General features: G+C 61.4%; 52 protein-coding genes and 1 tRNA gene (1 of these 53 running past the window's edge). 22 read left to right on the top strand and 31 right to left on the bottom strand.

Translation table 11 applies throughout. From position 1 onward, the window contains the following. Nucleotides 1-151: 151 nt before the first annotated feature. From AC1DE4_RS02480 to AC1DE4_RS02460, 5 genes are all read left to right on the top strand, one after another. Nucleotides 152-565 (top strand): pilus assembly protein N-terminal domain-containing protein, encoded by a 414-nt coding sequence (locus AC1DE4_RS02480; RefSeq protein ID WP_018855315.1) that lies wholly within the window; start codon nt 152-154, stop codon nt 563-565. Between the two features lie 241 nt (nt 566-806). Then, complete coding sequence (locus tag AC1DE4_RS02475) at nt 807-2,027, top strand: phosphopentomutase (protein WP_025659790.1); 1,221 nt, start codon at nt 807-809, stop codon at nt 2,025-2,027. Next, on the top strand, nt 2,024-2,992 hold the full coding sequence (locus AC1DE4_RS02470) for an adenosine deaminase (protein ID WP_477879705.1): 969 nt from the start codon (nt 2,024-2,026) through the stop codon (nt 2,990-2,992). The genes AC1DE4_RS02475 and AC1DE4_RS02470 overlap by 4 nt, the downstream gene beginning before the upstream one ends. Before the next feature lie 108 nt (nt 2,993-3,100). Further along, complete coding sequence (gene upp / locus AC1DE4_RS02465; RefSeq protein WP_018855312.1) at nt 3,101-3,730, top strand: uracil phosphoribosyltransferase; 630 nt, start codon at nt 3,101-3,103, stop codon at nt 3,728-3,730. A gap of 160 nt (nt 3,731-3,890) precedes the next feature. Beyond that, nucleotides 3,891-4,409, top strand: a complete 519-nt coding sequence (locus tag AC1DE4_RS02460) for a TIGR02281 family clan AA aspartic protease (protein ID WP_037215785.1) — start codon at nt 3,891-3,893, stop codon at nt 4,407-4,409. A 3-nt stretch (nt 4,410-4,412) separates the two neighbouring features. Here AC1DE4_RS02460 and AC1DE4_RS02455 read toward each other — a convergent pair whose 3' ends face one another. From AC1DE4_RS02455 to AC1DE4_RS02400, 12 genes are all read right to left on the bottom strand, one after another. Then, nucleotides 4,413-5,207 (bottom strand): ATP-binding cassette domain-containing protein, encoded by a 795-nt coding sequence (locus AC1DE4_RS02455; protein WP_025659792.1) that lies wholly within the window; start codon nt 5,205-5,207, stop codon nt 4,413-4,415. After that, nucleotides 5,200-7,452 (bottom strand): ABC transporter permease, encoded by a 2,253-nt coding sequence (locus tag AC1DE4_RS02450; protein ID WP_477879702.1) that lies wholly within the window; start codon nt 7,450-7,452, stop codon nt 5,200-5,202. Before AC1DE4_RS02450 ends, AC1DE4_RS02455 begins: the two co-directional genes overlap by 8 nt. A gap of 77 nt (nt 7,453-7,529) precedes the next feature. Beyond that, nucleotides 7,530-8,612 (bottom strand): substrate-binding domain-containing protein, encoded by a 1,083-nt coding sequence (locus AC1DE4_RS02445; RefSeq protein WP_018855308.1) that lies wholly within the window; start codon nt 8,610-8,612, stop codon nt 7,530-7,532. A gap of 264 nt (nt 8,613-8,876) precedes the next feature. Beyond that, a complete protein-coding gene (gene deoA, locus AC1DE4_RS02440) occupies nt 8,877-10,202 on the bottom strand; it encodes a thymidine phosphorylase (protein ID WP_477879700.1) in 1,326 nt (441 codons plus the stop codon). A gap of 1 nt (nt 10,203) precedes the next feature. After that, nucleotides 10,204-10,980: a deoxyribose-phosphate aldolase gene (gene deoC / locus AC1DE4_RS02435; RefSeq protein ID WP_025659795.1), complete on the bottom strand. Its 777-nt coding sequence runs from the start codon at nt 10,978-10,980 to the stop codon at nt 10,204-10,206. Next, nucleotides 10,980-11,780 carry a purine-nucleoside phosphorylase gene (locus AC1DE4_RS02430; RefSeq protein ID WP_018855305.1) on the bottom strand — a complete coding sequence of 267 codons (801 nt, stop codon included), beginning with the start codon at nt 11,778-11,780 and terminating at the stop codon, nt 10,980-10,982. Before AC1DE4_RS02430 ends, deoC begins: the two co-directional genes overlap by 1 nt. Then, the gene (locus tag AC1DE4_RS02425) at nt 11,777-12,166 is read right to left on the bottom strand and encodes a cytidine deaminase (protein ID WP_477879697.1); all 390 of its coding nucleotides are present in this window, start codon (nt 12,164-12,166) and stop codon (nt 11,777-11,779) included. Before AC1DE4_RS02425 ends, AC1DE4_RS02430 begins: the two co-directional genes overlap by 4 nt. A 4-nt stretch (nt 12,167-12,170) precedes the next feature. Continuing rightward, on the bottom strand, nt 12,171-13,142 hold the full coding sequence (locus AC1DE4_RS02420; RefSeq protein ID WP_025659797.1) for an ABC transporter permease: 972 nt from the start codon (nt 13,140-13,142) through the stop codon (nt 12,171-12,173). A 12-nt stretch (nt 13,143-13,154) separates the two neighbouring features. Beyond that, nucleotides 13,155-14,258 (bottom strand): ABC transporter permease, encoded by a 1,104-nt coding sequence (locus tag AC1DE4_RS02415; protein WP_025659798.1) that lies wholly within the window; start codon nt 14,256-14,258, stop codon nt 13,155-13,157. Nucleotides 14,259-14,265: 7 nt separating this feature from the next. Further along, a complete protein-coding gene (locus tag AC1DE4_RS02410) occupies nt 14,266-15,777 on the bottom strand; it encodes an ABC transporter ATP-binding protein (protein ID WP_025659799.1) in 1,512 nt (503 codons plus the stop codon). A gap of 68 nt (nt 15,778-15,845) precedes the next feature. After that, nucleotides 15,846-16,838 carry a BMP family lipoprotein gene (locus tag AC1DE4_RS02405; protein ID WP_018855300.1) on the bottom strand — a complete coding sequence of 331 codons (993 nt, stop codon included), beginning with the start codon at nt 16,836-16,838 and terminating at the stop codon, nt 15,846-15,848. A gap of 262 nt (nt 16,839-17,100) precedes the next feature. After that, entirely contained in the window at nt 17,101-17,418 is a 318-nt protein-coding gene (locus tag AC1DE4_RS02400; RefSeq protein WP_025659800.1) for a hypothetical protein, read from the bottom strand. Between the two features lie 229 nt (nt 17,419-17,647). Here AC1DE4_RS02400 and AC1DE4_RS02395 point away from each other — a divergent pair. Next, nucleotides 17,648-17,737 (top strand) — tRNA-Ser (locus tag AC1DE4_RS02395). A gap of 246 nt (nt 17,738-17,983) precedes the next feature. Here the strand turns inward: AC1DE4_RS02395 and AC1DE4_RS02390 are convergent. Then, nucleotides 17,984-21,196: an efflux RND transporter permease subunit gene (locus AC1DE4_RS02390; RefSeq protein ID WP_477879694.1), complete on the bottom strand. Its 3,213-nt coding sequence runs from the start codon at nt 21,194-21,196 to the stop codon at nt 17,984-17,986. Then, the gene (locus tag AC1DE4_RS02385) at nt 21,193-22,431 is read right to left on the bottom strand and encodes an efflux RND transporter periplasmic adaptor subunit (RefSeq protein WP_477879692.1); all 1,239 of its coding nucleotides are present in this window, start codon (nt 22,429-22,431) and stop codon (nt 21,193-21,195) included. The genes AC1DE4_RS02390 and AC1DE4_RS02385 overlap by 4 nt, the downstream gene beginning before the upstream one ends. A 547-nt stretch (nt 22,432-22,978) precedes the next feature. On the opposite strand from AC1DE4_RS02385, the gene AC1DE4_RS02380 reads away from it, so the two are divergent. The 3 genes from AC1DE4_RS02380 (at nt 22,979) to AC1DE4_RS02370 (ending at nt 27,483) form a co-directional block, all read left to right on the top strand. After that, nucleotides 22,979-23,920 carry a helix-turn-helix domain-containing protein gene (locus AC1DE4_RS02380; protein ID WP_018855296.1) on the top strand — a complete coding sequence of 314 codons (942 nt, stop codon included), beginning with the start codon at nt 22,979-22,981 and terminating at the stop codon, nt 23,918-23,920. A 112-nt stretch (nt 23,921-24,032) separates the two neighbouring features. Then, complete coding sequence (locus AC1DE4_RS02375; RefSeq protein WP_018116696.1) at nt 24,033-25,442, top strand: aldehyde dehydrogenase family protein; 1,410 nt, start codon at nt 24,033-24,035, stop codon at nt 25,440-25,442. A 40-nt stretch (nt 25,443-25,482) separates the two neighbouring features. Then, nucleotides 25,483-27,483 carry a copper amine oxidase gene (locus tag AC1DE4_RS02370; RefSeq protein WP_037215007.1) on the top strand — a complete coding sequence of 667 codons (2,001 nt, stop codon included), beginning with the start codon at nt 25,483-25,485 and terminating at the stop codon, nt 27,481-27,483. A 148-nt stretch (nt 27,484-27,631) separates the two neighbouring features. On the opposite strand, the gene AC1DE4_RS02365 is transcribed toward AC1DE4_RS02370, so the two are convergent. Together AC1DE4_RS02365 and AC1DE4_RS02360 are read right to left on the bottom strand one after the other, a co-directional pair. Further along, nucleotides 27,632-29,218 (bottom strand): DHA2 family efflux MFS transporter permease subunit, encoded by a 1,587-nt coding sequence (locus AC1DE4_RS02365; protein ID WP_477879689.1) that lies wholly within the window; start codon nt 29,216-29,218, stop codon nt 27,632-27,634. Beyond that, nucleotides 29,215-30,330 carry an HlyD family secretion protein gene (locus AC1DE4_RS02360; protein ID WP_025658572.1) on the bottom strand — a complete coding sequence of 372 codons (1,116 nt, stop codon included), beginning with the start codon at nt 30,328-30,330 and terminating at the stop codon, nt 29,215-29,217. Before AC1DE4_RS02360 ends, AC1DE4_RS02365 begins: the two co-directional genes overlap by 4 nt. Before the next feature lie 131 nt (nt 30,331-30,461). On the opposite strand from AC1DE4_RS02360, the gene AC1DE4_RS02355 reads away from it, so the two are divergent. Continuing rightward, entirely contained in the window at nt 30,462-31,151 is a 690-nt protein-coding gene (locus AC1DE4_RS02355; RefSeq protein WP_018116700.1) for a TetR/AcrR family transcriptional regulator, read from the top strand. Between the two features lie 121 nt (nt 31,152-31,272). Here the strand turns inward: AC1DE4_RS02355 and AC1DE4_RS02350 are convergent, their stop codons facing one another. From AC1DE4_RS02350 to AC1DE4_RS02290, 13 genes are all read right to left on the bottom strand, one after another. Further along, nucleotides 31,273-31,644 (bottom strand): hypothetical protein, encoded by a 372-nt coding sequence (locus tag AC1DE4_RS02350; protein ID WP_477879686.1) that lies wholly within the window; start codon nt 31,642-31,644, stop codon nt 31,273-31,275. Nucleotides 31,645-31,874: 230 nt separating this feature from the next. Continuing rightward, nucleotides 31,875-32,597: a gamma-glutamyl-gamma-aminobutyrate hydrolase family protein gene (locus AC1DE4_RS02345; RefSeq protein WP_477879684.1), complete on the bottom strand. Its 723-nt coding sequence runs from the start codon at nt 32,595-32,597 to the stop codon at nt 31,875-31,877. Between the two features lie 202 nt (nt 32,598-32,799). Next, nucleotides 32,800-33,942, bottom strand: a complete 1,143-nt coding sequence (locus tag AC1DE4_RS02340) for a M24 family metallopeptidase (RefSeq protein WP_477879682.1) — start codon at nt 33,940-33,942, stop codon at nt 32,800-32,802. A 258-nt stretch (nt 33,943-34,200) separates the two neighbouring features. After that, nucleotides 34,201-34,722 (bottom strand): peptide-methionine (S)-S-oxide reductase MsrA, encoded by a 522-nt coding sequence (msrA, locus tag AC1DE4_RS02335; protein ID WP_025658574.1) that lies wholly within the window; start codon nt 34,720-34,722, stop codon nt 34,201-34,203. A 134-nt stretch (nt 34,723-34,856) separates the two neighbouring features. After that, the gene (locus AC1DE4_RS02330; RefSeq protein ID WP_018116705.1) at nt 34,857-35,249 is read right to left on the bottom strand and encodes a hypothetical protein; all 393 of its coding nucleotides are present in this window, start codon (nt 35,247-35,249) and stop codon (nt 34,857-34,859) included. 108 nt (nt 35,250-35,357) lie between these two features. Continuing rightward, complete coding sequence (pncB, locus tag AC1DE4_RS02325) at nt 35,358-36,662, bottom strand: nicotinate phosphoribosyltransferase (RefSeq protein WP_018116706.1); 1,305 nt, start codon at nt 36,660-36,662, stop codon at nt 35,358-35,360. Nucleotides 36,663-36,833: 171 nt separating this feature from the next. Continuing rightward, nucleotides 36,834-37,139, bottom strand: coding sequence for a hypothetical protein (locus tag AC1DE4_RS02320; protein WP_025658576.1), 306 nt, complete (start codon nt 37,137-37,139; stop codon nt 36,834-36,836). Between the two features lie 90 nt (nt 37,140-37,229). Continuing rightward, nucleotides 37,230-38,189 carry a 2-hydroxyacid dehydrogenase gene (locus tag AC1DE4_RS02315; RefSeq protein WP_340651540.1) on the bottom strand — a complete coding sequence of 320 codons (960 nt, stop codon included), beginning with the start codon at nt 38,187-38,189 and terminating at the stop codon, nt 37,230-37,232. 8 nt (nt 38,190-38,197) lie between these two features. Next, nucleotides 38,198-39,835 (bottom strand): ABC transporter ATP-binding protein, encoded by a 1,638-nt coding sequence (locus AC1DE4_RS02310; RefSeq protein ID WP_477879679.1) that lies wholly within the window; start codon nt 39,833-39,835, stop codon nt 38,198-38,200. After that, nucleotides 39,832-40,980 carry an ABC transporter permease gene (locus AC1DE4_RS02305; protein ID WP_477879677.1) on the bottom strand — a complete coding sequence of 383 codons (1,149 nt, stop codon included), beginning with the start codon at nt 40,978-40,980 and terminating at the stop codon, nt 39,832-39,834. Before AC1DE4_RS02305 ends, AC1DE4_RS02310 begins: the two co-directional genes overlap by 4 nt. Further along, the gene (locus AC1DE4_RS02300; RefSeq protein WP_018116711.1) at nt 40,980-42,074 is read right to left on the bottom strand and encodes a microcin C ABC transporter permease YejB; all 1,095 of its coding nucleotides are present in this window, start codon (nt 42,072-42,074) and stop codon (nt 40,980-40,982) included. Before AC1DE4_RS02300 ends, AC1DE4_RS02305 begins: the two co-directional genes overlap by 1 nt. 157 nt (nt 42,075-42,231) lie before the next feature. Next, entirely contained in the window at nt 42,232-44,070 is a 1,839-nt protein-coding gene (locus AC1DE4_RS02295) for an extracellular solute-binding protein (RefSeq protein WP_025658580.1), read from the bottom strand. Between the two features lie 116 nt (nt 44,071-44,186). Next, the gene (locus tag AC1DE4_RS02290; RefSeq protein ID WP_037214870.1) at nt 44,187-44,801 is read right to left on the bottom strand and encodes a TetR/AcrR family transcriptional regulator; all 615 of its coding nucleotides are present in this window, start codon (nt 44,799-44,801) and stop codon (nt 44,187-44,189) included. Nucleotides 44,802-44,852: 51 nt separating this feature from the next. Between AC1DE4_RS02290 and AC1DE4_RS02285 the strand changes: the two genes are divergently transcribed. The 7 genes from AC1DE4_RS02285 to AC1DE4_RS02255 all read left to right on the top strand — a co-directional run bounded on the left by AC1DE4_RS02285 (nt 44,853) and on the right by AC1DE4_RS02255 (nt 51,530). Next, nucleotides 44,853-45,425 carry a hydrolase gene (locus AC1DE4_RS02285; protein WP_018116714.1) on the top strand — a complete coding sequence of 191 codons (573 nt, stop codon included), beginning with the start codon at nt 44,853-44,855 and terminating at the stop codon, nt 45,423-45,425. 118 nt (nt 45,426-45,543) lie between these two features. Then, a complete protein-coding gene (mepA, locus tag AC1DE4_RS02280) occupies nt 45,544-46,614 on the top strand; it encodes a penicillin-insensitive murein endopeptidase (RefSeq protein ID WP_025658581.1) in 1,071 nt (356 codons plus the stop codon). A gap of 91 nt (nt 46,615-46,705) precedes the next feature. Further along, complete coding sequence (locus tag AC1DE4_RS02275) at nt 46,706-47,086, top strand: methylglyoxal synthase (protein WP_025658582.1); 381 nt, start codon at nt 46,706-46,708, stop codon at nt 47,084-47,086. A 36-nt stretch (nt 47,087-47,122) separates the two neighbouring features. After that, nucleotides 47,123-48,148 carry a glucokinase gene (locus tag AC1DE4_RS02270; protein ID WP_018116717.1) on the top strand — a complete coding sequence of 342 codons (1,026 nt, stop codon included), beginning with the start codon at nt 47,123-47,125 and terminating at the stop codon, nt 48,146-48,148. Between the two features lie 95 nt (nt 48,149-48,243). Next, nucleotides 48,244-50,031, top strand: coding sequence for an ABC transporter ATP-binding protein (locus tag AC1DE4_RS02265; protein WP_018855275.1), 1,788 nt, complete (start codon nt 48,244-48,246; stop codon nt 50,029-50,031). A 17-nt stretch (nt 50,032-50,048) separates the two neighbouring features. Beyond that, nucleotides 50,049-50,873: a 4-hydroxy-tetrahydrodipicolinate reductase gene (gene dapB / locus AC1DE4_RS02260; RefSeq protein WP_018855274.1), complete on the top strand. Its 825-nt coding sequence runs from the start codon at nt 50,049-50,051 to the stop codon at nt 50,871-50,873. A 21-nt stretch (nt 50,874-50,894) separates the two neighbouring features. After that, the gene (locus tag AC1DE4_RS02255; protein ID WP_025658585.1) at nt 50,895-51,530 is read left to right on the top strand and encodes a 2,3-bisphosphoglycerate-dependent phosphoglycerate mutase; all 636 of its coding nucleotides are present in this window, start codon (nt 50,895-50,897) and stop codon (nt 51,528-51,530) included. A gap of 64 nt (nt 51,531-51,594) precedes the next feature. Here the strand turns inward: AC1DE4_RS02255 and AC1DE4_RS02250 are convergent, their stop codons facing one another. After that, nucleotides 51,595-52,008, bottom strand: coding sequence for a winged helix-turn-helix transcriptional regulator (locus AC1DE4_RS02250; RefSeq protein ID WP_477879831.1), 414 nt, complete (start codon nt 52,006-52,008; stop codon nt 51,595-51,597). A gap of 86 nt (nt 52,009-52,094) precedes the next feature. Here AC1DE4_RS02250 and AC1DE4_RS02245 point away from each other — a divergent pair, with 86 nt between their 5' ends. Next, nucleotides 52,095-52,961 carry an oxidoreductase gene (locus AC1DE4_RS02245; protein ID WP_025658586.1) on the top strand — a complete coding sequence of 289 codons (867 nt, stop codon included), beginning with the start codon at nt 52,095-52,097 and terminating at the stop codon, nt 52,959-52,961. Nucleotides 52,962-53,020: 59 nt separating this feature from the next. Here AC1DE4_RS02245 and phnF read toward each other — a convergent pair whose 3' ends face one another. Then, entirely contained in the window at nt 53,021-53,752 is a 732-nt protein-coding gene (phnF, locus tag AC1DE4_RS02240; RefSeq protein WP_025658587.1) for a phosphonate metabolism transcriptional regulator PhnF, read from the bottom strand. Nucleotides 53,753-53,850: 98 nt separating this feature from the next. Here phnF and phnG point away from each other — a divergent pair, with 98 nt between their 5' ends. The 4 genes in view from phnG to AC1DE4_RS02220 are tightly spaced (at most 3 nt apart) and all read left to right on the top strand, a layout consistent with a single transcriptional unit that may run on beyond the window. Beyond that, the gene (gene phnG, locus AC1DE4_RS02235; RefSeq protein WP_025658588.1) at nt 53,851-54,318 is read left to right on the top strand and encodes a phosphonate C-P lyase system protein PhnG; all 468 of its coding nucleotides are present in this window, start codon (nt 53,851-53,853) and stop codon (nt 54,316-54,318) included. Then, nucleotides 54,318-54,941, top strand: a complete 624-nt coding sequence (phnH, locus tag AC1DE4_RS02230) for a phosphonate C-P lyase system protein PhnH (RefSeq protein WP_477879671.1) — start codon at nt 54,318-54,320, stop codon at nt 54,939-54,941. Before phnG ends, phnH begins: the two co-directional genes overlap by 1 nt. A 3-nt stretch (nt 54,942-54,944) precedes the next feature. Beyond that, nucleotides 54,945-56,054 (top strand): carbon-phosphorus lyase complex subunit, encoded by a 1,110-nt coding sequence (locus AC1DE4_RS02225; RefSeq protein WP_025658589.1) that lies wholly within the window; start codon nt 54,945-54,947, stop codon nt 56,052-56,054. Then, nucleotides 56,051-56,763, top strand: the 5' portion of a protein-coding gene (locus AC1DE4_RS02220; RefSeq protein WP_025658590.1) for an alpha-D-ribose 1-methylphosphonate 5-phosphate C-P-lyase PhnJ. Its footprint extends 169 nt past the window's final position; 713 of the gene's 882 nt are visible here — the first part of the coding sequence; the start codon lies at nt 56,051-56,053; its stop codon lies off the right edge, out of view. The genes AC1DE4_RS02225 and AC1DE4_RS02220 overlap by 4 nt, the downstream gene beginning before the upstream one ends.

Raw genomic sequence — 56,763 nt, 5'->3', positions numbered from 1 at the left:
GGCGGTGAAAAGGCTAATGCCCTCGAAGCCCCTGTCGCAATGTGGCTCATAAAACTGGTGTCTTCGATAAACCATAATAGGCTTAAGACTTCATTCACCAATTTTTCTCATGCTGCTTGGTGAAAATCGCCGTAACCCGAGAGAGAATCAAATGTCGCCGAGTGGCAAGAGGATCATCCTGGCCAGCTTTTTTGCCGCCCTCGGCCTTGGCGGATCCGCGCTCGCGCAACAGGACATTCTGCGGGTCTACATGGATCAAGCCCGCGTTCTGAAACTCGATCGTCCAGTGAGCAAGGTCATCGTCGGAAACGCCAAGGTTGCCGACGCAACCGTGGCGGATTCCAAGACGATCGTCCTGACCGGGCGCAGTTTCGGCACAACCAATCTTGTGCTGCTTGATGCGGATGGCAACGCAATACTGGATGAGAGCATCCTGGTGTCGATTGATGAGGCCAACACTGTTCGCGTTTTTCGCCAAACGGAGCGCTCTGTTCTTTCTTGTACTCCGAATTGCGAACAGCATAGCCAACAAGGCACAGAGACGGCAACGGCAAGCCAGCAATAGCTGCTGAGTATCCGCGAATTCCGTTAGACTTCTGATCCGGCTCAACGCACCCAACTTGCTGCCGAACGGCAGCACGATCACGATCAGCCACAGTCATTTCTTTCTCCCCGTGGGAGCACCACGATAGCGTGCGGCGATTGCTGACGCGTCAGCCTCGTTTGCCAAGTCCGCTCGGCCGTTATAAGGCTTGAGAAGTGGCCCGCGATGCGCGGGACGTCAATTTCCTGTCGCTAGGTGGTGCATGGCGCGAGCCTTTCTTTTCGTTCTGGACTCCTTTGGTGTCGGCGGCGCGCCGGATGCGGCAGCCTATGGCGACGAAGGCGCTGACACCCTTGGGCATATCGCGGAATTCTGCGCTGCCGGTGCGGGCGATCGCGAGGGATTGCGCTCAGGACCCCTCCAGCTTCCGAATATGTCGGCTCTTGGCCTGGTCCATCTCGCCAAGGCGGCGTCTGGTAGGTTTCCGGCCGGAATGCCGGTGCCGGAGAAGGTGTACGCGATGTACGGTTCCGCCAGCGAGGTCTCGCGTGGCAAGGACACTCCGTCCGGTCATTGGGAAATCGCCGGAACGCCGGTAACGTTTGACTGGGGTTACTTTCCGACAGAAGGCGATGCCTTTCCGCCGCAGCTTGTCGAGGCGCTCTGCAGGGCGGCCGACATTCCCGGGATACTCGGCAACTGCCACGCCTCTGGTACCGACATCATTGCCCGCCACGGCGAAGAGCATATCCGGACCGGAAAGCCGATCTGCTACACCTCGTCCGACTCTGTCTTCCAGGTTGCCGCGCATGAGACGCATTTCGGCCTCGACCGGCTCATGACCTTCTGCACGATCGCCCGGGCTCTGCTCGATCATTACAATATCGGCCGCGTCATCGCACGACCATTCGTCGGCGAAACCGCTTCCAAGTTTCAGCGCACCGGAAACCGTCGCGACTTTTCGGTGCCGCCGCCGGAACCGACACTTCTCGACCGGCTGGTCAAGGAAGGGCGCAAGGTCCATGCCATCGGCAAGATCGGCGACATCTTCGCGCATAAGGGCGTCTCGCGGGTGATCAAGGCCAATGGCAATGAGGCTTTGATGGACGCAAGCCTTGCGGCGATGGATTCCGCCGAGGATGGCGAACTGGTTTTCACCAATTTTGTAGATTTCGACATGGTCTACGGCCATCGCCGGGATGTCGCCGGCTATGCCGCAGCGCTTGAGGCCTTTGATGGCAGGCTTCCCGAAGTGGGTGGCAAGTTGAAGCCCGGCGACCTCGTCATCCTGACCGCCGACCACGGCTGCGATCCGACGTGGCGCGGCACCGATCACACGCGCGAGCGCGTGCCGATCATTGCCTATGGGCCGGGACTGCGTTCTCGCGATATTGGCATTCGTACCACCTATGCGGATATCGGCGAGACGATTGCCCGCCATCTGCGCATTCCGGCGGGCGCGCACGGGAGAAGCTTTCTATGACGTCGCATTTGAAGAAGGTCGAGCTGCACTGCCATCTGGAAGGAGCGGCGCCGCCGACGCTCACCTTGGCGCAGGCTCGCAAGTATAACATCGACATCAGCCCCTACCTCGCTGACGGCACCTATGTCTGGCATGATTTCGCGAGCTTTCTGGAGTGTTACGACAAGGTCTCGGAGGTCTACAAGACCGAGGAAGACTACGCACTGCTGACGGAAACCTATCTCGATGAGCTTGCCGCGGTCGGTACGATCTACAGCGAGCTGATCGTCTCCCCCGATCACGGCAAGCGGATCGGGCTTGGAGCGGATGCCTACATCGAGGGCGTGTGCGAAGGTATGCGTCGTGCAAAGGCGAAAAGCGACATCGAGGCACGCCTGATCGTCACCGGAGAGCGTCATTTCGGCCCGGAGAGTGTCATCGGTGCCGCCGAATATGCTGCCAAAGCGAAGAATCCGCTAATCACTGGCTTCAATCTTGCAGGCGAGGAACGGATGGGTCGGGTTGCCGATTATGCGCGCGCCTTCGACATCGCGCGCGATGCAGGCCTCGGCCTTACCATTCACGCCGGCGAGGTGTGCGGTGCGTTCAGCGTCGCCGATGCGCTCGACGTTGTCAGGCCTTCCCGGATCGGCCATGGCGTCCGGGCGATCGAGGACCTTGATCTCGTCAAGCGGCTCGCCGATCTCGGAACGGTGCTGGAGGTATGCCCCGGCTCCAATATTGCGCTGAACGTCTTTCCGGATTTCGCTTCTCATCCGTTGCGAAAGCTCAAGGCGTCAGGTGTTCGCGTGACGATCAGTTCGGACGACCCGCCCTTCTTCCATACTTCGCTGAAGCGCGAGTACGAATTGGCCGCCGACGCCTTCGGTTTCAGCGATGCGGCGATCAACGAGATGACCCGCACGGGAATTGAGGCTGCTTTCGTCGACGAGCCGACGCGACAGGCGCTCTTCGCCCGGATGTAATCCGGCTAGCCCTGGGGATCGATGCTGCAAAATTGCCTCCGCTCTTGCGGTGAAGGCAATTTCCATGGAAGAAACATCCGATAAGAACAACGATAGGAAGGCTCGGCCATGGACGGCGTAACGGTCATCGATCACCCGCTTGTGCAGCACAAACTCACGATCATGCGGCGTAAGGAGACATCGACCGGGAGTTTCCGTCGGCTCCTGCGCGAAATCTCCACCTTGCTCTGCTACGAAGTGACCCGTGATCTCGAACTCACCATGGAGACCATCGAGACGCCCCTGCAGACGATGGAGTCGCCGATCCTGGAAGGCAAGAAGCTCGTCTTTGCTTCGATCCTCCGTGCCGGCAACGGCCTTCTCGAAGGCATGCTCGACCTCGTGCCGTCGGCGCGCGTTTCGCATATCGGCGTCTACCGTGACCATGAAACGCTGCAGCCGGTCGAGTATTACTTCAAGGCTCCCGAGGATATCTCCGAACGCTTGATCATCGTCGTCGACCCGATGCTCGCCACCGGCAACTCGTCGATCGCGGCGATCGACAAGCTCAAGGAGCGCGGCGCCCATAACATTCGCTTCCTCTGCCTTCTCGCCGCGCCCGAGGGCATCAAGAATTTCCGCGAGGCGCATCCAGATGTGCCCGTCTTCACCGCCTCGATCGATAGCCATCTGAACGAGAAGGGCTACATCATGCCTGGTCTCGGCGATGCCGGCGATCGCATGTACGGCACGAAGTAATTCGTCATCTGTTTACCATTCGGATGCAGTCGAAGGTCCGGACACGCGTGCCGGACCATTTGCTTTACCGGCATTAGCAACTTGTCAGCGATTAGGGCGTAGGACGTGTAAGCATGGCCACGCATGACGCGGGGTTTATACAGGAAGGATTTCTGTCCCGATGCTCGTGCGTACCGTCATTTTTGCAAGCGTGGCTGCGGTGCTTGCAACACAGATACCGACCCTCGTGGGAAAACGCAGCGGCGAAGTGGTCGCCTCGGCCAATTTCGTAACCGGCAATGCAGAACAGGGGCGAGCCGCGGCAAGTGGCGGCACAATGCGACTGCGGGCTGATGCTCAAGGCCACTATTCCGGCGATTTCAGAATCAATGGTCGTCAGGTGCAGGGCCTGATCGATACCGGCGCGACCTACGTCGCTCTGAATGAGAGCTTCGCTCGACGCCTGGGTTATACGGGCAACCAGCTTGATTTCCGCTACTCGGTCGACACAGCCAACGGGAAGACGAAGGCAGCGCACGTGACATTGGATCGGGTGGAGATTGGCGGCATCCGCGTGCGTGATGTGGAGGCCTTTGTGCTGAAGGATGGCGCCCTGTCCTCCACGCTCGTCGGCATGAGCTTCCTGCGCAAGCTCGCTTCCTATTCCGTTGCCGATGGATCGCTCAGTTTGAAGCAATAGGCGTCAGGGCGTCGATGGCCGGTTTCTTGCCTCGTCGGCCGTCAGCGCGCTCTCCCGGGTGCCGGAGACAATTATCTCCAGGACCTCGTGCTCGTCGGTGTTCTTGACGTAGCGGTCACCGACATATTCACCGCGCTTGAGGACCATGACGCGATCGCCGACGGCGAAAATGTCGACGAGGCGGTGTGAGATGATGATCTGGGCAACGCCTTGTTTCTTCAGTTCCAGCATGGTTTCGAGCAGCCGCTCGGTCGCCATGACCGAAAGATTGGCGGTCGGCTCGTCGAGAATGACGACGCGCGGCTCGAAGGAGATCGCGCGGGCGATCGCCACGGACTGCTGGCGGCCGCCCGACAGGCTCTCGACCTTCTGATAGACGGAATTCACGTCGACCTTGAGGCGCTTCAACACGTTGTCCGCCTCGGCATACATCTTCCTCCGATCGACGAAGAGGCCTCTGAGGGGCCAGCGGCCGAGAAAAATGTTCTGGCCGACATCCATGTTCCCGCAGAGCGCGAAGTCCTGATAGATCATCTCGATCCCTGCGTCGCGGCTCTCGTGCGGGCTTTTGAAAGAGACCGGCTGCCCCGCCACCAGGATTTCGCCGGAGTCGCGCTGATAGGCGCCTGTGAGGATCTTCATCAGCGTCGACTTGCCGGCAGAGTTGTCCCCGACCAGGCCAAGAATCTCCCCGGGATAGAGCACGAGATCGACTTTGCGGAGCGCTTGCACGGCTCCGAAGGCCTTTTCGATGCCCCGCATTTCCACAATCGGCCGCGAAGGCGTCACGTCAGCCATGGATGGCTTCTCCCGTTCGTGCTGCTGTCGTGAAACGGCCGCGCAGGCGCGCAAAGATATTGGCCTGCCGCACCCATATGTCGATCAGCACTGCCACAATGAGGATGACCCCGATGAAGACATTGATCCAGTGCTGGGGCATGCTGAAGCCTTGGACATTGAGTTGCAGGAGCGCGCGGACAAGCGTTATTACAGCCGCGCCTGCAAGCGAGCCGATCATCGTGCCGTAGCCGCCGAAGATTGATCCGCCGCCGATGATCACGGAGGCGATGGCGTCAAGCTCGCGGAACTGGCCGGCAACCGGGTTGAAGCTGCGGAAATAAGCGACGTTGATGATCCCGGCCATGGTTGCGCAGAACGCGGACAGTACAAGTGCAATGAAGCGAACACGGTTGGTATTGATGCCGGCATAGGCGGCAGCGCGGACATTGCCGCCTGCTGCACAGACCTTCAGCCCAAATGGTGTGTAGGCAAGCACAATGCCGGCGATCAGGGCGACGAAAAACATGAAGATCGTCTGGATGCTGACGACCTCGGCTACCGTACGGATCATCCCCGGGGGCAGCGAAACACCGAAATGCAGGACAACGTCGTTCACCTTGCGGCCAAGCAGGTTGTAGCCTTCCGGCCAGCCGGTCAGCTGCTGGCCGGCGACAAACCAAGCGGCAAGACCCCGGGCAATGTAGAACATGCCGAGCGTGGCAATGAAGGCGGGCAGCTTGAAGCCGACGGTGATGACGGCATTGACAAGGCCGGCAGCCGTCCCCGCAAGCAGACCCATCGCCACGGCAGTGAATGGATCGGCGCCCAGCACCTTGAGGAAATAGGCGGCCGTGCTGCCGGCGAGCGCAAGCACCGAGCCAACGGAGAGATCGATATCACCGGCCGCAATGACATAGGTGAGCCCGACGGTAACGAGCGCCAGCTCTGTGTAGTTGAGCAGGATCGCGAAGGTGTTGGGCAGGTTCCACCAGTAGTCCGGCCTTAGCGCCAGGCCGGTCAGCCAGAGCAGCACCGTCAGGATGATGGCGAGTGCGTCGCGCCGCGCAAGGAACTTGCCGAGCCCCGTGGCCGAGAGCGCCATGTCGGCCGCCATCGCCCCTTTGGTCTGCACGCCTTCCAGAGCGACGCCGCCGGTTTCGTAGGCCGGCGGCGGTGGCCGACCGCGGAGCCAGGCCCAGAGCCGGGCCGCGATCTGGCGTCGAATGAGGAAGGGCTCGATCAGCACGGCCACGACCAGAAGCAGCCCCAGGAAGACCATGACGGCACCGGCTGGCAAGGTGAACCTGGCGCCGACGGCAACGCTCTCTCCATCGATGATGACGGTCCGCGTGATCGGCCAACCTTCGCGCAGCACCTTGTCGATCAGCACAACGACTGTCGCGCCAAGGCAGGACCCGAGCACGCGCCCGCGCCCGCCAAGGATCGACGCACCGCCGATGACGACAGATGCGATCACGGTAAGCTCCCAGCCGACGCCGTAAAGAGGGGTGACGCCCTTGTCCTGCGCCGCTGCCAGAAGACCGGAAAGGGTCGCGCAGAGCGACGAGATCAGGTAGGCGCGAATTCGCACCCACTGGGTGTTGATGCCGGCATAGGCTGCGGCCTGCTCGTTGCCGCCGGTCGCGAAGGTCTCATAGCCCCAGCGGGTCTTGGCAAGCACATAGGCGCCGATGACAGCTACGAGGAGGAAGATCGCGATCTGGTTATTGAAGCCGAGAGCGTTGATCTCTCCGAGATGAAAGAAGAGCGGATAGTCTGCCGCCTTGCCGGAGTAGTAGATCGCTTGGCCATGCGTGAGCGCAAGAACGAAGCCTCGACCGATAAAGAGCATCGTCAGCGTTGCAATGAACGCGGGCACTTTCAGCATCGTCACGAGGACGCCGTTGCCGAGGCCAATCACCGTGCCGAGCAGCACACAGAAGATCACCGACTCGATGACGCCGAAGTCGAGAACATCAGACGCAAAGAGCCTCGCAAAAACGACAGCGATCAGGCCGTAGGTCGAGCCGACCGAAAGATCCAGGTCCTTGTTGGCGATGACAAAGGTCATTCCGACCGCGATTATCCCGACACGGGACGTGTCGCGAAGTAGCGCCAACAGGGCCTCCGTTGATCCAAAGAAGGCCGGATTGACGATCGCCCCGCCGAGGTAGAGCAAGGCGAGGAAGATCAGCAGCCCAGCCTCCCATCCGCCGACGAGCTGGGGCGGCGCACGGCCTAGCGATGTCGTCGTGGGCGCCATGGTGTCTGCCGATCAATCTCGCCGTCGCGATGCAGGAGGCTTGCACCTCCCGCGTCGATTTCAGGCGTTTCGGAGCGTTAGTTTTCGAAGCGCTTGCCAACCTTTGCGACGTTCTCCTTCGTCACCAACTGGGCACGCGTGTCCAGGTTGGCGGCGGAAATGCCGCGATCGATCTGCAGGTAAAGCTGCATGACAGGCCAGAAGCCCTGCAGGAAGGGTTGCTGTCCCAGCGAACCGGTCAGGTTTCCGGCGGCGATTCCCTCCTGCTGTGCCGGGCCGAGGTCGAACCCGAATGCGCAGAGCTTGCCGGTCTTGCCCATCTGTGCGACGGCCTTGACGAGCGGTGGCGTGAAGACGTTGTTGGCGGTGAAGGCACCGACCACGTCACCACGGGATTCGAAGAGCGAAACAAGCGCGTTGACCGGATCGTTGGGGTTCGTGTCGATGCCGACGTTCTCCGGTCCAGCGTCAACCTTGAAAGCGTCAAGCTTGCCGGCCTCCTTCAATGTTTTGACGATGGCGTTGAAAGCGGAGGTGACCCGGTTGTTGACCTCGATGTTGCCCATCGCAGTTGACGACGGCAACAGAATCGAGCCGCTGGTTGCGCCGCTCGCAATCACACAATTGGCAAGAGCCTCGCCGCCGATTGCCGCGGCCGATGCGTCCTGACCAGTATGGCTGATGGCACTGCGATGCAGGATGGTTGCATCGAATGAGTTGGTTGTGGCGATCGGTATGCCCGCCGCCTCGGCAGCTTTGACGATGTCGTTGTAGGCGCCGACCTGCGGCGTCGTCATAATGATGCCGTCGATCGTCGGATCCTGGACGATCTGGTTGAGGATCTCGATTGCGCGCGCCGGATCGTCAACTGGCGATTCCGAGCCGAGCAGCAGGATCTTGGCGCCGATCATGTTGCCGGCGACGGTTGCGCCGACATAGACGGGATCAAAAAAGCCATTGCCTGCCGTATGAGTCACGATCGCGAAGGTCAAATGACCGTCCGCCGAATGGAAGTTCTTCGTGTTGGGATCTTCCTTGGCAGCTTCGGCAAAATTATAGCCGCCAACTGCTTTCTCGACGCTGCCCGACTGCGCAAATGCATGCGAGACGCCGAGCGATAGTAGCGCGGCTGACACCGCGTACAGCAAAGTCCGCCTCATGATTAGTCCTCCCTTGAGTCAAGGAAAGCCGTTCGAGCGCAATTTACAGAGAGTGAGGGCCGAAGGCTTCCTCCCATACGCTAATATTCTGCGCAATTCCGATGCAAGTAAACGGCGAACTCATCGTAAGGGCGAAATTGTTTGCCTTCCAAACATCCCCTGGTTGTTTTTGATGACAAATAGCCGTTGAGGTCGTGGTTACTGGCTCTCAGGGGATGGATGCGCTTCCCTGGCGAAGCCTGCCTCCTTTTCGGAACGCGATCCTTAGCTTGCTGAAAGAGCCACGATGCGCTCGTAAATGACGGCGGGGGTGGCAGGCTGGTGTTCGTCGATCCGGTAATGTTTGGCGAGGGCGGCAACCGCCGCATCTGCTGAATCCGCGCTTGAGGCATGCACAAGCGCGATGGGGTCGCCTTTCTCTACACGCGTGCCAAGCGGCAGAATGTCGGATATCCCGACGCGATGATCGATCCTGTCGGCGGGATGACGCCGTCCGCCACCGAGGTCGACGACGGTCATGCCGATCTCCCGTACGTCGCAGCCGGAAAGCCAACCGGACCGAGGTGCGGGGACAGGTTTCGTCAGCGGCGCCTCGACGAGGTACTTGTCCGGCGCCTCCAACAGATCCGAGGGGCCGCCGAGGCGGCTGACCATGCGGGCAAAGCTTTCGGCGGCCTTGCCCGTAGAAAGCGCGTCCACGGCTTTTGCCTCACCGTCCTGAAGTGACGACACCACACCTGACTTCTCCAGCATCTCGGCTGCGAAAGCCAGCACGGCAGCCTCCAAGCGGGTGTTCTTCTTTTTGCCCGCTAGAAAATCCAGACAGTTTCGGATCTCGACGGCGCTTCCGGCAGCATCCGCCAGCGGCTGGTTCATGTCGGTAATCAGGGCCGATGTCCTGACGCCTGCACTGTCGGCGACATCGACAAGGGCGCGGGCCAGCATCTCGGCATCGTCAGGCTCGGCCATGAACGCGCCCGTGCCGACCTTGACGTCGAGCACCAGCGTCTGCAGTCCGGCCGCAAGCTTCTTCGAAAGGATCGAGGCGGTGATGAGGGGAATCGAGTCAACGGTCGCCGTCACATCCCGGACAGCGTAAAGCTTGCCGTCGGCTGGAGCGAGGGAGCCGGTTTGGCCGATGATGGCGCAGCCGACATCCTTCACGACCTTGCGGAAAACTGTTGCGTCAGGGGTGATGGTATAGCCAGGAATGGCTTCGAGCTTATCCAGCGTCCCGCCGGTATGGCCGAGACCACGCCCTGATATCATCGGAACGGCGAGGCCGCACGCTGCCGCGATCGGTGCGAGCATCAGGGAAACATTGTCCCCGACGCCGCCTGTCGAGTGCTTGTCGGCAATAGGTCTGTCTATGTCTGCCCAGCTCAGTGTATCGCCCGAGCGGGCCATTGCCAGCGTCAGCGCCACGACCTCGTCGCGCGACATACCCTTGAACCAGACCGCCATGGCGAAGGCGCCGATCTGCCCCTCGGAGAGCTGACCGGCCACAAGTGCGGCAATGAACGATTGGATATCCTCTTCGGAAAGCGTTCCGCCATTTCGCTTCTGGCGGATGATCTCCTGGGGGATCATCTCAATAGCTCGATGCAGCGGCGGGCGCGGATTGCGTGCCGCTGAGCACGGCAAGAATGTCGTCGAGCAATCCGGATGCGCCGAAGCGGAACGTGGATGGCATTGGCCAGTCCGGCGCCATGATCGTTTCTGCAAGGCTCAGGTAAAGCGCTGCGTCTGCCACCGAACCGATGCCACCCGCCGGCTTGAAGCCGACCTTGCGGCCGCTCTGGCGAATGACCCGCAGCATGATGTCGGCAGCTTCCAGGGTCGCATTGACGGCGACCTTGCCGGTGGAGGTCTTGATGAAGTCGGCACCCGCCTCGATGGCGAGTTCGGAGGCACGACGGATCAGCGCCGCATCCTTTATCTCGCCGGTCTCGAGAATGACCTTCAGCAGGATCGGGTCCTTGCACTCGGCTCGGACCGCCGCAACCATGTCGGTGACAGCCTTGCCGCTCCCGGTCATGAATTTGCGATAGGGGATGACGAGGTCGATTTCGTCGGCGCCGTCGGCGATCGCCTCGCGTGTTTCGGCGGCAACGTCGGCCACTTCCATATCGCCCGACGGGAAATTGACCACAGTTGCAATCCGCACCGGATGACCCGTGCCGAGAACTGCGCGAGCGCGGGCAACGAAGCGCGGCCAGATGCAGATCGCCGCCGTGTTGCCATAGGGGGTTTGGGCGCACGCACACAGCGCGTCGATCTGCGCCTCGGTGCAGTCATCCTTGAGGTTGGTAAGATCGAGGAGGGAGAGGGCGACGGCGGCCGTTTCCTTGCTGGAATGGTTGGTCATTATTCGCGTTCTCCTGCAATCATTTCCTTCAGTATGGCGGCGAGGCGCGCACCGCCGATCGGAGCCATATCCTTGGTCTCCTCATGGCTCAGTTCGCCGCCGGTCATGCCGGCTCCATAGTTGGTGATTACAGACGCCGCCGCAACCCTTAAGCCAAGCATTCGCGCGATAATCACTTCCGGCACGGTCGACATGCCGACGGCATCGGCGCCGAGGATACGGGCCATGCGGATTTCGGCGGGTGTTTCGAAGCTTGGGCCCGAGAACCACATGTAGACGCCTTGCGACAAGGCGATACCGAGCTTCTCCGCAGCATTGCGCATCCTGTCGGCGAGAGCTGCATCATAAGCACTCGTCATGCCGACAAAACGACGATCGCTTTCCTCGCCGATCAGCGGATTCATGCCGGAATAGTTGATGTGATCGCTAATCTGCATCACCGAGCCAGGAGGCATGTCGTCTCGGAGCGACCCTGCGGAATTGGTCAGGACTAGCGTCTCGACGCCTAGACCTTTGAGCACCTCGATCGGCAGCCGCATCGCGCTGGCATCGCCCTTCTCGTAGAAATGGACGCGACCGGACAGCATGATGACGGGCACACCGCCAAGCAAACCCGCGACGACTTCTCCGGCGTGGCCCGAAACCGCGCTAACAGGAAAGCCCGGCAAGTCGTGATAAGGGATGCGATGCGCATCAGTCATCTCGCCGACCAGCGAGCCGAGACCGGAACCAAGCACGATGCCGTAGCGCGGCGAAAGGCCGCCGAGCCTTCCGGCAAGCACGTCGAGAGCGGCACTCATCCGAGTTCGGTCTCGAAGCTGAACGGCAGCAACTCTTCCATGGTCATCGTCTTCCTCACGCCGACCTCATCGCAGAGGTAGATCTTCGTGTCCTTGGAGGCGAACTCCGAGATCTTCTGCCGGCAGCCGCCGCAGGGCGGGCAGAGCGGCAGCTTTTCGGCGATCACGGCCATTTCAACGATCTTCTTGGCGCCGGCCATGATCATGGCGCTGATGGCGGTTGGCTCCGCACACCATCCTTGCGGGAAAGACAGGTTCTCGATATTGGCGCCGGTGTAGATCTTGCCGTCCTCGGCGCGGATCGCGGCGCCGACGGGGAACTTCGAGTAGGGGGCATGAGCGAAAGCCATGGCACCGCGAGCGGCCTCGAAAAGATCGTGGGACATGTTCTCAGCGTTCCTTCGTATAGGGCACACCACCCGCTTTCGGCGGGATTGCCACGCCGATGAAGCCGGCGAGCAGGATGCAGGTCAGGATATAGGGCAATGCCTGGAAGATCTGTACCGGCACTTCGCCGATCAGCGGAACCTGCTTGCCCTGCATGAAGTTTGCCAGCGCATCGAGGAAGCCGAAGAGCAGGCAGGCGAACATGACGGGCACCGGTCTCCACTTCGCAAAGACCAGTGCCGCAAGTGCAATGTAGCCCTTACCGGCCGACATATCCTTGATGAAGGCAGCCGACTGCGCGATCGACAGATAGGTCCCCGAGAAGCCGCAGAGGATGCCGGCGCACATGACCGCGCGATAGCGCAGCCAGCCCACCGAAATGCCGGCCGTATCGACCGCGCCCGGATTTTCGCCGACGGCGCGCAGCCGCAGGCCGAAGCGGGTGCGATAGAGGATCCACCAAGAAAGCGGAACCGCAAGAAAAGCGAGGTAGGTCAGGATATTGTTGCCTGAGATCACGTTCGCGTAGAGCGGGCCAATGATCGGAACTTCACGGACGGCATCGGCGCCCGGCAGCACGATCGGCGCAAAGCGGGCTTCCTGAGTTAGCTGTGGCGTACGGCCGCCCTGGCCGAACCAGGCGCCCCCAAGGACGATTGTGATACCGGCGACGAAGAAGTTGATCGCAACGCCCGAGATGATCTGGTTGCCGCGATTGGTGATCGAGGCGAAGCCGTGGACGAGGCTGAGCGCCACGGAGCAAATGATGCCAGCACCGAGGCCGAGCCATGCCGAGTCCGTCAGGTAGGCGACGCAGGCTGCCGCAAAGGCAGAGCCGAGCATTTTACCCTCGAGGCCGATATCGAAGATGCCGGCGCGTTCGGAGAACAGACCAGCCAGCGCCGTGAAGATCAGCGGGATCGACAGACGGATCGTGGAGCTCAGAACGCTGATGAAGATGTCATAATAATCCATCGTCCGTTCCCCTCACGCGGCCTTGAACTGTTGATAGACGCGAACCATCGCGGGGCGGAACATGTATTCGAGCGCACCGGCGAAGAGGATAACAAGACCCTGAATGACCAGGATCATTTCGCGCGTGATGTTGGGCATCTCGAAGGAGATCCAATCGCCACCCTGATAGAGGATGCCAAAGAGGATCGCCGAGAAGATGATCCCGACCGGATGATTTCTCCCCATCAGCGACACGGCGATGCCTACGAAACCGGCGCCGCCCACGAACTCGACCTGCAGGCGGGCCGAGGATCCCATGACCGGGTTCAACGCCATCATGCCGGCGAGCGCCCCTGACAACAGCATCGCGGTCAGGACGATGCGGGCGTACGGGATGCCGGCATAGGCCGCCGCGCTGTGGCTGACGCCAAGGGTGCGCATCTCGAAGCCGAGCTTGGTGCGCCAGATCAGCAGCCAGACGAAATAGGAGGCAACGAGGGCAATGAGGAACGAGACGTTGAACGGTGCTGCGCCGAGCTTGGCACCGAACAGGTTCATCAGCCAGCCGAGTTTCGGCAACTGGCCGCCTTCCAGAAAGGTGCGGGTTTCCGGCGCCATCTTGCCGGGGACGATCAGAACGTGCACCAGCAGATACACCATCAGCGCCGCGCCGATATAGTTGAACATGATGGTGGTGATGACGATGTGGCTGCCGCGCTTTGCCTGCAGGAAGGCGGGGATGAAGGCCCAGGCGGCGCCAAACAGGCCGGCACCCACCACGGCCACCGGCATGGTGACATACCAGGGGACATAGTGGTCGAGCGCCAGCGCAACCAGCGCGCAGCCGAGACCGCCAAGATACGCCTGCCCTTCCGAACCGATGTTGAACAGACCAGCATGAATGGCGACCGCAACGGAGAGGCCGGTGAAGATGAAGCTCGTCGCATAATAGAGCGTAAAACCAATGCCTTCGCCGCTGCCGAGTGCGCCCTCGATCAGCAGCGACAGGGCCGCAAGCGGGCTTTCGCCGATCAGCCAGACGACGAAGCCGGAGATCAGGAAGGCGACAAGCAGATTCAACAGCGGAATGAGGCCGTAGTTGATCCAATTTGGAAGTGGAACTGAAGCAGTGCTCATCAAGGCCTCACGCGGCAATGCCGGCCATCATCAGGCCGAGGGTCTGTTCACCGGCATCGGGCGTCTTCTCGCCGACGACATGGCCGGCAAACATGACAAGGATACGGTCTGAAAGGGCGCGGATTTCGTCGAGCTCGACGGAGACGAGCAGGATCGCCTTGCCCGCATCGCGCATCTCGATGATCCGGCGGTGGATGAATTCGATGGCGCCGATATCGACGCCGCGCGTCGGCTGGCCGATGATCAGCGCCGTCGGATCGCGCTCGATTTCGCGGGCGACGACGATCTTCTGCTGGTTGCCACCGGAGAAGTTCGCGGTCTTCAGCCGCGGGTTCGGCGGGCGGATGTCGTATTTTTCGATCTTCTCCATGGCGTCCCTGCGGATCGCGTCGAGATCGAGCAGCGGGCCCTTGCTGTAGCCGGGATTGCGGTGGTAGCCGAGAACGGAATTCTCGTACTCCTCGAACTTCAGCACCAGCCCCATGTGATGCCGGTCCTCGGGGATGTGGGCTAGGCCGAGCTCGCGCAACCGCGCCGGATCGGCTTTGTCGATCGGCTGACCGTCGAGGAAGATCTCGCCGGAATGCGGCTTGCGGATGCCTGCTATCGCCTCCAGCAATTCGGACTGCCCATTGCCGGCGACGCCGGCAATGCCGACGATCTCGCCGGCACGGACGTCGAAGGATACGTTGTCGACCATGATGACGCCGCGGTTGTCCTTGACCGTGAGATTGCGAACCGACAGGATCACCTTACCCGGATTGGCTTCACCCTTCTGCACGCGCAGCAGGACTCGGCGACCGACCATCAGTTCGGCAAGCTCCTCGACCGTGGTTTCGGAGGTCTTGCGGGTCGCCACCATCTCGCCGCGGCGCATGACCGACACCGTGTCGGTGATCGCCATAATCTCGCGCAGCTTGTGGGTGATCAGAATGACGGTCTTGCCCTGGTCGCGAAGGACGCGAAGGATCTTGAAAAGATGGTCCGCTTCAGCAGGTGTCAGCACGCCCGTCGGCTCGTCGAGGATCAGGATTTCGGCGCCGCGGTACATGGCCTTGAGGATCTCGACGCGTTGCTGTAGCCCGACCGGAAGCTCTTCGATCAGCGCATCCGGGTTCACTTCGAGGCCGTAGTCCTTCTCCAGGCGGCGCAGCTCGGCGCGCGCGGAAGAAACGCCCCTGGCGAGCAGCGCGCCGCCTTCGGCACCAAGCATGACGTTCTCAAGCACGGTAAAATTATCGACCAGCATGAAGTGCTGGTGCACCATCCCGATCCCGGCTGCGATTGCAGCCTGGCTGTCCTTGATGGTGACGGGATTGCCGTTGACGCGGATCTCGCCGCTATCGGCATGGTAGAAACCATAGATGATCGACATCAAGGTCGATTTGCCGGCACCGTTTTCCCCGATGATGCCGTGAATCGTACCCTTGGCGACGGTAAGATTGATGTCCTTGTTGGCGTGAACGGCACCGAATTTCTTGTCGATGCCCACAAGTTCGATAGCGGGCGTGTCTGTCACAGCAGGCTCCAAATACGAAAAGGGCGTATGACGGAGCGACTCCGCCATACGCCCGTCTCAGTCACGGATCACTTCGGGCAAGCATTGTCCGTCGTGTAGTCGTGAACCTTGATGGTTCCCGCAATGATGCCTTCCTTGGCCTTGTCGAGCGCGGCCTGCATGTCAGGCGTGATCAGCGCCTTGTTGTTGTCGTCCATGGCGGCGGCAACGCCGTCTTCCTTGACGCCGAGCGCCAGGACGCCGGCCGTGAACTTGTCGCCCTTGACGTCGCTGAAGCCGTTGTAGACGGCAAGGTCGACGCGCTTGACCATCGAGGTCAGGACGGAGCCCGGATGCAGGTGGTTCTGGTTGCTGTCGACGCCGATCGAGAGCTTCTTGTTGTCAGCGGCCGTCTGCAACACGCCGAGGCCCGTCGCACCTGCTGCCGCGTAGATGACATCAGCGCCCTGATCGATCTGGTTCTTGGTGAGTTCGCCACCACGGACCGGGTCGTTCCAGGCAGCGCCCGTCGTGCCGGTCATGTTCTGGAACACCTCGATATCGGATTTGACGGAACGTGCGCCCTGCTCGTAGCCGCATTCGAACTTGCGGATCAGCGGGATGTCCATGCCGCCGACGAAGCCGACCTTGCCGGACTTCGATGCGAGGCCTGCGAGAGTGCCAACGAGGAAGGAGCCTTCTTCTTCCTTGTAAACGACCGAACGAACGTTTGGCTTGTCGACGACGGCGTCAACGATGACGAACTTCGTGTCGGGGAATTCAGCTGCGACCTTCTCGATGGCCGAGGTCCAGGCGAAGGAGACGGCAATAACCGGGTTGAAGCCACGGCTTGCGAAGTTGCGGATTGCCTGCTCGCCCTGCGTGTCACCGGTCGGCTCGAAGTCGCGATAGGCGATACCGGTTTCTTTCTTGAACTTCTCAGCGCCATTAAAGGCTGCTTCGTTAAAAGACTTATCGAACTTCCCGCCGGTGCCGTAAACGAGCGCCGGCTTGACGTCCGCGGCCAGCGCCGTTGTGGACATGGCAGCCACGGCCAGGAGAGTCAGAAGGGATTTTTTCATGAGTTGCAGCCCTATTGTTTCTATTTGTTTGGGTCCTCCCGCAAGCCTGTTTCAGGCATGTCTGCGGAACCACCGACCTCCCCCCGGAGGCCTGGCTGGGCGCATCCTTGCATGGCTCAAAAAAAAATTCACGAGAAATTTTTCGACTGGTAAAAATTTGCCGCAATTGCCAAAAATCAGCTCAGGCGGGCTGTTTTTTGCACAAAATCATCGTTGGGTTGCGATTTTTCTAGCCAACCCCGGAACTGGTCGACGCTATTTGTTATGCTGCAAATCGGCCAGCCGCAGGCGATCTTTTGTAGCCTGCCATCCACAACAGCAGCGATAACACCAGGAACACGGCGAATGCTGGCTGAAGCATCAGCCATTGGAAGGCAAGCGTGTAAAAGCGCGGGTGGATATAATAGGCGATGCTCGATTGCAGGCTTTCCAGCGAGGAGGGGCTGAGGTCCTGCCATGCGTCGCCCACGGGGGTAATGACCACGGAAGAGGCGGCAACGGACTGGATGGCATCGACCGTTCCGGCGATGACGGCAACGGCCAGCGCGACAAGACTCGTCAAACGCAAAAGGAAACGCATCGAACTCTCCGGCGATCAAACATGGCAGGCATTTTCCCGGCCAGCCGCGCCATTCGTCAACCTCTACAAAAGATAGTGATGGAGGGGTGGAGCTGCAATGGAGGGCGTGAGCGCACTTTTACCGGAAGAAGTCAAAAAACTGTTAGATTTGGGTTGATCGACAGAAATTCATCGGTATATATCGCGGCCGTTCCGACGATTTGCATCTTCGCCGATGCAGACCGCCAAAGGACAGGTGGCCGAGTGGTTGAAGGCGCACGCCTGGAACGCGTGTGTACGTGAAAGCGTACCGAGGGTTCGAATCCCTCTCTGTCCGCCAAATATCTTCTGAAGATACTTGTTTTACTAGAATAGTCTCTTTGGCGTCCGTCAGGTCCGCCGTTCAGCCCGCGGCCGGTCACGGCTGAGTTTGTCGCTACCTGCGTCGACAGAGCTGCCGCTTCGCTAATGCGGACAGAGCGCCTCGCTCCGTTGGAGCAAACGCGTCGCCCCCCGTTAACGTAGAATTCCAGCAGGGCAGAGGGCCACCCAGCGACCAGCGTTCATGGGCTGCCATCGGAATCAGCTATTTTCTAGCGCCGTCGGAGCCCGCCGAGGCAACCCTTGCCTCGGTTTCCGAGGAGGCGGTTGAGGCTGACGCCGGCGCTGGAGCTTTGCGACGCTTGAGGTATTCCTCGAAGCGCTGAAGAACGACATAGAAGGAAGGCACGAAGAGGACTGCAAGGCAGGTCGAGGCAAGCATGCCGCTGAACACGGAGATGCCGATCGACCGGCGCGCGTTGGCGCCCGCGCCTGTAGCAAGGACCAGCGGAAGCACCCCGAGGATGAAGGCGAAGGATGTCATCAAGATCGGGCGGAAGCGCAGGCGCGCCGCCTCCACGGCTGCTTCCAGGATTTCCATCCCCTGCATGCGTTGCTCGCGGGCATACTCAACGATCAGGATCGCGTTCTTGGAGGCGAGCGCAATCAGCAGGATAACGCCGATCTGGGTATAGAGGTTATTGGCAACGCCGATCGCCATGAGTGCGCCGACCGTACCAAGTAGCGCCAGAGGCACCGCCAGCAGCACAGCGAGGGGCAGGATCCAGCTTTCATATTGGCCGGCGAGCACGAAATAGACGAGCAGTATGGCGAGTGCGAAGACGAAGTAGATCTGCGAACCGACGGCCTTTTCCTGGTAGGACATTGCCGTCCAGTCGAAGCCAGCGGTCGGTGGCAGTGTATTGCTGGCGATCTGCTCCATCACGTCGAGCGCCTGGCCGGAGCTAAAGCCCGTCGCCGCCCCGCCAACGATCGTGGCGCTGGGATAGAGGTTGTAGAGACTGATCAGGGACGGGCCCTGCATGGGAGTGACGTCGACCACGGTACCTAGCGGCACCATGGTGCCGTTGCCCGCCTTGACCATCAGCCTGCGGATGTCCTCAGGGCTGACGCGCGCGTCGGGTGAGGCCTGCACATAGACCTGGAAGGTACGACCGAATTTGCTGAACTGCGTCACATAGCTGGAGCCTACATAGCCGGAAAGCGCGGAGAAGACCTGGCCGACTTCAATGCCAAGGGTCTCGGCCTTGATCCGATCAACGGTGACCGCCAATTGCGGCACGCCTGCGCGGAAGCTGGTGCTCAGCCGTTGTAGAGCGGACTGGCTGTTGCCGTTGCTGACGATGCTGTTGGCCAGAGATTCGAGGAGGGGGTAGTCGAAATCGCCATTGCGGATCTCCACCTGCATGGTGAAGCCGCTGGCATTGCCGATGCCCTGGATTGGGGGCGGCACGAGCACAAGTGTATTGGCGTTGAGCACCTCCTTCAGCGCGCCGTTCAGATGCTCGTAGATCGACAGTAGGTCCTGCCCCTTCTCCTTCTCGCGCGCGCCCCAATCCTTCAGTACGACATAGACAACGCCTGCGTTCGGCAGGCTGGCATTGTTATCGAGCACCGAAATGCCGCTGATGGTCAGTACGTTTTCGACCCCCGGTGTCGCCGCGGCGATCGTGCCGACCTGTTGCATGACTTGATCGGTTCGCTCCTTGGAGGCTCCGTCGGGCAACTGAGCACCGATGAGCACATAGCCCTGATCCTCGACCGGCAGGAAGGCGGTCGGCAGACGGGCCAGACCCCAGCCAGCCACCGCGATTAGCACAAGCGCTATCACGACCATCAGGCCGCTGCGGTGCACCATCCGGCCGATCAGGCCGGCGTAACGGCGCTCGATCGGATCGTAGGCGCGGTTGAAGGCCCGGTAGAAGAAGTTGCGCTGTTCCGGCGGGACGGGTGGCCGCAGCCAAAGGGCACACTGCGTCGGCTTCAGCGTCATGGCGTTGATGGCGCTGATGAGGGCGGTGGCGGCAATTACAAGGGCGAATTGCCGATAGAGCTGCCCGGTTAGACCCGGCAGGAACGCTGCGGGAATGAAGACCGACATCAGCACCAGCGTGATGCCGATCACCGGCCCTAACAACTCATCCATCGCTTTCTCGGCGGCTTCGCGACCCGGCAGGCCCCTCTCGACGTGGCGAGCGACGCCTTCGACGATAACGATGGCGTCGTCGACGACGATGCCGATGGCAAGGACGATGGCAAAGAGGGTCGACAGATTGACGGTGAAGCCGAGGGCGGCCATGGCCGCGAAGGCGCCGATGATCGTCACCGGCACCGTGGTTGCCGGCACAAGCGTCGCCCGCCAGTCCTGCAGGAAAACGAGAATGACGATCAGCACCAGAACACCCGCCTCGATAAGCGTCTTGTAGACTTCGTCGATCGAGGCAGTGACGAACTTTGTGGTGTCGAAGGGCATCTGGTATTGCAATCCCGGCGGAAAGCTCTTGGAGAGCTCGGCCATCTTGACGCCCACCTCCTGGGCGACGGTAAGAGCATTGGCTTCCGGCAGCTGGAATATGCCGATGCCGGTCGCGGGATGACCGTTCTGCATGAAGGTCTGGCTGTAGGTCTGGGCACCCAGCTCGACCCGACCAATATCCCGGATGCGCGTAATGCGGCCACCGTTCTCGGCATCGACCTTCACGATGATGTTTTCGAAGTCGGGCGCCTCGCTGAGGCGGCCATTGACGTTCAGCGTGTATTGGAAATCCTGGCCGGTCGGCACCGGCGGTATGCCGATCTGGCCGGCCGCCACCTCCTGGCTCTGTTGCTGCACGACGGAGATCACGTCGTTCGGCACAAGGCCCCGTGCCTGCAGAAGGTTGGGATCCATCCAGATGCGCATCGCGTACTGGCCCGCGCCGAAAACCGTGACGCTGCCGACGCCTGGTAGACGCGAGAGCTCGCTTTGCAGGTTGATGACCGCATAGTTGGAGAGGAAGAGACTGTCGAAGCGGTTGTCCGGCGAGGTCAGAGTGACGAAGCCGAGGATGGACGTCGATTTCTTCTGCGTGGTTACACCCTGCAGCTGCACGGCCTGCGGCAGCGACGACATGGCGATTGCCACGCGGTTTTGGACGAGCACCTGCGCCTGGTCTGGATCGGTGCCGATGGCAAAGGTGACGTTCAACGAGTAGGTGCCGTCGCTGGCGCTCGTCGATTGCATGTAGATCATGTCTTGAACGCCGTTCACCTGCTGCTCGATCGGCAACGCGACGGTATCGACAAGGGTCTTGGCGCTGGCGCCGGGATAGCGCGTCGTCACCGATACGGTCGGCGGAACGACGTTCGGATATTGCGCGACGGGCAGCTGGATCAACGCCACGGCGCCGATCAGCACCATGACCAGAGCGAGAACGTTGGCCAGTACCGGCCGCTCGATGAAAAAGCGCGAGATCATGGCTTGGCTGCTTCCGCAGCAGAGGGTGCAGGCGTATCGGTCCGGGGCACGACTGTTGCATGGGGAGCAGAGGTTGCGTCCTCGCCGGGATCCAGTTTGACCTTCTCCGGCGCGACTTTCGCGCCTGGAATTGCCCGCTGAATACCTTCGGCGACCACCCAGTCACCGGGATCGAGACCCTCCTCGATCACCCGTAATCTTCCCTGCCGCTGGCCAGTCTTGACTTGGCGTTGCTCGATGACGTCATCCTTGCCGAGAACCAGCACGTAGCTGCCCTGCTGGTTGGAACCGATCGATTCGTCGCGGACGAATATGCCGCCGTCGCGATGGCCGACCGGGACCCGCACGCGGGCGAAAAAGCCAGGCAGCAGGGCGCGGTCCTTGTTGTCGAGCAAGCCGCGGACCTGCATCGTACCCGTCGAGGCATCGACCTGTGGCGCCGCATAATCAAGGCGACCCTTATGCGGATAGCCGTCTTCGCCCTGCAGGCCGATCTCGACAGGAACATTCGGAAGGTCGACTTCGCGGAATGTCTTGCCCTGCCGTGCCAAATCCTGCTTGATCGCCAGGACCTGCGGTTCGCTGACGTTGAAATAGACATAAATCGGATCTAGCTGGACGATCGTGGCAAGCTTGGTCGGTCCGGCAACGCCGACAAGCGCGCCGACATCCACGAGATGAGCGCTCACCACGCCGTCGAAAGGCGCCAGAACACGAGTATAGCCGAGATTGATCTCCGCCAGTTGCAGGCTCGCCTGGGCGTTGAGGATGTTCGCGTTCGCTTCATCATAGGCGGCCGTCGCGGTGTCCACATTGGTCTGGGTGGTGGCCTGCTGCTTTATGAGCGCGAGCTGTCGTTGGTACTCCTGCTGACGCCCGACCTGGGAGGCTTTCGCGGAAGTCAGCGATGCCTGCGCCTGATCGCGCTGCGCCGTATAGGTATTGCTCTGGATCGAGAAGAGCTGATCACCCTGTTTGACCGACGCGCCATCACGGTAGTCAATCGTGTCGAGGAACCCTTGGACGCGTGCCTCGATGTCGACGCTGTTGAAGGCAGCGGTATTGCCGGTCAGCTCGAAATAGGTGGTTACCGGCTGCACCAGCGGCTGGGCCACATGGACCACCGGCGGCGGTGGCGGAACGTATTCGTTCTTGCTGCCGTCACACGCGGATAGCGCTGCCGTTGCAGCAAGCGTGATCGATAATTGTAGGCTTCGATACAATTTACCACGCATTTTGCCGCCTCAACCGCTTCAACGCTTCAGCTGTAATGCACGTGCGCCTCGCCTATGAACGACCCGTATCTCCCCCGGCGAAGTAAACACTAATATTCCTGTAGATCGCTGAAGTTGCAATAGCTTAAACACGGCGGCTGCTTAGGCGTGTCCAGGAGTGCTGCCAGCCGGTTGCACTGCCGTCTCGCCTGGCCACCGTGTCCACCCAAAAGAGGCCATCCAGTCCCGACACGATCGAAGGGGGTGAAAGTGGGAGAGTCGCGGCCGTACCCAAGGGTGAGCATCAATCACATTCGAAAGCCGGCTCCAGTAGAAAATACTTGCATCAACCGACCGGTCAGTCAATTATGGACCGTACGCGGGAGGAAATCCGCATCGAGACTATGTTCTACCGTCACCGGGCGCCGCTGGAAGCGGCATTGCCGGCCGCTTGGGCGTGGCCTCTGGCGGAGATGGCCGGCAGGGGGGTGGAGGCATATCCAGCGCCCGCGACGGGTAACGTGATACGATCCCATGCAAGCCATCTGCAAAGGCCAGGGAGGGCATGATGCAGTCACTGATAACACCAGTCCATAAACCGGTTCCGGTGGAAATTCTGCAGGCGGAGCTGCGCAAGGTTTGCGGTGCCTTCGATCTCGAGCCGATGGGCCGCGACGGTACCATGGCCGGTGATGTTGCGAGCCGCCGCATCGGCTACTTCGAGACGGCCGTGGTCGGGCTCGACGCGCGCCATGTCAGCCGCAGCACCCGCTCGATCCGGCAGGACCCGGGCGAGCATCTCTTCCTTCTGATCCAGGACGAGGGCCACTGCCGCGTCGAGCAGAGCGAAAAGACGGCCACACTTTTGCCCGGCGATATGTTCCTTGTCGATTCCGTACTGCCGTCCTCCTTTGTCTATGACGGCGTACGCTCCAGCCAGGTGTCGCTGCACATGCCGCGCCACGAAATGCTGCACCGCTTTGGCAAGGAATGCACCGGTGGCGTCGCGATCAGCCGCGACGACCCGCTGTGGGTCGCCATGCGCGCGGTGCTGACGAAAATGCTCGCCGAGCCGGGCGCGACGACGCAGCTCGGCGAAGCCTTCTTCTGCCTGATGGGCGCGTATCTCCAGGGTATCAGGACCCAGGAGAAAGCGCGGCCGGCCGAAACGCTGCTGTCGCGGGCGCTCGCCCTGATCGATCGCCACTGCGCCGATCCTGGTTTCGGCCCGAGCGAACTTGCCCGCCGCCTCAATGTCTCCGAACGCATGCTGCAGCGGCATTTCCAGACGCTCGGCGAGACGCCCGGCCACCGGCTGCTCGGTCGCCGGCTGGAGCTTGCGCGTGCGCGCCTTGGCGCGCCGCAGCAAGGCCAGGGCGGACAGGGAATCGCGGGCATCGCCTTCGATGCTGGCTTTAACGACCTTTCCTACTTCTACCGCGAGTTCCGCAAAAAATACGGCATCACGCCGGGCGCAGTTGTCCGCAGCCCTGTCGAGCGCTGCCATTGACGGATTTGTCCAATGCGCTGGACGGCCCCGTCCAAGTGGGGCTCGAGCACTTCATATAGGCTATCCCGCCAATAGTCCTGCATGAGGTGGGGCTTGAAGGGAGGAGGCGATCATGACGCTGCACAGCGCGACGATCAACGGTAAGCCGGTCAACGGCCAAAAGACTTTCAGCGTATCGAACCCGGCGACGGGCGAGGAAGTGGGTCGCGCGCCAGACATGGGTGCGGCCGAGCTTGACGCCGCCGTCGCCGCCGCCAAGGCCGCGTTTCCGGCTTGGTCGGCCAAGAGCGACGAAGAATTGCAGGCCGCCTGTGCCGCCGTCACCGCCCGCATCGAAGCGCATGCCGGAGAACTCGCGGAACTTCTGACCCGCGAACAGGGCAAGCCGCTGAACGGCCTGGGCTCGCGCTGGGAACTCGGCGGCACGGTCGCCTGGGCCGGCTACACGACCGGGCTTTCGCTGCCCGTCAAGGTGCTTCAGGACAACGAGCAGGGCCGCGTGGAGCTGCACCGCAAGCCCCTCGGTGTCGTGGGTTCCATCACGCCATGGAACTTCCCTGTCATGATCGCGATCTGGCATATCATGCCGGCGCTGCGCACCGGCAACACGGTGGTTGTCAAGCCGTCGCCGCTGACCCCACTTTCGACGCTGCGCCTCGTCGAGATCATGAACGAAGTGCTGCCGGCCGGCGTGCTCAACGTCGTTACCGGCGACGATACGGGCGAATTCAACCTCGGCGGCGCCATGGCAGCCCATTCGGACATCCGCAAAATCGTCTTCACCGGCTCCTGCGCCACCGGCCAGAAGGTCATGCGCTCGGCTGCCGAGACGATGAAGCGCCTGACGCTGGAACTTGGCGGCAACGACGCCGGCATCGTGCTCCCCGACGCCGATCCGGCGGCAATCGCCGAAGGTCTGTTCTGGGGCGCCTTCATCAACAACGGCCAGACCTGCGCTGCTATGAAGCGCCTCTACGTGCATGAATCCATCCACGACGCTGTCTGCGAGGCGCTGGTCGCCTATGCGAAGAATATCCCGGTCGGCAACGGCCTTGAAGAAACGAGCGTTCTCGGGCCGATCCAGAATCGCATGCAGTTCGACAAGGTGAGCCGCCTCGTCGCCGACGCCAAGGGCCGCGGCAAGGTGCTGCTCGGCGGTGAAGCGGGCGAGGGCCTGTTCTTCCCGCCGACCATCGTCTCGGGCCTTTCGAACGGCGATGCGCTGGTCGACGAGGAGCAGTTCGGCCCGGCGCTGCCGGTGATCAAGTATTCGGACATCGAGGACGCGATCCGTATGGCCAATGACAGCCCGAACGGCCTCGGCGGCTCGGTCTGGTCCTCCGACCTCACCGCCGCCAAGAAGGTCGCGGCTCGCATGGAATGCGGTTCGGTCTGGATCAACAAGCATGGCGCAATCCAGCCGAACGCGCCCTTCGGCGGCGTCAAGGCCTCCGGCTTCGGCGTCGAGTTCGCCATAGAGGGGCTAGAGGAATACACGGACATCCAGGTGGTGTTCGCTTGAGCATGCAAGTCCTGAGATAACTAGGGAGGAGATTATGACAATGAAGCGATATCTGGCTTCGGCCAGCCTCGTGCTGGCGCTTGGCGCGCCCGCTGCCTTCGCCCATCCGCTGGATGGCCTGACGGCGGAGGAATACCAGAAGATCAACAAGATTCTGCGCGACGAGAAGGTGGTGGACGACAATACGCTCTACCCGCTGATCGAGCTTAAGGAGCCGGCCAAGGCCGACGTGCTTTCCTGGAAGGACGGTGACAAGCCGCTCGACCGCGAGGCGAAGGTACAGTTGACGAGCCCGCAGGGCTTCAAGGAAGCCGTCGTCAACATCACCACCGGCAAGGTCGAAAGCACGACGCCGATCAAGGGCCAGCCGATGGTCCTCTTCACCGAATTCATGGACGCGCTGGCCGGCGCGCTGCAGAATCCGGACATGGTGGCGGGCCTGAAGAAGCGCGGCCTGACGCCGGAGCAGGCCTTCTGCCTGCCGCTGACGGCCGGAAACTTCTTCACTGAGGAATACAAGAATTCCCGCCTGATGAAGGTGCCCTGCTATCGTGTGCCGGATGGCTCCAACTACTACGCAAAGCCGATTGAAGGTCTCTTCGCCGTCTACGACATCGGCAAGAAGAAAGTGCTGAAGGTCATAGACAACGGTGCCATCGAAGGCCCGAAGGACAATTGGGGTTATACCGAGAAGGAAGTGGAGGCTCGCGAGCCGCTGCGCCCGAAGATGAACATGGCCACGCTCTCCCAGGAAGGCGGCCCGAACTACAAGATCACAGGCAGCCATCTCGAATGGGACCTGTGGCGCTTCAACTTCCGCGTCGACAAGCGTCCGGGCTTGGTGCTTTCCAACCTCGACGTCAAGGACGGCGACAAGTGGCGTTCGGTTATCTACCAGTCGCACCTGTCGGAAGTCTTCGTGCCCTACATGGACCCGACCGAAGGCTGGTACTGGCGCACCTACATGGATAGCGGGGAATACGGATTCGGCCTGTTCCTGAGCCCGCTGCGCGCCGGCGTCGACTGCCCGAGCTACGCTACCTTCCTGCCGGCGACGATTGCCGACGACAAGGGCAATCCACTGACGATCCCGGATGCGATCTGCGTTTTCGAGCGCTCGATCGGTGATCCGGCCTGGCGTCACTTCGAGGTCTTCGCCCAGACGCCCGAAAAGCCGCTTCCGGCTGAAGGCCGCCCGGCCACCGAGCTGGTCGTGCGTACGGCTTCTGAAGTCGGCAACTACGACTACCTGATGGACTATCGCCTGCAGCAGGACGGCCAGATCCGCATCATGATCGGCGCAACCGGCCTTGATGCGGTGAAGGGTGTCGCATCGACCTCGATGAACGATCCGACCGCCGCTGCGGACACCGCCCACGGCACGCTGATCGCGCCCAACCTTGTGGCCGCCAACCACGACCACTACTTCAACTTCCGCATCGACTTCGACGTCGACCAGCCGGCCAACCACTTCGGCACCATGGACATCGTTCCCTCCAAGGTGGATCCGAAGAACCCGCGCCGGTCGATGTGGGAAGTGCAGCACACCATGCCGAAGACGGAGATGGAAGCTCGCTACCAGCTCTCGGCGATGAAGCCGCGCTATTTCATGATCTCCGATCCGTCCCGCGAAGGCTATCTCGGCCAGGAACCGGGCTGGATGGTCCATCACGGCGACGTGGCCTACGGTCCCTTCGATTTCGCCAAGGACCCGCCGATGAAGCGCAATGCCTACATCGAGTACTCGGTTTGGAATACGGTCTACAATGCGGACCAGCAGTATGCCGGCGGCAAGTTTGCCATGCAGAGCGACGGCTCCGACACGCTGCCGGAATGGGTGAAGGCGAACAAGCCCCTGATGGGCAAGGATGTCGTGACCTGGTTCACTGCAGGCTTCCACCACATCCCGCGCATGGAAGACTGGCCGGTCATGTCAACCGAGTGGAAGACCATCCACATCGAGCCGCACAACTTCTTCGCCCACAACCCGGCGCTGACGATCCGCAACGTTCCGCCTGCGATCCAGAACGCCCAACAGTAAGCGAACATACGATGACGAAGGGGCGCCCACTGGGCGCTCCTTTTACTCTGCCTTGCCCATTCACCGAGTACGATCCTTGTGATGGATCGAACCGCAGTCTTGAGCTTGCCAATCGGCGCGACACTGCGATGTCGCGCGCATGACATATTCAGTGTAAAGCGACGAGCCCCGCCGCAGCGATCTTCTTGGGTTGCCGCAGCAGCAAAACGACAGGCGTCATCGCGATGATCATAACGCCCATCAACCAGAAGCAATCGCTATAGGTCATAACAAGCGCGTTGCGTTCGATGAGGCTCGAAAGCTGCGATATTGCGCGAAGCTTTGCCGTGGCCGCATCGATGCCTTGGCTGACCCCGCTCACCGCAAGGCGCGCCTGCCCAGCGATCGAATTTGCCGTGAGCGCCTCGCGTATGGTGTCCGAATGGGCAGCGCTGCGCTGGTCGATGACGACGCCGCTCAAGGCGAGGCCCATCGAGCCCCCGAGATTGCGGGCCATGCTGTAGATACCGGCGCCGTCGGCCGCATTTTCGCGACCGATAGCGGCCATGGAAACCTGATTGAGCGGCATAGCAGCCAGGATCTGTCCCACGCCCCGCAGCAATTGCGAGATGGTGAAATCACCTCCGGCGCTATCCGGACTAAGCCCGATGTCGACGAAGCAGCTTGCCGCGAAGAAGACCAGGCCGAGCGCGACCATGATCCGCGCGTCGAAACGGCCGACGACACGGGGAAGGACCGGAACGAGCAACAGCACTGGAACTGCGGACAGAGCCATGATGCCGCCCGCCTGTCTTGGATTGTATCCGGCGATCGTGCTCAGGAACTGTGGAAGGATGAAGGTCGCGCCGTAGGTGGCTGCCCCCACGGCGAGGGCGATCAACGTAGCGCTGGCGAAGGCACCATTCCGGAGCAAGGAGAGCTTGATGACCGGGTCGGCACTGGTCTTCTGAGTCACGAACAGCACGACGAACCCGAGGAGCGAGGCGAGGCTCAGCTGCACGATCATCGGAGACTCGAACCAGGCTTCGCGCTGCCCCTCTTCGAACACGACCGTCAGGCAGCTGAACGCCAGCGTCATGCCCGCGATTCCCCACCAATCTGCCTTGGCCAACAGCCCAAGGTTTGGACTTTGGCGCGGCAGGCCGACAAGCAGCAGAACAGCGAGCGCGATGCCGACAGGCAAATTGAGGAAGAAGCACCATCTCCAGGTGATCTCTTCGGCGAGATATCCTCCGAGCACCGGTCCGAGGATCGGCCCGATGAGCACGATGACGCCGAAGATGCTCATTCCGACAGGCATCTGGCGGGGCGGCAGCCGGGTTCTGACGATGATCTGCGCGGTCGGTATCAAGGCGCCGCCGAAAAATCCTTGCCCGACGCGCCCGATGATCATCGCGAGCAGGCTATCCGACAGGCCGCAGAACATGGAGAATAGAACGAATGCCGTGGTCGTCACCAGAAGCAATGTTCGCAGCCCCAACAGACGCGTGAACCATGCGGTCAGGGGGATCATGATGACCTCGGCAACGAGGTATCCCGTGCCTATCCAGGTCCCCTCTGTGCCGCTGGCTCCGATGGCTCCCTGGATTTGCGGCAGCGCGGTGTTGGTGATCGAGATGTCGAGCGTGGCCATCAGCGCGCCGATCGCGCCGGCGACGACGGCGACCCAGTCGGTGAGGCTCGCGGCATCCGGCTGAGGCGCAGCCGCCAGGACCGATATCGACTGCGCGCTCATTGCACCGACGCCACCTTGTCGAAGGTCGAGACCTTGGTGTTGACCGAGACTTCAATGGAGAGGCCGGGCAGCAGCGGAGGCATCTTCTGGCCCGTCTCCAGCTTGATGCGGACGGGAACACGCTGGACGATCTTGGTGAAGTTGCCTGTCGCGTTCTCCGGAGGCAGCAGGGCGAACTGCGCGCCTGTTCCCGGCGCGAAGCTGTCGACGACACCTGTGACCTTGAAATTGGGATAGGCGTCGATCGTGACCGTGGCGGGCTGGCCCGCGTGCATGCCCCCGATCTGCGTTTCTTTGAAGTTGGCCACAAGGTAGATGTCGTCGGTTGGAACGACCGTCATCAGCTGCGTGCCCGGCTGGACGAATTGTCCGACCTGGACCGTGCGATCGCCGATCCTGCCGGAGATCGCACTGCGAAGCACCGTGTCGTCGAGATCAATCTCTGCCTTGCCGAGGCTTTCTTGGGCGGCGACCAGTTGCGCGTGGGCCTGTTCGACCTGCGCCTTCAGGGCGGTCGTCTGCTGCCGGGCCGCATCAAGGACAGCCTGCTTCAGCCGAACAACGGATTTCGCCTGTTCGAGCGCGCTCCTCGCCTGCTCGCCCTTGTGCTGGCTCTCGATGCCGCGGGCGGCGAGGGGCGACGTCCGGTCGAAGTCCTTCTGGGCGAGTTCGGCATTCTCAGTCGCGTTTTCGAGGTCGGCCGCAGCCTGTGCAATCACAGAGTCCTGCTGCTTGATGTCGGCCTCGTTCTTGGCGACGTCCGCCTGGCGGGCGTTGACGGTGGCCTTGGCCTCGCGGACCGCCATTTCGTAGCGGCGGGGATCGATCTTGACGATCGGCTGGCCCGCCGTGACCGTCTGGTTATCGGAGACATATACCTCCGCAATCTGCCCCGAAAGCACGGGGGCCATCGAGACCTGATCGGCGCGAAGATAAGCATTGTCGGTGCTCTCGATAAAGCGTCCGTTCCTATGCCAGTCGTAGCCATAATAACCGCCGCCGATGGCGACAATGGCTCCAATGGTGGCGAGCGCATATCGCGCGCGGCTGCGCTTCGTTTGTATTTTTGCTTCCGGCAAGGAAGCGGTTTTTGGGGAGACAATAGCGTCCATGGTCAAGTCGCTTGGTGTTCGTTGAATTGCGTGAATTATTACACGCGTAATAATTCTGTCAACTGGAAGAATTTTTACAGATGGAATAAATTTTATCGTCATGGTATTGTCCGCTGGACAAGGAGTGATTGATGACGAGTTTGAGACGACGCAATGCCGAGAGCGGCTACCCAAGGGGTGACGAAACCAAGGCGAGGATCATCAAGACGGCAATCTCGTTGTTCGGTGAGAACGGATTTGCTGGCGTTTCCGCCCGGGAGATCGCCAGCGCGGCAGGCGTGCCGGCACCGTCCTTGCAGTATTATTTCGAGAACAAGGAAGGTCTTTACGAGGCCTGCATCGCGGACATTCATGCCTCCGCTTGGGAAGCTATCGGACCTGTCACGTGTGAGGTCGAGGAACTCCTCACGGCCAAAGCGGACGCGGACAAGGTCATCGACGGTTATTGCAGAATTCTGGAGGCTCTCGCGGATTTTCTGTTCGCGATGCCGGATGCGGCCAGCCGCGCGTTGTTCGTGGCCCAGCATCGTTCGCCGTCAAATTCGCCGACCAATAAATCGAGCGGCAAAAGTGCCACGGGCAGGCGAATTCAGGAGTGTTGCGCTGCCATCGTCGCTCGCGTCTCCAGAAATCGTCTTACCGACGAGGAGATCGGCATGGTGTGTACCACGATCAACGGGCAGCTGATTATCGTCCATCTTGCTAGGGAGCATGTGGAAGACATGATGGGGTGGCAGGAGATCACACCCGAAAGGATCGAGGCCCTGAAATCGGTCGTGAGAAAACACACAACCGTCATCCTGAATTCCTATCGATCATGACGTCTTGAGGGAACCTGGGCACGGACACAACGGGGCAAGCGTACACGCCAATCTTCCGTTTGCTCGTCCCCGTTCTTGGTCACCAGAATAAGCCCCTTCGGCCTCAAGCAGTGCCCTGAGTTCACGGCGCAACATCGGACCCGTCGCTCCCTTGAGGCGAGGAAGGGGAGAGCCACCAATAATTGGCTGCCAACAGGGCTACAAATGCCCGAACGCTTAAGACAATGTCGATGACGTTCAAGTCAGGCTTGAGCATTTTGCGGGCCACGACAAACGCGAGCAGCTCCAGTATCGCCCTGAGGTCGTGAGTGACGAGCGTGCGGACGAGTTCTATGGCGATCACCAGCAACAACACCCGATAGATCAACTCATAGAATGTGTCCGTCTGCCCCCAACTCATCGCTAAAAGAGTTTGGGCGCTGCTCAGGCCAAAAACGGCGACCCCGCCAAGGATCACCAGCGCCAGGATGCGCTCTTGCAAGCCGAAGTTCAAATTCGCTCCTTCGTGGAGCTTCCCTAATTAATTTTCGCGGTTGTCCGCGACCTCACGGCACAACAGTCAAATAACCGGGCCGCCGTCGCCAGCCTCGCCTTCTTCATTCGACTAACCGGACGCTGATCCATGGAACTCCGTGGCAGATCACCGGTATAGAGCTGCGACGATGGCGTTAGGCCGGTTGCTGAAATGGATGTACGCAGAAGAAGAGCTGTTCTGCTGGAGCGTTACAAGCGCTGGTTCGCCGCTTTGACGAACGCGTCAAATATTCGAGAGCCAGGGTGGTCTGCGGGATCAAACAATTCCGGATGCCACTGTACCCCCATCGCGAAAGATAGCGAGGGTACCTCAATCGCTTCGACAACGCCGTCCAAGCCACGGGCAGTAGCAACGACACTGTCGGACAGCTCTACGATTGCTTCCCTGTGGAAGGTGTTTACGCTGAATGTCTCGGCAGCAAGGATATCAGCCATTCTTGTGCCGGCTTGGATGGTTACCTCATGGAGCGGATTGCCGCGGTCATGATTGATCGCACCCGACCAGGAGGAGTGCACATCCGAAACCATGCGACAACCATGTAGGCACCCGAGCATCTGCATCCCGTTGCAAACGCCGAGCACTGGTTTATCGCGGGCAAGGAACCCCTTCATCAGCGCTATCTCGACTGCGAGACGATCAGAGATCGGGTAGCGAGACTGATCGCCGTCGACGTACCACTGTTTCGGAAAGTTGATGCGCCCTCCGACACTTAAAAACCCATCAAATTCATCAACCACTTGGTCTACGAGGTCTGGCACGTAGGGAATGCCGTATGGAAATCCCCCTGCACGATCAATGGCTGCAAAGTAGCGTTTCGAAATATCATACCGGTCACCACCAGCACTGGTGTTTTCGTCCATGATGACGGCGATCGTGGGTCTGCGCTTCATTGAGTTGCTACCTTGATCCATCCGGGAATCGCGCGGGATTTCTATCAAGTGGTATCAGGGCGTGCCGTGCCAGTCACCCTTTCGACGGACGCTCGACGTGGCTTCGTCATATTGCGTTTTTGAATCTCGATTCCGGTAGCGCGGATCGCGCCAGGCATCCCAGGTGCCGACGACAGAAAGGCAATTATCGAGGTGCAAGTCTTGCGAACTCTGCACCAAGAGATCACGCAAAGGGTTCGGTCGGGCCCTTCGCCGGCTTCGTGAACCACTCAGCTCCGGTCTCGGTCATGTGGATGTGGTCTTCGAGCCGGATGCCGAAGCGACCGGGGAAGACGATCATCGGTTCGTCGGAGAAGCACATGCCGGATTCCAGCCGGGTGGCGTTGCCGCGAACGATATAGGGCTCTTCGTGGATTTCCATCCCGAGACCATGTCCGGCGCGGTGCGGCAGGCCGGGTAAGGCGTAGTCCGGACCGAGGCCATGTTCGGCCAGTACACGGCGGGCGGCATCGTCGAGACTGCCGCAAGAAGCGCCAAGGCGGGCGGCCTCGAACACCGCCTGCTGGGCCTCGCGCTCGATTGCCCAGGCGGCAGCGAATTCCGTCGTTGGCTCCTCCAGCACGTAGGTTCGGGTGAGATCCGAATGATAGCCGTCGAGCCGGCAACCGGCATCGACGAGAACAACGTCGCCCGGTGCATAGATCTGGTCACCATCGGCGCCATGAGGAAGCGACGTCGCTAGTCCGAAGGAAACGATGCAGAAGCTTGATCCGCCCTCGGCGCCCAGTGCGCGGTGCTGTTCGTCGATATGACGCACGACTTCCGAAGACCTGACGCCCGGCTTGATGAAGGAATGCGCGCGGCGATGCACCTCCAGCGTCAGGCCCATGGCATACTTGATAAGAGCGATTTCGGTCTGGGACTTCCTGAGCCGCAGGTCGCGGATCAGTCGTCCGCCGTCGACGAGCCGGTCGGCGCCGAAGGCGCCGGCAAGCTGGTGGTAGATGAACAGCGGCAGGGCATCGTCGAGCGCCAGTCTGGCATTTGCCGGCAGCAGCGAGGCGATCAGCGCCGCGGTCGCTTCATCTTCCTGCCAAATGACGATTTCACCCGGCAGACGCGGCAGGCTCTCGACCCTGCTCTTTTCGAAGCCCGGCGCGATGTAGCGGACACCCTTTGGCGTCACCAATGCGCCAAGCAATCGTTCGCTCGGGTGCCAGTCGAGGCCCGTGAAATAGCGGAGGCTCTCCGTCGAGCCGAGCAGGCAGCCGTCAAGAGCTTTATCTTCGAGTGCGGCCTGCAGGCGCGCGAGGCGCTGGCGCCGTTCGTCATCGGTGATCTTCGCAACGGGATGGGACCAGGACATATCGGAGTTTCCTTGTTCGCGGAGCCGGATGGTGAGCCGCCTATACGATCATGTCGTCAGATTGTCGACAGTGATCCACCCGATTCATTCGATGCGAAGCTGCAGTTCGGTGGTCAAGTGGCACCCTGCGGCCGCGGGTTCAATGCGTGCTGTCGCTGTCCGCTGTTCACCGACGTGCATACAAAAAAGGCCCTGCCGTGACGGCAAGGCCTCATTTTGTCTAGAGCATACAATCCCCACTGCGGATCGAGGAATGCCTCATTGGGCAGCCGCGGCCCTTTGCTCGCGTTTCGGCAATTTCCAGCCTGGCCGGACAAAGTGGCAGGTATAGCCATTCGGGATGCGTTCCAGATAGTCCTGGTGTTCGGGTTCCGCTTCCCAGAAATCGCTGACCGGAACAACCTCGGTAACGACCTTTCCGGGCCATAGACCCGAGGCGTCTACGTCGGCGATCGTGTCCTCGGCGGTCGCACGCTGTTCGTCGTTGGCGTAGAAGATCGCCGACCGGTAGCTGGCGCCGAGATCATTGCCCTGCCGATTCACCGTTGTCGGGTCATGGATCTGGAAGAAGAACTCGAGGATGTCGCGGTAGCTGGTCTTGGCGGGATCGAACAGGATCTCGATCGCCTCGGCATGATTGCCGTGATTGCGATAGGTCGCATTGGCGACCTCGCCACCGGTGTAGCCCACGCGAGTGGATACGACGCCGGGGAACCGCCTGATGAGGTCCTGCATGCCCCAAAAGCAGCCGCCCGCCAGTACTGCACGCTCTACGGTCATTGGAAACGTCCTTTCCAGTCAAACAATGGGCGGTAAACATCGGCACCCATTTCTTGCGACATTAAATGGGGACTCGCGTGGCATTTTGCCAGACTGCGTATCGCCGCCGCCGTTTCAGGATTGGCGGTTCAAAACTACCGCTTCATATCCGGACAGACATATGGAGCCTTTGCAGCAGCATAGGTCCGCTCGACGATATCCTTGCCGGCAGTGATTTGAAGGGTGAGGCCATCGGCTGAAACGGCCTTGATCCTGGCATGTATGATGGCGCCGTCCTCATCCCATGAAATCTCCTTGGAAGACGCCTGTTTCCAAGTCCTGAGAGCATAGGTTTCCCAGCAGGAGTCGATCAGCAATTTGCCTTTCGGCAGGAAGATCATCATCGGGCCTGGCAGGTCGGACTGGGCTTTGGTCTCGATCCACGGCGTGCCAATCAGCGAAGACGTGGCGGCTTTCTCGGCAGCGAGGGTCGGTGTCGCGAGTGCCACCGCGGCAATACTGATTGCGGCAACTGAGGCTTTCTTCAAAGTCTTTCTCCATAAGCGGGGAATCATCCCGCCGAGCATCAGTCACGGTTGGGCGACAATGTGGCCGGAGCGCAAGGGAATGTGTTTGGAGAGAGCCAGGCGGCAGCGCTAGACGAGCACCGCCTGGTCGACGCGGTCTTCGGTTCCGAAGAACTTCAGGTAACGCTGGACCTCTGTAGCGTCGCCGGTCGCTTTCTGCGGATTGTCCGACAGTTTTACGGCCGGCCGGCCGTTGGCGTCGCTGACCTTGCAGACGATGGAGATCGGGTTGAGCCCCGAGATTTCCGTCGGCGCGCAGCCCGCGAAGTCGTTCGTCAGGTTGGTGCCCCAGCCGAAGCTCATGCGCACCTTGCCTTCGAAATGCTTGTAGGTGTCGATGATCGCGTCGACATCGAGCCCGTCCGAGAAGATCAGCAGCTTCTGGCGCGGATCGCGGCCCATCTTCTTCCACCAGTCGATGATCTTTTCGCCGCCTTCGATCGGCGGGGCGCTATCCGGCCGGAAGCCCGTCCAATCGGCGACCCATTCGGGTGCGTCGCGCAGGAAGGCGGCCGTGCCGAACGCATCCGGCAGCACGATCAGCAGGTTGCCGCCATAAAGCTTGTTCCAGTCGCGCAGAACCTTGTAGGGGGCATTGCGCAGCTCCGCATCGTTCTTGGCCAATGCGGCCGCCACCATCGGCAGCTCGTGGGCGTTCGTCCCGACAGCTTCGAGGTCGGAGTCCATGGCGAGCAGGACGTTGCTGGTGCCGGTGAACGCAGGACCAATGCCTTCCTTCAGAGCCTCGACGCACCAGCGCTGCCACAGGAAGCTGTGGCGGCGGCGTGTGCCGAAATCCGAGATCCGCAGCCCCGGCAATTCGCGCAGCCGCTCCACCTTCTCCCACATCCGTGCCTTGGCGCGGGCGTAGAGCACATCGAGCGTGAACGGTCCGAGCGCCTTCATCGCGGAGCGCGAGCGCAGCTCGTTGATGATGGCAAGTGCCGGAATTTCCCACATGGTCGTGTCCTTCCACGATCCGTGGAAGTCTAGCACATATTGACCATCGCGTTTCGACAGCTCGTATTCGGGAAGCTGGAAATGAGAGAGCCAGGCCAGGAATTCAGGCTCGAAGATCTGCGCGCGCCCATAGAAACTGTTACCAGCGAGCCAGATCATCTCCTTCTTGGAGAGGCGGAGCGAACGCGCATGGTCGAGTTGCTCCCGCAGTTCGCCCTCGTCGATCTCTTCGGCCAGCAGTACGCGTTTGGTGCGGTTGATCACCGTGAACGTCGCGTCGACGTCTGGATAGAGCTTCCAGATCATCTGCAGCATGAGCAGCTTGTAGAAGTCTGTGTCGATCAGGCTGCGAACAATCGGATCGAGCTTCCAGGTGTGATTGTAAACGCGCCTTGCGATATCGGTCTTGGCCATGAACTCCGCCCATTCCCAAACCGGACACGTCGCGTCATAAGCCGACGCACGAAGACCGGCTCGTGCGTTTCTTATCGAAAAATCAGCCGGCAAAGTCCAGCGCAAACAGAAAAGCAACCTGCCGGCCGTCCGACAGGATGCTTCGTAGTGACCGCTTGACCCGCCCCGTTTCTATTGCGCGGGGGCATTCGGCGTAGCCGGTGCCGGGTTCGATGCCGGCGGCTGAGACGGTGCCGGTGTTGGCTGCTGCGACTGAATCTTCTGTCCTGGCTGCTGCGGAGCAACCTCCACGGCTTCCTTCTTGCCCCAGATTTCGACCGGGATCCACACGATGAAGGCGAGCACCAGCGCGACGAGCAACACCATCAGGACACGGGTGCCCATGCGGCCTTGCTTCGCCTTGACCGGCGAAATCGTTTCCTCGGTATGAACCTTGCCATCCGCTTCTTCCCAGCGCGTTTCCGTCTGCTGAGCCATGCTTGTCTCCTTCCGATATCACGCGAGCCGACATCGGCCTGGCACCTCATCTCGGAGAAAAACGAATGGAAAGCGGCATGGTTCCTGCCGTCAGTAACCGCTCTGCCTGTCGACGACGAATTGCAACGGCTCGCCGCCCTCGTAGCGGGCGATTTGGCGCTCGACATGCCGGAAGAGGGCGGTTTCGTCGGATACGGCAGCGTCGTGCGGTGTGATGAACACGTTCTCCAGCCCCCAGAGCAGATCATCGGAGGGCAGGGGCTCGACGGCGAAGACGTCGATCGAGGCGCCGCCGAGCACGCCGCCTTCGACCGCGGCGACGATATCGGCCTGCACCTGGCTCTTTCCGCGCCCGGCATTGATGAACACTGGCTTGCCGAGCGCGCCGCCCTGCCGCAGCTTTGAAAACAACGCTGCATTGTAAAAGCCGGTCGTCTCGGGCGTTAGCGGCAGTAGCCCGACGAGAAAGTCCGTCTTGGACAGGAACTCATCGAGTTGATCGGCGCTGAACGTCTCGACGCCTTCGATCTCCTTGCGGTTGCGCGACCAGCCGATGACGTTGAAGCCCATGACTTTCAGCTTGTAGGCCGCGTCCTGGCCGAGCACGCCAAGGCCCATGATGCCGACGGTGATTTCGGCCGCCTCCGGCGGTACCAGCCTGCCCCAGATGCGCGCCCGCTGATCCTTGTCGTGCTGATGCTGCTGCCGGAGATGCATGAGGCACTGCATCACCACCCATTCGCTCATGCGAGTCGTCAGGCTGCGGTCGGAGAAGCGAACGATCGGCACATCGGGCAGGCCCGGCAGGTTCATGAAGCTGTCGACGCCGGCGCCACCCGAGAAGATGACCTTGAGATTGGGGGCGCGGTTGAAAAGGTCCGGGTCCGGCTTCCAGAGAAGCGCATAGTCGATGCCGGTCAGATCGCGATCCTTGTTGGCGGGATCGGCGAGATTGATGCTGCCGCGATCTGCAAAGGCGGTTTTCAGGATGCGGGCAACGGTGTCTGGATCGAACTTCAGATCGACGAGAATGGGCGGCTTTGCGGGCATGATAATCTTCACTGTTGGACGGCGGGCGTCGGGACCGCCTCGATGTTGAAGGCGGCAGCCATCAGGGCCTTGGTATAGTCGTCCTTCGGCGCACCGAAGATGTCGGCGGACGATCCTTGTTCGACGACCTTGCCGAAACGCATGACGATGACGTCGTTCGCTAGCGCTTTCACCACCTTCAGGTCGTGACTGATAAAGAGGTAGGCGAGATCGTGCTTCTTCTGCAGATCGCGCAGGAGGTCGACGACCTGCGCCTGGACGCTCATGTCGAGCGCCGATGTCGGCTCGTCCAGCATCACGAAGCGGGGTTTGAGCACCATGGCGCGGGCAATGGCGATGCGCTGACGCTGTCCGCCGGAGAATTCGTGTGGATACCGCCAGCGAGTGAGTGGATCGAGTCCCACTTCCTCCAGCGCCCAGCAGACACGCTGGTCGCGCTCTTCGTAGGAGAGCGACCGTTCATGCACCTTGAGCCCCTCGGCGATGATGTCGCCGACGGACATGCGGGGGCTGAGCGAGCCGTAGGGATCCTGGAACACGACCTGCAACTGGTTGCGCAGCGGCCGCATTTCCGTAAATGAATAGCTGGCTATATCCTTTCCGACGAAGCTGATCCGGCCCTGCGACGAGATCAGCCGCGTCAGCGCGAGACCGAGCGTCGTCTTGCCGGAACCGGATTCGCCGACGACGCCGAGCGTTTGGCCCGCGCGCAGCTGCAGATCGATGCCGTCGACGGCCTTCACATGATCGACGACCTTGCGCATGAGCCCGGCCTTGATCGGAAACCAGACGCGGATATCCGATCCCTGCATCACGATGGGTTTCGAGGCGTCAGTAAGCGGCGGCTCGCCACGGGGCTCGGAGGCCAGGAGATGCCGGGTATAGTCGTGCTTCGGATTGCGGAAGACCTCTTCCACCGTGCCGGTCTCGACGATCTTGCCCTTGGTCATTACGCAGACCCGGTCGGCGAACTTGCGCACGATACCGAGGTCGTGGGTGATGAACAGCATGGACATGCCATGCTGGCCCTTCAGCTGCCGCAGCAGTTCGAGGATCTGCGCCTGCACGGTCACGTCGAGCGCGGTCGTCGGCTCGTCGGCGATCAAAAGCTCCGGCCGGTTGGCGAGTGCCATGGCGATCATCACGCGTTGCCGCTGGCCGCCGGAAAGCTCGTGCGGATAGGCCTTCAGCCGCTTCTCCGGCTCGCGAATGCCGACCTGATTCAAGAGCTCGAGAATCCGCTTGCGCGCGGCCTGTCCCTTCACACCCTGATGCAACTCGAGAATCTCGGCAATCTGCTTCTCGATCGTGTGCAGCGGGTTGAGCGAGGTCATCGGCTCCTGGAAGATCATCGTGATGTCGTTGCCGCGCACCTCGCGCAACGCCTTGTCGGATGCCTTCAGGAGGTCCTTGCCCTTGAACAGGATTTCGCCGGAGGGATGGCTGGCCGCGGGGTAGGGGAGCAACCGCAGGATCGAATTGGCGGAGACGGATTTGCCCGAGCCGGACTCGCCGACCAGCGCCACGACCTCGCCCTTGCGGATCTCGAAGGAGACGTGATCGACAGCCAGCGATGTGTCGCCGCCCTGGTGGAATGCCACCGAGAGATCGCGAACGGACAGCAATGTTTCGGCAGCGTCACTCATTGAAACGTCTTCCTGGGATCGAATGCATCACGAACCGCCTCGCCGATGAAGATCAACAGCGACAGCATGATCGACATGGTGAAGAACGCGGTCAGCCCGAGCCACGGCGCCTGCAGGTTGGCCTTGCCCTGTGCGATCATCTCGCCGAGCGACGGCGAGCCCGGCGGCATGCCGAAGCCGAGGAAGTCGAGCGAGGTCAACGTCGTGATCGAGCCCGACAGGATGAACGGCAGGAAGGTCAGCGTCGCGACCATCGCGTTCGGCAGCAGGTGGCGCCACATGATCGTGCGGTTGCCGACGCCCAGCGCTCGCGCCGCCCTGACATACTCGAAATTGCGAGCCCGCAGGAACTCGGCGCGCACGACGCCGACGAAGCCAACCCAGGAGAAGAGCAGCATGATCCCGAGCAGCACGAAGAAGCCGGGAGGCAGGATCGCCGCGATGATCAGGAGAATGTAGAGCACCGGCATCGACGACCAGATCTCGATGAAGCGTTGCAGTAGGAGGTCCGTCCAGCCGCCGAAATAGCCCTGGATCGCGCCGGCGGTGACGCCGATGACGGCCGAGCAGATGGTCAGCACCAGACCGAACAGCACAGAGATGCGGAAGCCGTAGATGACGCGGGCAAGCACGTCTCGTGCCTGATCGTCCGTGCCGAGCCAATTGAGATTGCCGAAATTGCAGCCGGGATCGGCCGCTCCCTGCGGATATCCAGAGCAGCGCTCTTCCTTGCTCATCAGCCAGAAGGGCGGAGTCGGCGCAGAATGCGGGATGTTCGAATTGACCGAACGATAGGAGTAGCGGATCGGCGGCCAGATCATCCAGCCATTGGCTTTGATTTCGTCCGCGATGACGTCGGAGCGATAGTCCGTTTCGGCGAGGAACCCGCCGAATCTCTCTTCGGGATAGTTGACCAGGACGGGGAAGAGGATCTCGCCCTTGTAGCTGGCGACGATCGGCCGGTCGTTGGCGATGAACTCGGCAAACAGGCTGAGCACGAACAGCACAAGGAACAGCCACAAGGACCAGTAACCGCGCCGGTTGGCCTTGAAGTTCTTCCAGCGGCGGATGTTGGTCGGCGACAGCAGGCCCTTGCGCGGCGGCTTGACCGGCGTTGCGGTCGTCGGATTGGCGGCGGTGTCCATCAGACCTCCCTCCGCTCGAAGTCGATGCGCGGATCGATCCATGTGTAGATCAGGTCGGAAATCAGGCTGACGAACAGGCCGAGCAGCGAAAAGATGTAGAGCGTCGCAAACACGATCGGATAGTCGCGGTTGACGACCGAGAGATAGCCGAGCCGCCCTAGGCCATCGAGCGAGAAGATGTTCTCGATCAGCAGCGAGCCGGTGAAGAAGGCGGAGATGAAGGCGCCGGGGAAGCCGGCGATGATGATCAGCATGGCGTTGCGGAAAACGTGGCCGTAGAGCACCTGCCTTTCGTTCAGCCCCTTCGCCCGGGCGGTCACCACATACTGCTTCTTGATCTCCTCGATGAAGGAGTTCTTGGTGAGCAGCGTCGTCGTCGCGAAGGCTGCCAGCGAAAGCGAAATCAGCGGCAGCGTCAGGTGCCAGAAATAGTCGAGTGGTTTCTGCCACCAGGCGAGCTGGTCGAAATTGTCGGAGACGAGGCCGCGCAGCGGGAACCAGTCATAGAAGGATCCGCCGGCAAAGAGCACGATCAGCAGGATGCCGAACAGGAAGCTCGGAACCGCATAGCCGATGATGATGACGCCAGAGGTCCAGACGTCGAAGGTCGAGCCGTCCTTGACCGCCTTGCGGATGCCGAGCGGGATCGAGATGCCGTAGGAAAAGATCATGATCCAGACGCCGAGCGAAGCCGAGACCGGCAGCTTCTCCTTGATCAGGTTCAGCACGGAGGTGTTGCGGAAGAAGCTTTCGCCAAAGTCGAAGCGGATGTAGTTCCACATCATCTCGCCGAAGCGCGTCAGCGGCGGCTTGTCGAAGCCGAACTGCTTTTCGAGCTTGGCGATGAGCTCCGGATCGAGCCCCTGGGCGCCGCGGTATTTCGAGCCGCCTTCGTCAAGACCGCCGCCGCCGAGAAGGTCGCCGCCGCCTCCGGAAAGCCGCGAGTCCGCGCCCTGCGCATCGCCGGTCAGTTGCGCAATTACCTGCTCGACCGGACCGCCGGGTGCGAACTGGATGACAGTAAAGGAGATGGCCATGATGCCGATGATCGTCGGGATCATCAAAAGCAGGCGGCGAAAGATATAGGCGCCCATTAGTAAGGACCCTTCCGGGAAAGCTTGCGTCGAGCGCTGTCCAGTCTATCGCCGTTCAATCCGTGCGGTCTCCTCGTGGTGTGGGCAGGCACGTTACGCCTTGTCCTGATTCGCATGGTTCATTTGGAGCCCAGCCGTCAGGCCAATGCAAGCCTGCTCATTTTGCCGCGGCGGATGACCACCAAACATCGGGGAAGCCGGTCGCATAGGTCGGATATTCGGCCGGCCGCGTGACGGTGTTCCAATAGGCGATCGATTGCGTGCCGCGATAAAATAGCGGCACGACATAGTGCCCCGCTAGGAGCACGCGGTCGAGCGCCTTGATCGCCGCCACCTGCTCGTCGCGGTTGGGGGCGAAGATCACCATGCGGATCAGTGCGTCGATCGCCGGATCGGCAATGCCCGCATAGTTGCGGGAGCCCTGCTGGTTGGCCGATCCCGAGCCCCAATAGTCGGCCTGCTCGTTGCCGGGGTTCATCGTCTGCGCCCACACATTCCAGATCATGTCGTAGTCGAAGCTGCGCACCCGGTTGGTGTATTGCGAGGCATCCACGGTCCGGACGCGCGCATCGATGCCGATCTTCTTCAGATTGTTGGTATAAGGCACGGCCCAGCGTTCCAGCATCGGGCTCGACAGCAGGATCTCGAAGCTCATCGGCTTGCCGGTCTTGGTATTGACCATGCGGTTGCCCTTGATCTCCCATCCCGCTTCCTTGAACAGCCCGATCGCCTTGCGCAGGTTGTCGCGGCTCTTCTGCGGATCGCCGCCGACCGGATTGGTATAGGGCGTCGTGAAGACCGCGGGCGACAGCTTGTCCTTGAGGCCGCCAAGGATCTCCAACTCGCGGCCCTCAGGCAGACCCGAGGAGGCAAGCTCGGTGTTCCAGAAATAGCTGTCGATGCGCTTGTAGGTGTTGAAGGCGACGGTGCGGTTCAGCTCCTCGAAGTCGAAGCCGTAATTCAGCGCCTCGCGAACCTTTTCGTCCTTGAAGATATCGCGACGGGTGTTCGGCACCAGAGCCTGCATGATGCCAGTGGCGCGCAGTGCGTTGGGGACGTCCTCCTTCTTCACGCGCCCGTCCTTGACGGCGGGGAAATCATAGCCGGTTGCCCAGCGTGCCGCCTGCGTCTCCTGCCAATAGTCACTGTTGCCGGCCCGGAAGGCCTCGAACTCCACGTCCCGATCGCCGAAATAGGTGTAGGTGATCGAGCCGAAATTGTTCTGGCCGACATTCACGTTGAGGTCCTTGCCCCAGTAGTCGTCGCGCAACTCGTAGCGGATAGTCGCGCCCGGCGCGAAGGCAGCGATCTTGTAGGGGCCGGATCCCATCACCGGCTCGAGCGTCGTCCTGGAAATGTCGCGCGGCTTGCCGTCCGCTCCCGCGCCCTCCCACCAGTGCTTCGGCACCACGGTCAGCTGTCCCAGGATATTGGGAAGCTCCTTGTTGTTCTTCTCGTCGAAGGTGAAGGTCACGTCGCGTTCGCCCGTCTTCTCGGCCTTTACGACATGCTTGTAGTAGTTGGACAGGAGCGGATTGAGCTCCTTCGATTTGTCGAAACTGAAGACGACGTCATCAGGCGTCACCGGCTTTCCGTCGGCCCACTTGGCTTCCTTGCGCAGCCGGAAGGTCGCGTTCGACACGTCGTCGGGAAAGAAGACGCCTTCCGCCAGCAGGCCGTAGGAGGCGAGCAGTTCGTCGTCGGCCGATTTCATCAGCGTTTCGAAAGGCAGTGTCAGGCCGACCGCCGTTTCGCCCTTCGAAAGCAGCGGATTGAAGGTGTCGTAGGTGCCGGAGGCGGAAAGCCGCAGGTTACCGCCCTTCGGCGCATCCGGATTGACGTAGTCGAAATGCTTGAATCCCGGCTTGTATTTCAGCGCGCTGATGACGGAACTGCCGATCTGGAAATTTGGCTCCTGGGCAACGGCCTGCAAGGGCAGCGCCATTGCGCCGAGAAGAGAAAACACCACACCAAATTTCGACCACGTAAGCGCCATTCGCCAACCCCGATTGTTTTTCTGCTTTCGCCGACAATAGGCGAAAAACAGGCGAAAAACAGGTGAGCCAACAGTTTTTGTCCGGCTCGCGGGATCGTGACCAAGGCTGCGGCCCGTCAGGTCGTTGCTTCCTCCAGTCGTTTCCTCAGCATTCCACGCAGTTCCGCCGTCATGCGTGGGTCGCCTCCAAGATCCGGATCGTGCGCTGCGGTCACGATGATCCGAAGGAGTTCAAGCATCAGTGCCGCAAGCAACTCCACGTCGTCGCCAATCGACGGCGCGGCCTTGCGCAGCAGCGCGGTGATATTGCCGCGCAGTTCCGCCCGCGATTGCACCTTGCGTTCCTTGGGAATGTCCCGGCGCGCCGCCAGCACAGGGAACTCGCGATGCTCCTCGAGAAAGGCGCCAAGTCGGGCAAATATCGCGTCGCCGATTTCCGCCGCACGCTTGCCGTCCACGGTCGCCTGCAGATCCACCAGCGCCGCGTTGAGCTGCCGCAGCCGTTCGAGATGGAGCGCTTCCGCTAGAAGCACCTTGGTCGGGAAGAACTGGTAGAGCGAGCCGATCGAGGACTTCGCCTCGGCAGCGATCTCGGTCATCGTCGCGGCTTCGTAGCCTTTGTCGAGAAACACCCTGGCTGCCGCCTCGGTCAGAACGGCAACGCGCTCCCGCCCGCGCTTCTGCTTCGGCGAACGTTTCGTCGGGTCCAGGCTTGATTTTTGTGAGGGCATCCTCATACTTTCAATTGTGAGGATATCCTCATATCTATTTTGGAGCCTTCCATGTCCCTCTACGATCCCAAGACCACGGCCCTGATCTCCATCGATCTGCAGGGCTTCATCATTTCCAGGCCTGTCGCGCCCCATTCCGCCCAGCAGGCAATCGAAAATACCGCCGCAATCGCCAACTCGCTGAAATCCGCCGGCGGCACCACGATTTTCGTGACCGTCGGATTTTCCGCAGACTATGCCGATGCTGTCAACCAGCCGACTGACGAGCCGATTGTCTTCCCACAGGGTGGACTGCCGGCCGAAGCCTTGCGCGAGCCGCCTGAGATCGCGGCGCTCACGCCCGATGTGCGCATCACCAAGCATCAATGGAGCGCCTTCTACGGGACTGAAATCGACCTGCAACTGCGCCGCCGCGGCATCAAGACCGTGATTCTCACCGGCATCGCCACCAATTTCGGTGTCGAAGCCACTATTCGCGATGCCTTCGCGCACAATTATGCGGTCATCGCCGTCGAGGATGCGATGACGACGTTCTCGGCCGAGATGCATGCCTTTGCCTGCGAGCGCATCTTCCCGCGCCTTGCCCGGGTGCGCAAAACCGCCGACATTCTTGCTAACGCCTGAGCCTCACAATGCTGCCTGACTGGGCATGGGCGAAAACATCGATTCACCAAAATTGCTTTTCACGGTAGATTCGATCGCAAATCACTCGGCCGCGGCCCGCAGACGCTCAGGACATGGCATGGCTCTCCATACCACCAGCACTTTCCAGACTTTTTTGAAATTGGCATTCGCCGGCGTGCTCGGCGCAAGCCTTGTTGCCGGCGAAGCCGGCGCCGAACAGAAGCAACCGAGTCCCGGGAGCGCCAAGGCGATTTTCGGTTCCGTCTCCCTGCCGAACCAGGGTGCGGCGCAGCCTTTCGGCTTCTATGCGAAAGGCTGCATGTCCGGGGCTGTCGCGCTGCCGGTCGATGGGCCGACCTGGCAGACCATGCGGCTTTCGCGCAATCGCCGCTGGGGCAATCCGGCGATGATCTCGCTCCTGGAGCGGCTGTCTCGTGATGCGGCACAGTATGATGGATGGCCGGGCCTGCTCGTCGGCGACATCTCGCAGCCGCGCGGCGGGCCGATGTTCAACGGCCATGCTTCGCACCAGATCGGACTTGATGCAGATGTCTGGCTGACGCCAATGCCCGCTCATCCCCTGAGCATCGAGGAACGTGAAACGCTGCCTTTCACGACGATGCTGCAGAAGAATGCGTTTCTGACGATAAATCCCAATGTCTGGACCGAATCGCGCGCCCGCCTGTTGATGCGCGCGGCGAGCTATCCGCAGGTCGAGCGGATCTTCGTCAATCCGGCCATCAAGAAGAAGATGTGCGACACCTGGACGGGCGACCGCACCAATCTCGGCAAGCTGCGGCCGATCTACGGTCACGATTCACACTTCCACATCCGCATCAAGTGCCCGCCGGGCACAACCTCTTGCAAGCCGCAAGCGCCGGTGCCCGCCGATGATGGATGCGGCAAGCCGCTCGCATGGTGGTTCACGAAGGAACCATGGGCGCCGCCGAAGCCGCCAAAGCCCGGCACGAAGCCTGTCAAGCCGCGCGAAGTCATGGTCTCCGATCTTCCGAACGCCTGCTCGTCGGTTCTCGCAGCGCCATCCGTCGACTCCATTCAGGCCGCGACGTTTGGTGGAACCCCCGGCGCTCCGGCGATTGCGCCGATGGCGGTGATGCCTGCAGCGGCATCCGACGATGCACTGCCTGACATCGGCCCGGTGCCGGACGACAAGCCGTCCGGTGAGTAGGCGTTGCCATGGGGGCGACGGTCTTTCAAAAGACGGACGCTTCGTATAGAAGCAGCCAAATCGATTGAATTTTCAGGCGGAGGTCCTTTTCATGGCCGGCGGCAAGTGCCTTGCATTGATTGCGCATGACCAGAAGAAGGACGACATGGCGGAGTTCGCACGCCGCCACCGCGAGACACTCGCGAACTGGAAGATTGTCGCCACCGGCACGACCGGCGGCCGCGTGTTGGAGGCTGCTCCAGACCTCGACGTGACACGCTTGAAGAGCGGCCCGCTCGGCGGCGACCAGCAGATCGGTGCCCTGATTGCCACAGGCGAAGTCGACGTGTTGATCTTTTTTGTCGATCCTCTGACGCCGATGCCGCATGATGTCGATGTCAAGGCTTTGATGCGGCTTGCAATCGTCTACGATATCCCGATGGCGCTGAACGAAGCGACCGCCGACAAGCTTATTGCCACCCTTCACGCGTAACCGGCGCTTGAATAGCGCGCACGCACGGAACCTGCCATGCCCCAGTTCGATACCAGCGACACCGCCATGCCCTTCCCGATCCTGATCGGCGATATCGGCGGCACCAATGCCCGTTTTGCGATCATCCCCGACGCCATGGCAGAGCAGATCCATTTTCCGAATGTCCGCACCGCCGATTTCGAGACGATCGACGATGCGATCCGAAGCTGCATTCTCGAAAAGAGCAGCCTGCGGCCGCGCTCGGCGATTCTCGCCGTCGCCGGACCGATCAGCGCGGACGAGATCCCGCTGACGAACTGCGACTGGGTTGTCCGCCCGCGCACGATGATCGCTGGACTCGGCATCGAGGACGTGCTCGTTGTCAACGACTTTGAGGCGCAGGCCCTGGCAATTGCCAACCTCTCGGACGAGAACCGCGAGCGCCTTGGCGATGCGTCGGGCAAAATGGTCGCATCCCGTGTCGTCCTCGGCCCCGGCACCGGCCTCGGCGTCGGCGGCCTCGTCCATTCACGCGGCTCATGGATTCCGGTGCCGGGCGAGGGTGGTCACGTCGATCTCGGGCCACGCACCGTGCGAGACCTGCAGATCTTCCCGCATGTGGAAACGATTGAGGGCCGTGTCTCGGCAGAGCAGATCCTTTGCGGCCGTGGTATCGTCAATCTCTACCTGGCGATCTGCACGGCGGATGGCATCGAGCCCGTTTACGCCGACCCTGCTGATATCACCTCTCACGCGCTCGCCGGCTCCGACCCGGTTGCCGTCGAGACGATCAGCCTGTTCTCGACCTATCTCGGCCGTGTCGCCGGCGACATGGCGATGATCTTCATGGCCCGCGGCGGCGTCTTCCTTTCCGGCGGTATCTCGCAGAAGATCCTGCCGGCGCTGAAGAAGCCGGAATTCCGTGCCGCGTTCGAGGACAAGGCGCCGCATTCCGAGCTGCTTTCGACGATCCCGACCTATGTCGTCACCCACCCGCTTGCGGCTGTCGCAGGGCTCTCGTCCTATGCCCGCAACCCTGAGAGCTTCGGCGTCTCGACCGACGGCCGCCGCTGGCGGGCGTAACACTCTGGTCAAAAGGCTGCCAACTCTTTATAGACCCGCGCGAGCGCACGCAGTCATGAGGACATGCGTGTCCTGACACACAGGAAGACTGATTTTTGCAAGCACCGGACACCAAGCAGACGCCCGTAAACAGCGACAGCATCACCGGCATCTTGAAGCGCATCATCGCAGAGAACGGCCGGGATCATCTCTGGGGCTATGTTTTCGCGATCAGCTGCCTCGTCATCGTTGCCTTGTCGACGGCGTACACCGCCTGGATCATGAAGTCTGTCATCAACGAGGCGTTCGAACACCGACGTGCCGACATCGTCTGGGTGATCTGTTTCACCATCTTCGTAGCCTTCGTGTTGCGCGGCTTTGCAAGCTACGGTCAGGCGGTGGTGCTGTCGAAGATCGGCAACAACATCGTGGCGCGGTACCAGCAGCGTGCCTATGCGCACCTGATGAAGCTGTCGCTCGGATACTTCAACCAGACACGCTCGGCTCACGTCGTTGCACAGCTCAATCAGAACATCGGCGGCATCCGTGATGTGATGAACCTGACGATCACGTCAACGGTGCGCGATCTCCTGACGTTCGTCTCCCTGCTCGCCGTTATGATCATTCAGGATCCGCTGCTCAGCCTGGCGGTGTTTGTTCTGGCGCCGCCTCTTCTTTATGCACTGCGATACGTGTCGAAGCGGCTTCGCGTGGCAACCAAGGAGGCGATCAACGTCAACAGCCACGTCGCCGGTGCGATGCAGGAAACCATCCAGGGTATCGCCATCGTCAAGGCCTTCACCATGGAGCGCCAGCTCGAGCAGAAGGTCGACAAGCTTGTCCAAAGCGCGGAATGGCGCGCCAACCGCATCGCCCGCCTGTCCGAACGCACGGCACCACTTACCGAAAGCTTCGCCGGCCTGGCGGTGGCGAGCGTCCTTGCCTATGCCGCTTACGGGACGATCTATAACAACATTCCGCCGGGCGCCTTCTTCTCCTTCGTAACGGCATTGCTGCTCGCCTATGATCCGGCGCGCCGCCTCGCACGTCTTCAGGTGCAGATGGAGCGTGCCGTCGTCAACGCCCGCATGATCTATGAATTTCTCGATACGGTGCCGCATCAGCGCGATGTGCCCGGCGCAAAGCCGCTCGTCGTGACGGAAGCCAAGATAGAGTTCCGCAACGTCTCCTTCGCCTATGGTGACGATGAAGTTCTTCGCGATGTCAGCCTTGTTGCCGATGGCGGAAAGACGACGGCGCTCGTCGGGCCGTCGGGCGCCGGCAAATCGACGATCATCACGCTCATTCCGCGCTTCTACGATCCGAAGGCAGGCCAGATCCTGATCGATGGTCAGGACATTGCGCATGTGACGAAACGGTCGCTGCGCGAGCAGTTGGCCTATGTCTCCCAGCAGCCTTATCTCTTTGAAGGTTCGATCCGCGACAACATCCGCTACGGCCGCCCGGAGGCGACGGATGAGGATGTTGAGCGCGCCGCGCGCCTTGCCTATGCGCACGAGTTCATCCTGGCGCAGCCGCAAGGCTACGACACGCCGGTCGGCGAGAACGGCGTGACGCTTTCCGGCGGCCAGCGCCAACGGCTTTCGATCGCCCGCGCCCTTGTCCGCAACGCGCCGATCCTGCTCCTGGATGAGGCGACCTCGGCACTGGACACGGAGTCGGAAGCCGCGGTGCAGAAGGCACTCGATGGCGCCATGGTCGGACGCACGGTGGTTGTCATTGCCCACCGCCTGTCCACCGTTGTCCGCGCCGACAAGATCGTCGTCATGCAACAGGGCCGCGTCATCGAAGAAGGCAATCACGATAGCCTTGCGCAGCGTAGCGACGGTCTTTACGCTCGCCTCAACAATCTTCAGAGGCCAGCCGCCTCGGATGCCCGCTGATAGGATGATCGACTGACATGACCGATGCTGCGATGAAACTGGTTGTAGTTGGCGCGGCAGGGCGCATGGGGCAGACGCTCATCCGTCTCATCCACGCCATCGATGGCGTGACGCTGCATGCCGCGGTCGAACGTCCGGGCTCTCCCTTCGTCGGCAAGGATGCTGGCGAAATTGCCGGTCTCGGCGCGAATGGCGTTATCATCGGCGATGATCCGCTGGCGGCCTTTCTGCATGCCGAAGGCGTCCTCGATTTCACGTCGCCCGCCGGCACCGTGGAGTTCGCGGCGCTGGCTGCGCAGGCGCGCATTGTCCATGTCATCGGCACGACCGGCTGCTCTGCTGATGACGATGCGAAGATCGCGGCCGCGGCGCGTCACGCCCGTGTCGTCAAATCAGGCAATATGGGGCTCGGCGTGAACCTGCTCAGTGTTCTTGTCGAGCAGGCCGCTCGTGCGCTGGATCCCGCAGACTGGGATATCGAAGTGCTTGAAATGCACCACAAGCGCAAGGTCGATGCCCCTTCGGGCACGGCGCTGCTCTTGGGCGATGCGGCTGCCAAGGGCAGGGGCGTCGATCTCGCCTCGCATTCGGTGCGGGTGCGCGACGGCCACACCGGTCCGCGCGAGCAGGGCACAATCGGGTTTGCCACGCTGCGCGGCGGCTCGGTTGTCGGCGAGCACTCGGTGATCTTTGCCGGAGAAGGCGAAACGGTGACGATGTCGCACAGCGCCACCGATCGCTCGATCTTCGGCCGCGGTGCCGTCAAGGCAGCGCTCTGGGCGCGCGACAAGAAGCCCGGTCTCTATTCCATGCTCGACGTGCTCGGGCTTTCTTCAAAGTAATCTATTTCGGAGGCATTTTTCATGAGCGGCACTCTCGTCCTCGTTCGCCACGGCCAGAGCGACTGGAACCTCAAGAACCTTTTCACCGGCTGGAAGGACCCTGAACTGACCGAGCTCGGCATTCAGGAAGCCAACACCGGCGGCAAGGCGCTCGCCGATTACGGCATCAAGTTCGACGTCGCCTTCACCTCGGACCTGAAGCGCGCCCAGGACACGCTGAAGATCATTCTCGACAACGTCGGTCAGCCGGGCCTCAAGACCTTCAAGGATCAGGCGCTGAACGAGCGCGATTACGGCGATCTTTCCGGCCTCAACAAGGATGACGCCCGCGCCAAGTGGGGCGAGGAGCAGGTCCACATCTGGCGTCGCTCCTACGACGTACCGCCTCCGGGCGGCGAAAGCCTGCGCGACACCGGTGCCCGCGTCTGGCCTTACTACCTGACGGAAATCCTGCCCAGGGTCCTGCGCGGCGAAAAGGTGCTGGTCGCTGCCCATGGCAACTCGCTGCGTTCGCTTGTCATGGTGCTCGACCGCCTGACCAAGGAACAGATCCTCGCGCTCAACCTCGCGACGGGCGTTCCCATGGTCTACAAACTCAACGCCGACTCGACCGTCGCTTCCAAGGAAGTGCTCGGCGACATGTCCGGCGCGCATTGACATCAAGGCGCCGCGCATCTGTTGTTGCTGCGCGGCGCTTTTCCAACTTGTTGGCACCGGCTTTTTAGCCTTCTGACGTGCTTTCCGCCTGAGGCGCCTTCTTCCGGGCAGCCTCGAAATCCGGCAGACGATTGGCGATCCACTGCCAGAGCGTCACCACCTCCACCAGAAGCTCACCGCCAAGCGGCGTCAATTCGTATTCCACGCGTGGCGGCACCTGCGGGTAGAGCGTCCGCGTCACTAGCCCGTCGCTCTCAAGCGTCCGCAGCGTCTGCGTCAGCACCTTCTGGCTGATCCCTTCCACCCGTTCCAGAACGCGCGAAAAGCGCAAGGGGCCTTTTGCCTCAGCCAATATGTGCATGACGCGCAGCGGCCATTTGGCACTGGCGCGTTCCAGCATCGCGCGCGCAAGCGCGTCCTCCTCGTCCGTCAGCGTTTCACAGAAGTCGAATGTACGATCGTTCAGGACGGTTACCATAAGGTATGTATAGATCATCAGGGTACCTTCTTTCAAGATGAAACTGCCTCGCCTATATCCCTCGTGACGGATCAAGGAGGTTTCTGATGTCACAGGTTTGGTTGATTACAGGCAGTTCCCGCGGCCTCGGCAGGGCGCTTGCGGAGGCGGTGCTGGCGGCAGGGCACAAGCTGGTCGCGACAGCGCGCGATCCTTCGCAGCTTGAAGACATTAAAAAGCGCTATGGCGACAACGTCCTGACGATATCTCTGGATGTCACCGACGAACAATCGGCCGCTTCCGCCGTGAAGGCGGCGGTAGAAACGTTCGGCCGCCTCGACGTGCTCGTCAACAATGCGGGCTACGGCGACGTCGGATCGATCGAGGACACCTGCCTTGCCGATTTCCGCGCCCAGATCGAAACCAACCTGTTCGGAACGATCATCGTCACCAAGGCGGCCCTGCCGCTGATGCGTGAGCAGGGCTTCGGCCACATCATCCAGTTTTCCTCCGTCGGAGGTCGCATCGGTCCCGCCGGTCGCGCGCCCTATGCCGCGGCCAAGTGGGGCGTCGAGGGGTTTTCGGAAGTTCTCAACAGAGAGGTTGGCCCGCTCGGCCTCAAGGTGACGATTGTCGAGCCGGGCGGCTTCCGGACCGATTTCGCCGGTGCGTCCACGCAACTTCGCGAGGGTCGCCCGGAATACGAAGACACGGTCGGCAAGATGGCTCGCTACCAGCGCGACTATAACGGCAAGCAGCCGGGCGACCCGGCGAAGGCGGCTGCCGCAGTGGTTTACGTGGCCAGCCTCGCCGAACCGCCGCTGCGCGTGCTGCTCGGCAGCGATGCGGTGCGCGGCGTCGAACAGAACGATGCCGTCAGGGCGGAGGCCCATCGGCAATGGCGCGACCTCAGCGTCTCCACCGATTTCGAACCCGGGGCGGGTGCGGGAAAGTTCCCTTGGGAGGGAAAATAGCCTTTTCGCTCGCGGACTATGGCAGAAATCCCTGGGCCCCCGACACGACTCGCCTTCGCTTAGTTCTCGATCGTGAACTGCACGCGATCCGCTGAAAACCGCGTGATCGCGTATTGCACCGGAACGCCCTCGAGATCGGTGTTGACAGCCTTGGTGATGAGCACGATCGCTCCCGGTGTCAGTTCGAGCGCGGCAAGGTCGGCGGCATCGGCATGGGCGGCGGTGATCTCCGTCGTCGCGCGGACATAGTCGGAGAGGCCGAGGTCGGCAAAGGCACGGGTGATCGATTCCGTCTTCTCGTAGACTGCGGGCAAGCCCGCAAAGCGTTCCGCCGGAAACCAAGCCGTTGCGCACGAGACCGGCCGGTCGTCGGCCTTGCGCACCGTCTCCATGCGGATCACGGGCGCCCCCGCCCGCAGCTTCAGCCAGCGCGCCACCTCTTCGTCCGCTCTTTCCTCGCTGTGACTGAGCAGCAGCCCGCGCATCGCGCGCGCCTGCTCGCCGATCCCGGCCGTGAACCGCGTCCGCCTGGTGATCGGAAAGTTCAGACGCTCCTTGCGCTCAATCAGCGTGCCGCGTCCCTGCACGGCGCGCACGATCCCTTCCTGGGCAAGGGCTGCGATCGCGCTTCTGACGGTATGCCTGTTGACGCCGAACTGCTGCGCCAGAAGCGTCTCGGGCGGCACCATGCCGGTCTCGTCATAGGCACCGGCGCTGATCGCCTGGCGGATGCGATCGGCGATCTGCCGCCAGAGCGCCACGCCCGTCTGTCTTTGTACCTGCCCAGCCATTTCGCTCCTCGATGTCACACGCTTGTCACGTCTGCGTTTTAAGCCTAAACATATCTTGTATAGTTGTCTATATCAATAGACATTTAAAGGATGTGGCGATGACCTTAGCGGAAAAGAATGAGACGGCGGCAGGTGGGCGCAAGCGCGTCGTCGACCTGCTTGCTCGCGCGGAACGGCAAGAATTGCTGGCGGCATGGGACAAGCTGGCGGAAAAGCCTGCGGTCCAGCCGGTGCGTGGACCGGAAACGGGCCTCGTCATGATTCGCGGCCGGATGGGTGGCGGCGGTGCGCCATTCAACCTCGGCGAGGTAACGGTCACCCGCGCCACCGTGCGCCTCGCATCAGGCACCGTCGGTCACGCCCAGGCGCTCGGCACCGATCGCGAGAAGGCCCGACTTTCAGCCATCTTCGACGCCCTCTGGCAGGAGCCGGTAACGCAGCCGCTTGTCGAGCAGGCGCTTCTTCAGCCGATCGCTTCCCGCGTCGCCGATGCCGATCGCCGCAAGGCAGACGAGACGGCAGCAACCCGCGTCGATTTCTTCACCATGGTTCGCGGAGACGACTGATGAGCCTCAAGACGGAAGTTCCTAAGAATGACGTGTTGGCCGGAGGCTTCGCCGAGCCGGTCTTCCACGCCCAGAGCGTGTTCAAGCTGATGATGGATGCGATGGCGCGTCCGGGCACGATCCAGACGGTCGCCCCCGATGCTCTGCCGCCGGCCCCGCTCGGCGTTGCATCAGGCGCGATCGCCCTCACGCTCTGCGACCATGACACGCCCGTCTGGCTGTCATCAGGGCTGGCAAAATCCGCCGTGCCGCAATGGCTCGGCTTCCATACCGGTGCGCCGATGACGCCGGAGAAGGCCGAAGCGCGCTTCGCCTTTGTCGAAGCCGGAACACCTCTGTCGTCGTTCGGTCTCTTCGCCGCAGGCACGCAGGAGTATCCGGACCGTTCGACGACTGTTGTCATCGAACTGGCGGATATCGAAGGCGGCCGTAAGCTGGCGCTCATGGGCCCCGGCATCAAGACGGTCACCGACATCGCGCCGCTTGGCCTGCCAGATACCTTCCTCCGCCTATGGACGGAGAACCGCGCCCTCTTCCCGCGCGGCATCGACATCGTGCTGACCTCGGGCAGCCGGTTCGTCTGCCTGCCGCGCACCACCAAGATCACCGCGACGGAGATGTGACCCATGTATGTTGCTGTCAAAGGGGGCGAGGCCGCCATTGCCAACGCCCATCGCCTGCTGGCGGATCGCCGTCGCGGCGACCGTTCGTTGCCGGCTATCGGTATCGACCAGATCGTGGCGCAGCTGGCGCTGGCCGTCGACCGTGTCATGGCCGAAGCCTCGCTCTACGATCGCACGCTTGCAGCGCTTGCCGTCCGCCAGTCGCGCGGCGACATGATCGAAGCGATCTTCCTGCTTCGCGCCTATCGCACGACGCTACCGCGCTTCGGCTATAGCAAGCCTGTTGACACCGCCCGCATGAAGATCGAGCGTCGCGTCTCCGCCACCTACAAGGATCTGCCCGGCGGCCAACTGCTCGGCCCGACCTTCGACTACACGCATCGCCTTCTCGACCCTTCGCTACTGACTGACGAAGCCGTCGAAGAACCGACGCTTCGCGAGGCAGAAACTGGCCGCGTCATGCGCGTTTCGGAAATCCTGGCGCAGGAAGGCCTGATCGAGGGCGATGGCGAAATGCCGGAGGATCACGAGATCGGCGACCTGACCCGCGAGCCGATGGAATTCCCGATGACCCGCGATCTGCGCCTGCAGGCGCTGGCGCGTGGCGATGAAGGCTTCCTGCTGGCGCTCGGCTATTCCACGCAGCGCGGCTACGGCCGCAACCATCCCTTCACCGGCGAAATCCGCATCGGCGAAGTGGAAGTGGAGTTCGATGTTCCCGAACTCGGCTTCGCCGTCTCGCTCGGCACCATCCAGCTGACAGAATGCCAGATGGTCAACCAGTTCAAGGGTTCGTCCAAGGCACCGCCGCAGTTTACCCGAGGCTACGGCCTGGTCTTCGGCCAGAGCGAGCGCAAGGCAATGTCCATGTCGCTCGTCGATCGTGCGCTGCGCGCCGAAGAACTCGGCGAGGACATCACGGCTCCGGCACAGGACGAGGAATTCGTCATCTCGCATGCCGACAATGTGCAGTCGACCGGCTTCGTCGAACACTTGAAGTTGCCGCACTACGTCGACTTCCAGGCGGAACTCGATTTGGTTCGCCGCATGCGCAACGAATTCGAAGCCAACCGCATCGGCGGCGATGACACTATCAAGGAGGCTGCGGAATGACCGATCTAGCCAGCTACAATTTCGCTTACCTCGACGAACAGACGAAGCGCATGATCCGCCGCGCGATCTTGAAGGCGATCGCCATCCCCGGCTACCAGGTACCCTTCGCCTCGCGCGAAATGCCGATGCCGTACGGCTGGGGCACCGGCGGCGTGCAGGTCACGGCCTCGATCATCGGGCCGGATGACGTGCTGAAGGTCATCGACCAGGGCGCCGACGATACGACCAACGCCGTCTCGATCCGCGCATTCTTCCAGAAGGTCGCAAGCGTCGCAGTGACGACGCATACCAAGGATGCAACGATCATCCAGACCCGCCACCGTATCCCGGAAGAAAAGCTCGCCGCCAACCAGGTGCTGGTCTACCAGGTTCCGATCCCGGAACCGCTGCGCTTCCTCGAGCCGCGCGAGACCGAAACCCGCAAGATGCACGCGCTTGAGGAATACGGTCTCATGCATGTGAAGCTCTATGAGGACATCGCGCATAACGGCCGCATCTCCAAGACCTATGCCTATCCGGTCAAGGTCGCCGGCCGCTACGTCATGGACCCGTCGCCGACGCCGAAGTTCGACAATCCGAAAATGCACATGTCGGACGCGCTGCAGCTCTTCGGGGCAGGGCGCGAGAAGCGCATCTATGCCGTTCCGCCCTATACCGAAGTCGTCAGCCTCGATTTCGACGACTATCCCTTCGAGATCCAGCGCTTCGG

This window comes from Rhizobium sp. 10N414 (assembly GCF_056394785.1).
Note: the sequence above shows the minus strand (reverse complement) of the source record. Positions and strands in the feature narration are given on the sequence as shown.

Excerpts from the sequence above, each read along its gene's own strand:
- dapB (WP_018855274.1), top strand. The coding sequence starts at position 50,049 with ATGACCGATGCTGCGATGAAACTGGTTGTAGTTGGCGCGGCAGGGCGC.
- AC1DE4_RS02455 (WP_025659792.1), bottom strand. The coding sequence starts at position 5,207 with ATGGCTGACGTGACGCCTTCGCGGCCGATTGTGGAAATGCGGGGCATC.
- AC1DE4_RS02420 (WP_025659797.1), bottom strand. The coding sequence starts at position 13,142 with ATGGATTATTATGACATCTTCATCAGCGTTCTGAGCTCCACGATCCGT.
- phnG (WP_025658588.1), top strand. The coding sequence starts at position 53,851 with ATGACCTTAGCGGAAAAGAATGAGACGGCGGCAGGTGGGCGCAAGCGC.
- pncB (WP_018116706.1), bottom strand. The coding sequence starts at position 36,662 with ATGGCCAAGACCGATATCGCAAGGCGCGTTTACAATCACACCTGGAAG.
- AC1DE4_RS02370 (WP_037215007.1), top strand. The coding sequence starts at position 25,483 with ATGAAGCGATATCTGGCTTCGGCCAGCCTCGTGCTGGCGCTTGGCGCG.
- AC1DE4_RS02250 (WP_477879831.1), bottom strand. The coding sequence starts at position 52,008 with ATGGTAACCGTCCTGAACGATCGTACATTCGACTTCTGTGAAACGCTG.
- deoC (WP_025659795.1), bottom strand. The coding sequence starts at position 10,980 with ATGACCAACCATTCCAGCAAGGAAACGGCCGCCGTCGCCCTCTCCCTC.
- AC1DE4_RS02415 (WP_025659798.1), bottom strand. The coding sequence starts at position 14,258 with ATGAGCACTGCTTCAGTTCCACTTCCAAATTGGATCAACTACGGCCTC.
- AC1DE4_RS02270 (WP_018116717.1), top strand. The coding sequence starts at position 47,123 with ATGCCCCAGTTCGATACCAGCGACACCGCCATGCCCTTCCCGATCCTG.
- AC1DE4_RS02445 (WP_018855308.1), bottom strand. The coding sequence starts at position 8,612 with ATGAGGCGGACTTTGCTGTACGCGGTGTCAGCCGCGCTACTATCGCTC.
- AC1DE4_RS02275 (WP_025658582.1), top strand. The coding sequence starts at position 46,706 with ATGGCCGGCGGCAAGTGCCTTGCATTGATTGCGCATGACCAGAAGAAG.
- AC1DE4_RS02390 (WP_477879694.1), bottom strand. The coding sequence starts at position 21,196 with ATGATCTCGCGCTTTTTCATCGAGCGGCCGGTACTGGCCAACGTTCTC.
- AC1DE4_RS02315 (WP_340651540.1), bottom strand. The coding sequence starts at position 38,189 with ATGCCCGCAAAGCCGCCCATTCTCGTCGATCTGAAGTTCGATCCAGAC.
- AC1DE4_RS02345 (WP_477879684.1), bottom strand. The coding sequence starts at position 32,597 with ATGGATCAAGGTAGCAACTCAATGAAGCGCAGACCCACGATCGCCGTC.
- AC1DE4_RS02290 (WP_037214870.1), bottom strand. The coding sequence starts at position 44,801 with ATGCCCTCACAAAAATCAAGCCTGGACCCGACGAAACGTTCGCCGAAG.
- AC1DE4_RS02285 (WP_018116714.1), top strand. The coding sequence starts at position 44,853 with ATGTCCCTCTACGATCCCAAGACCACGGCCCTGATCTCCATCGATCTG.
- AC1DE4_RS02255 (WP_025658585.1), top strand. The coding sequence starts at position 50,895 with ATGAGCGGCACTCTCGTCCTCGTTCGCCACGGCCAGAGCGACTGGAAC.
- AC1DE4_RS02245 (WP_025658586.1), top strand. The coding sequence starts at position 52,095 with ATGTCACAGGTTTGGTTGATTACAGGCAGTTCCCGCGGCCTCGGCAGG.
- AC1DE4_RS02225 (WP_025658589.1), top strand. The coding sequence starts at position 54,945 with ATGTATGTTGCTGTCAAAGGGGGCGAGGCCGCCATTGCCAACGCCCAT.
- AC1DE4_RS02310 (WP_477879679.1), bottom strand. The coding sequence starts at position 39,835 with ATGAGTGACGCTGCCGAAACATTGCTGTCCGTTCGCGATCTCTCGGTG.
- AC1DE4_RS02365 (WP_477879689.1), bottom strand. The coding sequence starts at position 29,218 with ATGAGCGCGCAGTCGATATCGGTCCTGGCGGCTGCGCCTCAGCCGGAT.
- deoA (WP_477879700.1), bottom strand. The coding sequence starts at position 10,202 with ATGATCCCCCAGGAGATCATCCGCCAGAAGCGAAATGGCGGAACGCTT.
- AC1DE4_RS02425 (WP_477879697.1), bottom strand. The coding sequence starts at position 12,166 with ATGTCCCACGATCTTTTCGAGGCCGCTCGCGGTGCCATGGCTTTCGCT.
- AC1DE4_RS02300 (WP_018116711.1), bottom strand. The coding sequence starts at position 42,074 with ATGGGCGCCTATATCTTTCGCCGCCTGCTTTTGATGATCCCGACGATC.
- AC1DE4_RS02340 (WP_477879682.1), bottom strand. The coding sequence starts at position 33,942 with ATGTCCTGGTCCCATCCCGTTGCGAAGATCACCGATGACGAACGGCGC.
- AC1DE4_RS02460 (WP_037215785.1), top strand. The coding sequence starts at position 3,891 with ATGCTCGTGCGTACCGTCATTTTTGCAAGCGTGGCTGCGGTGCTTGCA.
- AC1DE4_RS02450 (WP_477879702.1), bottom strand. The coding sequence starts at position 7,452 with ATGGCGCCCACGACGACATCGCTAGGCCGTGCGCCGCCCCAGCTCGTC.
- AC1DE4_RS02375 (WP_018116696.1), top strand. The coding sequence starts at position 24,033 with ATGACGCTGCACAGCGCGACGATCAACGGTAAGCCGGTCAACGGCCAA.
- upp (WP_018855312.1), top strand. The coding sequence starts at position 3,101 with ATGGACGGCGTAACGGTCATCGATCACCCGCTTGTGCAGCACAAACTC.
- AC1DE4_RS02430 (WP_018855305.1), bottom strand. The coding sequence starts at position 11,780 with ATGAGTGCCGCTCTCGACGTGCTTGCCGGAAGGCTCGGCGGCCTTTCG.
- AC1DE4_RS02480 (WP_018855315.1), top strand. The coding sequence starts at position 152 with ATGTCGCCGAGTGGCAAGAGGATCATCCTGGCCAGCTTTTTTGCCGCC.
- AC1DE4_RS02320 (WP_025658576.1), bottom strand. The coding sequence starts at position 37,139 with ATGGCTCAGCAGACGGAAACGCGCTGGGAAGAAGCGGATGGCAAGGTT.
- AC1DE4_RS02470 (WP_477879705.1), top strand. The coding sequence starts at position 2,024 with ATGACGTCGCATTTGAAGAAGGTCGAGCTGCACTGCCATCTGGAAGGA.
- AC1DE4_RS02360 (WP_025658572.1), bottom strand. The coding sequence starts at position 30,330 with ATGGACGCTATTGTCTCCCCAAAAACCGCTTCCTTGCCGGAAGCAAAA.
- msrA (WP_025658574.1), bottom strand. The coding sequence starts at position 34,722 with ATGACCGTAGAGCGTGCAGTACTGGCGGGCGGCTGCTTTTGGGGCATG.
- AC1DE4_RS02405 (WP_018855300.1), bottom strand. The coding sequence starts at position 16,838 with ATGAAAAAATCCCTTCTGACTCTCCTGGCCGTGGCTGCCATGTCCACA.
- AC1DE4_RS02295 (WP_025658580.1), bottom strand. The coding sequence starts at position 44,070 with ATGGCGCTTACGTGGTCGAAATTTGGTGTGGTGTTTTCTCTTCTCGGC.
- phnH (WP_477879671.1), top strand. The coding sequence starts at position 54,318 with ATGAGCCTCAAGACGGAAGTTCCTAAGAATGACGTGTTGGCCGGAGGC.
- mepA (WP_025658581.1), top strand. The coding sequence starts at position 45,544 with ATGGCTCTCCATACCACCAGCACTTTCCAGACTTTTTTGAAATTGGCA.
- AC1DE4_RS02355 (WP_018116700.1), top strand. The coding sequence starts at position 30,462 with ATGACGAGTTTGAGACGACGCAATGCCGAGAGCGGCTACCCAAGGGGT.
- AC1DE4_RS02400 (WP_025659800.1), bottom strand. The coding sequence starts at position 17,418 with ATGCGTTTCCTTTTGCGTTTGACGAGTCTTGTCGCGCTGGCCGTTGCC.
- AC1DE4_RS02475 (WP_025659790.1), top strand. The coding sequence starts at position 807 with ATGGCGCGAGCCTTTCTTTTCGTTCTGGACTCCTTTGGTGTCGGCGGC.
- AC1DE4_RS02385 (WP_477879692.1), bottom strand. The coding sequence starts at position 22,431 with ATGCGTGGTAAATTGTATCGAAGCCTACAATTATCGATCACGCTTGCT.
- AC1DE4_RS02305 (WP_477879677.1), bottom strand. The coding sequence starts at position 40,980 with ATGGACACCGCCGCCAATCCGACGACCGCAACGCCGGTCAAGCCGCCG.
- AC1DE4_RS02380 (WP_018855296.1), top strand. The coding sequence starts at position 22,979 with ATGCAGTCACTGATAACACCAGTCCATAAACCGGTTCCGGTGGAAATT.
- phnF (WP_025658587.1), bottom strand. The coding sequence starts at position 53,752 with ATGGCTGGGCAGGTACAAAGACAGACGGGCGTGGCGCTCTGGCGGCAG.